Genomic DNA, 57671 nt, shown 5'->3' on the forward strand with positions numbered 1-57671 from the left:
AAACCTGAAAACATCTCAGCATACATCTTAGCCACACGTTTTGGCGTATCCAAAAGACCTTCACGCTCAGGATTCTCACCCAAAGCTTCCAATAATTGATAGACTGCTTGTTCTACTTTTTCTTGATTTTCCATAATTTCCTCTTGAAACCTTATAATACTACCTATTATAACTCATTTTGCTTGATTTTTCTTGCAAAAAATAAAATTGTCTAGCTGAATTCTAACCAAAAAAGCGAAAACTCCCCGTCACACGAGAACCGTTTTCGCTTGTCTTTATTTAATCTTTTAAGTGGTAAGAATATGATGAAATGACAATATTTTCACGCCATTTGAGATAATATTTCAATCGTAAACTCGTCTGGTTGTGAAGTATATTTTGCCATGATTTTTTCGGAACAAACTGTGGAATCAAAACAGTCAGAGTCGCATTATCCTTATCAGCCTGAGTAGCCACTTCGTCTACATATTGAATAGTTGACTGTGTAATTGAGCTGTAAGGTGATCGGATATGAACCATCTCGATTTCTGGGAAATATTTTTTAAACTCTTGTTCGATTTCCTTATCCTTATTCTCTGTATCTTTAGTAGACACGTGCATAGCAATAACCTTATCACCAATAGAACGTGCATAAGAAATGGCACCAATATTAGCCTTTGTAACATTTCCCACCAAGATAAGGACAATGTTACCTTGATAATGATGTTCTTTGACTGGGCCATCAATACGCAACTGTTGAGCAACCCCATCGTAATGTTTCTTAATCTTAAGAAACATCCACATCAAAATAGCAATAATTGGGAAGAATGGCCAAATATCCCCTAAACGGAAGAGAATGAGAATGAGAACAATACCGTAACAAATTAAGGCACCTAAAATATTAGCTAAAGAATGCTTCCAGAAACCCTTACCATATTCACGACTCCAATGAACAACCATACCTGTTTGAGAAAGTGCAAAAGGAACGAACACCCCTATTGTATAAAGCGGAATCAAACGTTCCGTATTTCCTCGGAAAATGAATAAGAGAGTAATGGCCCCAATAGCCAGCGTCAAGATACCGTTAGAGTAGGCCATACGTGCACCTTTTTCAAGATAGATATGAGGCATGTATTTATTCTTAGCCATGTTAAAGGACAACATCGGAAAGGCTGAAAAACCAGTATTTGCTGCCACTGCAAGAATCATGGCAGTTGAGAACTGAAAAATATAAAATAAGATACTGCCAAACCATGAATCACCAAGAATTTCCCTAGCCAGTTGCGCCAACATTGTCACACCTGAATGAGGTGTAATACCAGTCCACCAGTTAAGAAAGGTAATTCCAGTAAACATAATTCCCAAAATACTTGACATGATAAAGAGGGTTGATGCCGCATTCTTAGACTTAGGTTTCTTAAAGAAAGGCACTGCATTAGAGATAGCTTCCACCCCTGTCAATGAAGCCGAACCTGAAGTAAAGGCCCTTAAAATAAGAATCACTGACACACCTGTAATCGGTTGGCCTAAATGCGCCGTAGCCGCATAAGGCATATGCCCCGTTAAGATCTGTAAGAAACCATATCCTAATAGGAACAGCGTTGAGGCAATAAAGAGATAAACAGGAACCATCAAAGACTTTGCCGACTCACGCATTCCCCTGAGGTTCAACACCATTAAAACAAGCACCAAAATTATTGAGATTTGAAGATTATAGGGGTGAAGTAATGGAATGGCTGAGGTAATGGCATCTGCACCTGCGGCAACTGAAACGGCAACTGTCAACATATAGTCGACTAGGAGGCTACCTCCAGCTATCAAACCAAATTTAGGTGACAGATTTTCCGAAGTTACCATGTAGGCTCCACCACCTTGTGGATAGGCCTTAATTACCTGTCTGTAAGAAATGGTAAGGCTAATCAAAAGGACTAAAACCAAAATCCCAATCGGGATAGACCACCAAATAGCAGCGCTTGATACAGCCATCAAAACCAATACGACTTGCTCAGGGCCGTATGCGATAGATGATAGAGCATCACTCGACAACATAGCTAATGCCTGAACCTTAGATAATAAGTGATCATCACTGCTATTATCATGGGTCAAGGGTTCACCTATTAAAAAGTTTTTCAGACGTTGTAACATTTTTTCTCCTTACTTTTAAAACACATGAAGTATTATACGCCCCTAATTCTTATCCTTCAAGTCTTAAACAGCACTTTCCTGCTCTAAAATCCATTTTCGAACTTGAGAAATAAAATAAAGAGATCCTGTAATAACATAAAGTTTATCATCATTAGCAGTCACGTGTTCCTCAATCCATGTCTGGAAGTCTGACACTTGTTTATAAGTAACTGGGTACTTGTCCAATTTTACACTATTTGGATACTCAAAGCTTGTTACTGTCAAATCACCGACTGACTCTAACTGAGCCAACATACTATCAATAGGCTTAGTATCAATAGCTGCGAAAAGCAATTCGATATCCTTATCCGCATACTCTGACCTTAACAAATCAATTAAGACCTTAACACTTTCGTTATTATGAGCACCATCTATCATAAGATTAGGCATCAAGAACTCTGTCCGACCTAACCAACTAGCATGAGCCAGTGCATCCTTTATGAGTTCAGGAGTTACTTTAGGATAATCCTTTTGAAGCAAAAGACTAGCCATGATAGCCAAACTAGCATTTGCCACCTGATGTTGACCAGCCATAGCCAAGGCTATACCCTCCAACCTCTGCTCCTTGTAAATAAAATCAAAGGAATGGCTAGACCCTTCAGCGGTGAAATCTTTACCCAACTCATAGGTCTTAGAACCTTCTTCATTCGCCTTCTGTTTAAAAACATCTCGAACGTCAGTACGGTCAGTCGCATAAATAAAAGACGCTCCATTTTTTAAAACACCAGCCTTTTCTGTAGCAATTTCAGCATGAGTATTGCCCAAGACCGCCTGATGATCTAAGCCAATCGATGGACAGATGACCGCTAGAGGACTAAATAGATTGGTAGAATCATGCAGGCCACCCATTCCAGCTTCAATAAAAGCAATATCAACAGGATGGACTTGCCCAAAGTAGAGGAACATCAAGACTGTGATAATCTCAAACTCTGTCGCATTTTCGTGCTCTGTCTCTTTTGGGAGACGTTCAACCACCGGCTTAACACGCTCAACTAAGCCAAGTAGATTCTCTTCTGAAATCATCTGACCATTGATAGAAATGCGTTCTTTGAAATCAATAATATAGGGTGAGGTAAATGTTCCAACTTCATAGCCGGCTTGAGAAAAAATCGTTTGTAAGGCATTGACAGTAGATCCCTTACCATTTGTTCCCACAATATGCACAGCCTTAAGATTGTCCTGTGGGTTTCCTAGTTCTTCAAGCATCCAGGCCATACGTTCCAAGCCAGGCTTAATGCCAAATTTTAATTGACCATGAATCCAATCCAATGCTTCTTGATAAATCATAATTGCTCCTTTTTAAGCTAATGCTTTGACTTAGCCATTAAACTAGTTTTTCTATGAGCCTAATACCACTTTAACCCTCTTATTATACCAAAGATTGCTAGCTATAACCAAAATATAAAAAAGGCAACCCTAGGGTCACCTCTTAAGCTTTCTCTTTTTCGTCAATAACAAGACGAACTTTTTTACCTTGAGTAGGTACCGAATAGACAATCGCTCTTATCGCCTTAATAGTACGTCCCTTTTTCCCGATAACACGCCCAATATCGGATGGGGCAAGATCAAGATGGTACTCCAAAAACTCAGGACCGTCAATAATCTTGATGGTCAACTGATCTGGTGAAGTAATTAAGGGGTTAATGATAGCGATAATAAGATTTTCAATGGTATCCATAGGCTAAAAAATTATTTTGAGAATTTTGATTCGTGGAATTTTTTCATAACGCCTTCTTTTGAAAGGATGTTACGAACTGTATCTGAAGGTTGTGCACCTTTAGACAACCACTCAAGAACACGTTCTTCTTTAAGTGTTACTTGGTTTTCTTCAACGAGTGGGTTGTAAGTACCAACTGTTTCGATGAAACGTCCATCACGTGGAGCACGTGAGTCTGCAACGTTAATACGGTAGAAAGGTTTTTTCTTAGAACCCATACGAGTCAAACGGATTTTTACTGCCATTTTTAATTTCTCTTTTCTTTAGTTTTTTTATTATGGTGGAGGCACTTACTGCCTCTTTACCTTAACTAGTATACCATATCATTTTTATGTGTCAAGAAAAAAACTTGACAGATTTAAATTTTCTACAAAAAACTAGAGACAAGCTCTAACTTCCTTATAGGACTATTTCTTGGTAGTACTATTATGATTTTTTTCATAAGCCACCTTTGCTTCAGCATACTCGACTTCTAAGCCATTAACTGTCGCTTTAGAAGCTTTCTCAGTTCATATATTTGAACTTTTATCTTCATAAATCAATTTCATAATAAAAACACCCCAAAAGTTAGACTTTCTCTATCTAACTTTTGGGGTGCAGTTCAAGTTTGACTAGGCCTTTTTTTTTCCATACTTTTGCTATAATAGAGCCATACCTATCAAAAGGAACTCAACATATGATAATAGATCAGCAACTTGTTTGCTACAAACGCCTTCCAAACTGGACAGCCACAACACTCCCAGAAATGGTGACTCAAAAACATAACACTAAGGTTGGAACCTGGGCTAAACTGACTATTCTATCAGGAACTCTTCACTTTTATGAATTAGATGAACAGGGAGAGATTACTGCAGAGCACCTCTTCACACCTGAAACAGAAATTCCTTTTGTCGAACCACAATCTTGGCATCGAATCGCTGCTGCTTCAGATAATTTAGAATGCTATCTTTCCTTCTACTGCAAGCCAGAGGACTACATGGCTAAAAAGTATGATACTAAAGCCCACTCTGAGGTTCTTGAAGCCGTCCAGTCTGGACATATTAAACCTGGTCGTACCCTTGATTTAGGCTGTGGCCATGGTCGTAACGCTCTTTATTTGGCATCACTTGGACACGAAGTTACTGCCGTTGATATTAACAATGAAGCCACACAACGTATCCAAATGATTGCTGATGAAGAAAGTTACAATGTTAGAGCTGGCTACTACGATATCAATGTTTCTGCTCTTCCTGAGTCTGAAACCTTTGACTTCATCCTCTCAACAGTGGTCTTCATGTTCCTAGATCCTAATCAAATTCCAGCTATTATCCAAAATATGCAAGAGCGTACAGCCATTGGTGGTTACAACCTAATTGTTTGTGCCATGGATACAGAAGAGCACCCTTGTACCATGCCTTTCCCATTTACTTTTGAAGAAGGCGAGTTGAAAAACTACTATAGTGACTGGGAATTAATCAAGTACAATGAAAATCTTGGTCACCTTCACCGTTTAGATGAGCATGGCAATCCAATCGCCCTTCAATTTGCGACCATGTTAGCCAAGAAGGTAACATAAGAACGAATGACTGTAAAAGAACTGATTACAGCTTGACTTATCTTCAAATTAAAAACTAGAAATCCAGCTAAATTTCTAGTTTTTAATTGTTTACAATATCTGCATCCCCTGATTTAAGGTCTGCGTTTTCTGTTTTTTTGACATAATACACGCTACTATTAGTAGTTGGTGAGTAAAGAACAATGGGCGTTTCGTCTTTTTTAGTCGTAAAGAAACAGTGGTGAACAGAAGCATTTCACCATCTCTCATAAACCGAAATAATGGTATACTCAGAATTGCTATTACCAGTTGTAGCCATAGGTTGCATCCAAAGACAGACTATTGTCCTACATCCAACGGATAGGCAAAGAAGAGGATTCATTTGTAATTTCTTTGTATCTAGACTTATTCATCTACTTTCCCCAAGAAACAATCAAACTAGCAGATTGACTAGCCCTGTCATTGGACCAACTCAGATTTTCAGTCTAGGCTTCCTTGGCATGATTAGAATCAGGTGTATCAATACTTGCACTGCTAGATTCGTTTGGCTTATTATTTTCACTAGATGAAGTGATAGTATCCTCTGTTGATGCGAATATCAAGCTAGCCACTGTGAAAGATGACTTAGTCTCTTTATAGTTCAAGAGTCAGACTAATGGCTACTACGATTGCTACGAGGTATTCTAAGAGTGTATAGATATACTTATAATGTTTCGAGACTTCAATAAGGCCAAACTAATAAGCCAGTTGTAGTTCATCAGATTTTGGCTTACGTCCCTGAACTTACTCTTAGCAGGGGGATTAAAGACTTATAAGAGCAGACAGATTCAGTCAAAAGAAGGAAATCAGGAAACCCATGATCAGTAGGAGACTGATTAAGGTTGTAGTGTAAGAGATACCTTGGATAAATCAGGAAGAAGAAACTCATCCCTGGAAAAACGACAAGAGGAAGCACTAGCCCCTGTAACCACCAAATCATAACACTAAGAATGATTTGTACAAAGAAGAAAACCAAAAACAAATCATAAATGCATATTTATTTTTTTCATTGATTGTCACCTCCATCTAGGTTAAGTATAGTCCTCCTATCTTCACTTATCAATCCCATGACTCGTCTGACATCTTATTTTCTGCTACAATAGAAAAAAACAATTCAAAGAAGGAAACTGTACATATGAAATTAATTTCTTGGAATATTGATTCCCTAAATGCTGCTCTTACCGGTGACTCTGCGCGTGCTCAATTATCACGCGCCGTTATCGATACTTTGGTCACTGAAAATGCGGATATCATTGCTATTCAAGAGACAAAATTATCTGCTAAAGGGCCAACTAAAAAGCATTTGCAAATCTTAGAAGACTACTTCCCTGACTATGTCATTACTTGGCGTTCATCTGTTGAACCTGCCCGTAAAGGTTATGCTGGAACCATGTTCTTGTATAAAAAAGAATTGACACCAGTCATCACTTATCCTGAAATCGGAGCACCTTCAACCATGGATTGTGAAGGACGCATCATAACTCTCGAATTTGACACCTTCTTTGTGACACAGGTCTACACACCAAACGCTGGTGACGGGCTCAAACGTCTACTCGAACGTCAAATCTGGGATGAAAAATATGCGGATTACCTAGCTGAATTGGACGCTCAGAAACCAGTCCTTGCTACTGGTGATTACAACGTTGCCCACAAGGAAATCGACTTGGCCAACCCTTCAAGTAATCGTCGTTCACCAGGCTTTACAGATGAAGAACGTGCTGGCTTCACTAATCTCCTCAATAAAGGTTTTACAGATACTTACCGTCACCTCAATGGTGATGTTACAGGTGCCTATACATGGTGGGCCCAACGTAGCAAAACATCTAAAATTAATAATACAGGCTGGAGAATTGACTACTGGTTGACTTCAAATCGTATTGCCGATAAGGTCACAAAATCAAACATGATTGACTCTGGTGATCGCCAAGACCACACACCTATTGTCTTAGAGATTGACTTATAAAATAACTCTAGACCTAACCCCCTAAAAAGAGTAGAACCACTACTCTTTTACTTTACCCAACTAAGGAGAAATGATGAAAAATAAACTTAACCCTACACAAAAGCTTGTTCTCTCAGCTATTATCATGGCCCTATATATCGCCATCCTCTTTATTTCTCAAGCTATTTCCTTTGGTGCTGTTCAGATGCGTCTGGCCACGGCTTTATATGGATTAACCTATATCTTTCCATTTTTGGTTGTCCCACTCAGTCTCGCAAATGCTATTGCTAACTCTTTTGGTGGCCTGGGATTGATTGATGTTGTCGGTGGTTTCTGTGCCAGCTTTTTAGCAACTGGTAGCATCTACCTCATCCGTAAAATTAAGCTATCTAGCTGGTTTATCGTACTCCCAATCCTGCTCGTTCCATCCTTAGTAGTACCAATATGGCTTAGTGCCCTACTTAAACTTCCTTATGTCGCTCTCGTTATTAACCTTATCTTAGGGCAATTAGTTCCTGCAATCTTGGGAGCTGTACTTGTACACGAGCTAGCTAAACGCGGATACAAAGACTGACAAACAAAAACATCTCTGCAATTGCAGAGATGTCAGAATAAAGACAAACATCAAAAACGATGTTTGTCTCTTTTTATATTCACACTTAATTCTTCCATAATCGAATAATATTGGGGTATTTAGATAAAATACCAGGTCTTTCCTACCATCATTTTTACCAATTTTTTGATATTTAAACATGCCAAAGTAAGCCCAACCTTATCTTCCATTTTGGACTTTCCTTTTTCTCTGGTATAACGCAAGTTGTGATATTCTTTAGATGTTCCGAATAACCATTCTATCGTTTCTTTACGGTGTTGATACCGCTCCTTCATCCCACTTTGATGACGAATATCTTCGCAGACTTCTAGGGCGTCTTTCCAAATATGACGCACAACAACTTTTTGGTTCCGGCGACTTTCAGTACAAATCGCTAACAAGAGATAGATCTTACAAATTTTGGAATTGCTTTTATATTCTCTATAACCTTCACGTGTCGTTGTACGATAAGTTAATACCTGGTTCTCTAGACAAAGATAGCAGTCAGAATACTTGTTATAGACAAAGTCTTTAAGACGTAGAAAGTCTCTCCTACCTCTTGGCCTAGTGTAAGGGAATACCGGTATAATCCAATTTTCTAAAAGAAACTTAGCAACACTAGGTGTTTTGTAGCCTGAATCCGCAATAATGAATTCAGGTGAGAAGGGCTCTAACTTGGCTAAAAGAGCAGGAAAGAACTGACTATCATGGATGTTATCTGCTTCAACTGTAAAATCCAAGGCCCAACCGTGTTTATAACAATCTACCTGAGCATTATAAACAAAGACTTCCTTGTGAAACCTACCACATCAAATACCTTTTTCTTTTATTATACTCCTTCAAATCAATAAAAGTCCCCAGAAGTATAACTTCTAAGGACTTTGTCTTCAATCTGAAGCAACCTGACCTAGATTGCTTAAAAGATTAATATTAATCATTTTCGATTTTTTCAGCTTCTGTACTGAATTTTTGTACAATAGCTTCGAGAGCCAATTTGTCTGTATCGGGAAGCGTGATAGCATCATCAGAAATCTCATCAATATTAGCATAGAATTCAATGTGATTCTTAAGATTTTGGAGGTGAATTGGGGCATCGCCACCGTATTCCCCATCCAGATTGATCATCATACGATCTTCACCTAAAGGCTCGATATCTAGCGAACTTGTTTTGATATAAGCAACTCTCTTATCGTAGATGTGCTTGCCACCTTGAAGAACCTGACGAATAAGGTCAACCAATTCAAAGAGGTTGGCCGTTTTAACCATAATTAGGGTAAATTGACCATCATCCAATTTAGCATCTGGAGCAATCATTTCAAAACCACCAACTGAATTGGTCAAGGCAACGAAAATCATAGAAAGGTCGCCTTCAAAGACACCTTGATCGTGCGTAATGCGGACCGGAACTTTCTTAACTTGAGGAAGTAATTCGGCTCCCTTAACAAGATAGGCCAAATAACCAAGGACTGTCTTAAGTCGACTAGGAACACTGTAGGTTAGTTCCGTAAATGACCCTGCAGCCGCAATATTGATGAAGTATTTATCATCATAGGCACGACCAATATCCATCTGAAGGGTTTGATTTTTAGCAATAACCTTGGCTGCTTCAACAGGTTTTCCCCTTGGAATCTTCAAGGCGCGTGCAAAGTCATTTGTTGTCCCTGTGGGAATAACAGCCATTTGAGGACGTTTATCAAGAGGGGCGATCCCAGAAACAACCTCATTAATTGTTCCATCACCACCAGCCGCAATAACCAAATCAAAGCCTGCTTCTGCCGCACGAGTGGCCTCATTTTTGGCTGAGTTCTCATCCGGGGTTGTTTGAAAAGCAGATGTCTCAAAACCAGCACCTTCCAGGATATCCAAGACCTCAGCAACATTTTTCTTCATAATTTCTTGTCCAGATGTTGGATTATAAATTAAGCGGGCACGTTTTTGTTTCATATTGAACTCCTATAAATCCAGCAACCAAGCCTCATCTTTTACTTCAATTCCTAGGCTTTGTGCTTTTTCCAACTTACTTCCGGCATCACTACCAGCAACCACTAAATCTGTTTTCTTAGAGACTGAACCCGTCACCTTAGCACCCAGGGCCTCTAGTTTTGCCTTCGCTTCACTACGTTTAAGATGCTCCAATTTCCCTGTCAAAACAACAGTCTTACCAGATAGAATGGCATCATCTGCTACTTTTTGACCAAGATAGGATAAATTAACACCATAGGATTCCAGTTCTTTAAGAAGAACTTGAGCCTCCTCCTTGGCAAAATAACGCTGGATTGACTTGGCGATAACCTCTCCCAAACCATCTACAGCAGCAATAGCTTGGACATCTGCACTTGCCAACTCCTTGATAGTTCCAAAAGATTCTAGCAATTGCTTACTAACTTTGGCACCAACATGGCGAATTCCCAAACCATAGAGCAGTTTCTCTGCAGAATTTTCTTTTGATGCTTGAATAGCTGCATATAGTTTTTCAGCTGATTTTTCCTTGAAACCTTCTAATTGGAGGAAATCCTGACTATTTAAACCATAGATATCAGCCACCTCTTTAACCAATTCAGCTTTAAAGAGTTTTTCAACCACTGAAGGTCCCATACCTGAGATGTTCATGGCATCACGAGAAGCAAAATGAATAAGACCTTCCTTAATCTGAGCAGGACAAGATGGATTGATACAACGTAGGGCTACTTCATCTTCAAAATGTAAGAGACCACTACCACAAGATGGACATTGACTCGGAACTGGCATCGCTTCTTGTGTTGTACGCTTACTTTCTACCACACGAAGAACAGCAGGGATAATATCACCAGCCTTATAAACAATAACGGTATCACCAATACGAATGTCTTTCTCCGTAATATAATCTACATTGTGTAGGGTAGCTCGGCTAACTGTTGTCCCGGCCAATTGTACTGGGGTCAAATTAGCCGTCGGCGTTACTACACCTGTACGACCCACCTGCCAATCAACCGAGAGAAGTTTTGCTTCCTTTTCCTCAGCTGGGAATTTATAGGCAATGGCCCAACGTGGTGCCTTAACGGTAAAGCCAAGTTCTTCCTGCATGGCCAAACTATTGACCTTGATAACAACTCCATCAATATCATAAGCCAAGTGATCACGATCTTGCCCAACAGCTTGAATAAAGTCCCAAATCTCATCCATCGATGATGTCACAATACGGCGTGGATTAACGGAGAAGCCAAGTTCTGCCACTTCATTCAAGACATCATTTTGTGTCAGGCGCTCAGTGGGACTAGCTTCTTGATAAAAGAAGGTGGCCAAACGACGCTCAGCAACTACTTTCGTATCTAATTGACGAAGAGTTCCTGCTGCAGCATTACGTGGATTGGCAAATTCGGCCTCACCATTCTCCTGGCGCTGGGTGTTGATGCGTTCAAACTCAGCTCGTGGCAAATAACACTCACCCCGAACGGTGATATTAAGCGGTTGATCCAACTTCAGAGGAATATCTGAGATTCGCTTAACATTTTCAGTGATATTTTCACCAACAGAACCATCACCTCGCGTTGCACCTACTTGAAGAATACCATCCACATAGGTTAGAGAAATTGAAAGGCCATCAATTTTGAGCTCGGCCATATAGTCAGCGTTAGGAAATTCGGACTTGACCCTCTTATCAAAGGCATCTAGCTCTTCTCGTGAAAAAGCATCCTGCAAACTATAAAGCGGATACTCATGTTGGTATTTCTCAAAACCATCAAGAACCAGGCCACCCACACGGTGCGTAGGGCTATCCGCCTGAACAAGTTCTGGGTGTTCAGCCTCTAAAGTTACTAACTCACGATAGAGCTTATCATACTCGGCATCTGACACCGATGGATTATCCTCGGTATAATACTCTTTTGCATACTGGTTAAGTTTGTCAACCAGCTCTTTCATTCGTTTTTCCATAGGAACATTTTAACATAAAAGCAGAAAAAAACGCCTTTACAGACGTTAATTTAAGAAACAAAATCGATTACTTTGGCTAATTTCTTGATAAGGACCGCACCAACTAAGAGTGACGCCAGTTCTCCTAAAGCGACAGTGAACCAAGTAGCCCAAAATGGCGCTTGAGCAACTAAGGTCAACTCTGCAGCGATGGTCACCATGAAGAATGAGAAATAAAAGGCAAAATAAACATGAGCCTTATCAAAGAGACCACCCAAAATATCTTGATTCTTAAAGCGGTCAAAGAAATAAACACCTGAACCAACAAAAACTAGCGTTGAGAGACTGCCAACAACCACATCAATCATGTTAAAACTAAAGAAATTAGCAATCACACATCCCAAAGTAACAGCAATGATATACTTGCGATTATAAAATCCTAAAAGATTGAACATTTCCGCAATACGGAACTGGTAAGGACCATACGAAATCAAGTTGAAAGGTGGCACAATGGTCAAGACCACGTAAAGTGCCGCCACAATCGCAATATGTGTTAAATCACGAACAGTTTTGTTTTTCATCTTTTCCTCCATAAATGAGATGTTTTTCTACTAACAAGGACCAACTAATCCATCAAAAGAGCCTGGGCTTAGCCAAGCTCTCTTTATGCTCTATGACTTATCCCTATCATTTTTTTGTTTTTTTGCTGTCACTACCGTCTCCAGAAAAACTCTGAATTATGGTAAGTACGTCACCCCTCCTACTGTGTAGTTCACCTTGTTTAAGTTCCTGATAGGTCGCATTAAAGACGGCACCAAAAATCAATATTCTAGCTAGGAAGATGAACCAAAGCATGAAGATGAAAATCATAATCGATCCGAACAGCTTGATATCAACCAATCTACTCAAGGTATGAATCACGTAAGTTCCAAACAAATTGCTCAGATACCCAATCACCAAAGTCGTAAAGATAGTCCCTGGCATGATGTAGCGGATTTTTCGAATCTTTACATTCGGAAGAATGAAATAAAGTACCATCATTCCCAGGAAGACAACTGCAACACTCAAGGGCTGAATACTATTCAAAATCAGTTGAGTTAGGTTAGACCCAATAGGATAGGTCTGATTGATTACCCGAAGGACCGACTGAATAATTGTAGATAACATGAGCGCAAAGGTTAACAAAAACAAGATAACCAAACTCAAGAGTCCACCAATGATATGACTGATAAAGACATCACGGTGTTCTGAAGCACCATATACCTTGTCAATCGCTTTTTGAAGCGAAGATAAGGACTTAATCATGGTCCAAAATCCCGTCAAAGAGGCCACTCCCAACAACCGTCCAGAAGGTGTGGAGAAGATATCCTGAACAACATTAGCTGCAGGTGCATAAAAATGCTTAGGAAGATGCTCATTCATAAACTTCAAGAGATCAGTCGTATGAATATTCAGATAGGGAAAGACATTGGCAGCAATGACAATGAGCGGAAAGACCGTCAAAATCAAATAATAAGCCACGGCAATGCTAGAAATATCTATCTCAGCACTACGATAATGACTAAGATAAACCTGAAAAGGGCGCCATTGAAGCTTATCTAGGAGACGGGCCATTATGCCTTGTCGTTTCATATTAATAAGTTCTTTCTTCCCCTTGAGAAGTCAAAATTACTGGACCATCTTTAGTAATTACAAATTGGTGCTCATATTGGCATGAAAGGCCACCGTCAAGTGTCTTATGAGCCCAACCAGTTTCAAGGTCTGTATCGATTTCCCAAGTTCCTGTGTTAATCATTGGCTCGATGGTCAAGACCATTCCTTCTTTAAGGCGAAGACCACGTCCAGCCACGCCATAGTTAGGAACCATTGGTTCTTCATGCATTGTTGGTCCAACTCCGTGTCCGACCAAATCACGTACGACACCATAGCCTCGACTTTCAGCGTATTCTTGGATAGCTGCACCGATATCCCCGATACGATTACCAACTACCGCTTGTTCAATACCAAGATACATGGCTTCACGGGTTACTTCCATAAGGTTTTTAACCTCATCAGAAGGCGTTCCAATCGCATATGCCCAACATGAGTCAGCCAAACCACCAGCATATGATTCTGTATATTTTTTTACCTGGGCAACATTATCAAAGTCCAATTTTGATACATCAAGCACTGACTTATCAATAGGTTCTGACAAGACCATATCAACTTTCAAGAGGTCTCCATCATTCAAAATATAATGACGTGGAAAAGCGTGTGCTACTTCATCATTAAGACTACAACATGTCGCATAAGGATAGTCCATGATGCTTCCTTCAACCCCAATCTGAAGTGGCAGAACATTTTCTTCTTTACAACGACGACGAACATACTCTTCTACTTCCCACATATCCACTCCTGGTTTCAAGAGATCACGTAGGCCAATGTGGATACTTGCAAGAAAATCTCCCGCTCTATCCATCGCTTCAATTTCACGTGCTGATTTCAGTGTAATCATTATTTTCTCCGTTTTCTTTATTTCTTTAATTTTAAATGGCTTATTAAGTTTTCTTGACCACTACTACTGACTTACAAACCGTATGATTGCCATGAGTAACCATAAGGTCTAAATGAGCTCTGCGTCTGGTTTCCGCAATGATACTGGGTGTAATCTTCACCTTATCATCAATTTGAGCCGCCTGCAGAAAGTAAAACATCATCTCTTCAAACACCAGACTATTTTGTTCTTGTTTCTCCATCGTTCGGTAAACAACCTGTTTAACCATTTCTACAAGAACACCCTGTGTAAGGTTCCCAGAATTATCAATCATGGTCGGTTCTACCTCAAAACTAAAGGCATTCTTTTCACAATTAAGGTTAGCTATCATTTGATCGCTAAATGTATGGAGATCACCACGGTTATTATCTTGAAGTTCCTCTAAAACCTGACGACGAGTGATAGTTCCTAGATAATGTTTTTCGTCATCCACAACAGGAATCATGTCATAGTCTTCAAAAATCATCTTTTGTGCCACAGTCGCAAGGCTAGCCTCCAAACGAGTTACTGTCGGTTTTGTCATAATAGCCTTAGCCATAGTGGTCGGAAGCTGATTAGCCACATCACGCATGGTCACAATCCCAATAACCCTGTCATCCTCAGACACAATAGGAAAACGAACAAGGTTAGTCCGTTTAACCAAATTTTGAAAATCTTTGACTGTCATTTCTGGAGTCATATAGTTGTATTCTTCTCGTCTAGTATAGACTTGAGCAACTGTTTTAATTTCTGTTTTAATACGAACATTCGAAAGTGCCTGATTAATCATAGTCGCCACAGTAAATGTGTCGTAAGTAGTGACCATGACTGGAAACTGCTTCAAACGAGAAAGCTCTTTAACCCTATCAGAAACCCGAAAGCCTCCAGTTACCAGAATAGCATTATTGTATTCTAAAGCTAATAACTGGATATCTTCCCTGTCTCCAACAATGAGAAGGTCGCCTTTTGTTAGATAACGGGTGATATTCTCAATAGTCATGGCCCCAATGTAAAACTTACTGAAGACACGTTCTAAACCTTCATGACCCGAAATCACCTCAGACTCTGTAATCTCTGCAATCTCCGCAAAGGTCAGTTTGTCAAGCCGTACTTGAACTTTCTTTTCAATTCGAACTGTTCCACTTCGAGGACGCGTTTCAACTAGCCCTCGATTTTCAGCTTCTTTAATGGCTCGATAAGCAGTTCCATCAGAAACCTGCAGGTGGTTAGAAATACTACGCACACTAACTCGTTTACCGATGGGCAAAGCCTCTAGATAATCCATAATTTCTTGATGTTTACTCACAGTTCTTCTCCTTCTCAAAGCGGAGATAATCTCGCATGGTACGGGTGTATTGGTCTGCTCCTTTGAAACGAGACACCAGTTTAAAGCCAGACTTTTCTGCCACACGAATCGATGTCTTATTTTCCAAATGAGCAATAAGGATAATGCGTTCCATTCCCATAGCTGTCAATGCCAAATCTGACAAACAAGTAACTGTCTCAGTCATTATACCTCTACCCCAGTATAAAGCATTCAAAAAATAACCGAGCTCTGCAGTCCTTTTCTGGACATCTATCTTTTCAAAGCGAACAATCCCAATCAACTTATTAGACTCTCGATCTACAATTGCCCAAACACCCAAAGGCTCCTTCATGAAATAATGTACCAAGAGGCAATCTGTTTCATACTGAGTTTGCGTAGCAGGAAAGAAAAATTGTAAATTCTCTGGATTTGACACAATCTCATGTAAGTCAAAACGATCTAAAAAGACGAGTGGTCTAAAAGAAAGGCGCTCCGACTCAAAGAAGGCAAAAGCACCCAGACTAGTCCAAATATCCATGATAGTATTATAACACAGTTTTAGAAATGGAAAAAGGCTCAACCACTAGCGGTTAAACCTGGCTCTATAATTTCTGTAGTGGGTAAAACTACTGTAGGGATTATAGAGCTTTTTGAGTGTACACAAAAAGTCCCATAAGAACTATAATGAAAAGCAACCAAACCATCATTAGGAAGAACTTATGAGACTTATTAAGAATACCACAGAATTAATCGGAATCAAAGACCAAAATATCAAGATTTCACTTGTTTTTGGAACTGACACTCATATCGAGATTCAAGCAAAACTTGATTACCCTGCACCATCATGTCCTCATTGCCATGGAAAGATGATCAAGTACGACTTTCAAAAGCCTTCTAAAATCCCTCTTCTCGAGCAAGCGGGAACGCCAACTCTACTACGTCTGAAAAAACGTCGTTTCCAGTGTAAAAATTGTAGAAGTGTCACGGTAGCTGAGACATCTATCGTTGAGAAAAACTGCCAAATCTCCAATCTAGTCCGACAAAAAGTTACACAACTCCTAACTGAGAAAGTGTCACTAACTGATATTGCAAGAAGACTTCGCGTGTCGACGTCCACTGTCTATCGTAAGCTTGATCAGTTTACTTTCAAGGAACATTATGACAAACTCCCTGCTGTTATGTCCTGGGATGAGTTTGGGTTAAAGAAAGGGGAATTGGCTTTTGTGGCGCAGAATTATGAGACAAACCAACTCATAACCATCCTTGATAATCGCCGCCAAACTACTATACGAAACTACTTTTTGAAGTATCCATTGAAAGTCCGACAACAGGTACAGTTTATCACGATGGATATGTCTGGAGCTTATATTCCACTGGCTCGCAAGCTCTTTCCAAACGCAAGAATCGTTCTTGATCGTTTCCACATCATCCAGCACCTTGGACGTGCCTTTTTAAAGACAAGAATTGCAATTATGAACCAGTTCGATAAGAAGTCACTACCCTATCGAGCCCTGAAAAATCACTGGCGACTCTTCCAAAAGGACAGCCGTAAACTATCTCTCAACTCTTTTTATTCAAAGACTTTCCGCCAAACTTTAGCACCACATGAAGTTGTTGCGAAGACACTAGTCTTTTCAAAAGAGCTTACTGACTACTATACACTTTATCAGCTTTTGCTTTTTCACTTTCAGGAGAAGAGAGTAGATGAGTTCTTTGAACTGATAGAGGAAAATAGGAGCAAGGTCAATCATTATTTTCAAACGGTCTTTAGGACTTTTCTTAGACACAAGCAATACATCAAAAACGCACTAGAAACGGACTATTCAAACGCAAAACTGGAAGCTACTAACAAGTTGATTAAAGACATCAAACGATTGGGCTTTGGTTTTAGAAACTTTATCAACTTTAAGAAGCGTGTCTTCATCACACTGAACATACATAAAAAGAGGACCTATCCGGTCCTCTCTAGATGTTAGCTTTTCGTCACCCACTATAGTTGACAAAGAGCCTTAAACCTTAGACTTGATCTTCAATCAAACGAATATCCGCACCAAGATCAGAAAGTTTCTCAATGATATTTGAATACCCCCGAAGGATAAATTCAATGTTTATTATTTCAGTCTGACCATCTGCCATAAGTCCTGCAGTAACGAGTGCAGCACCCGCACGCAAATCACTAGCTTTCACAGGTGCACCAGAAAGTTGCGTTGGACCATTATAAACAATCTGACCACCAAGTACTTGAATATCGGCACCCATACGAGCCAGTTCAGGAACGTGATTTACACGCTTCTCATAGATCGTATCAATGATTTTTCCTTGGCCACTTGCTTTCAACAACAATGGTGTCATTGGTTGTTGTAAATCCGTCGCAAAACCTGGATAAGGTGATGTCTTAATGTCAACAGGTTTTAAATCACCCTGTTCTTCCACAAAGATTGCATCCTCTTCAACGGTCATGCGAACACCCATTGCTTCAAGCTTACAAATAAAACTTTCAAGGTGTTCATAGAGAACATTTTTAATTTTAATTCCCTTACCGATAGCTGCCGCCATGGCAATGTATGAGCCTGCTTCAATACGGTCTGGAATAACTTGATGGCGAGTACCATGTAGGCTCTCTACACCCTCAATCGTGATGACTTCTGTACCAGCGCCACGTACACGCGCACCCATATTGTTGAGAAGCGTTGCCACATCAATAATCTCAGGTTCACGAGCCGCATTTTCAATAACAGTACGACCGTCAGCCTTAGCCGCTGCCAACATGGTATTGATAGTCGCCCCCACACTAACCGTATCCATATAGATGTGAGCACCCTTGATACGTTGGCCGGCATCCATAGCAATACGCATAGCTTCTTCTTCATAGAAAATGCTAGCACCCATAGCTTCAAAGGCCTTAAGGTGAAGGTCAATAGGACGTGGTCCTAAATCACATCCACCAGGCAAACCTACTATAGCTTGACCATAACGCCCAAGCAAACTACCATAGAAATAATATGAAGCACGAAGGCTGTTAATCTTACTAAATGGCATTGGCATATCTTTAACGCCTCGAGGGTCGATTTCAAGTGTTTCGCCATCACGCTTAACAGAACCACCCATTACTTCAATAATCTCAATTAGATTATCGACGTCGCTGATTGCTGGTACCCCGTCAAGAGTAACCACTCCATCAGATAAAATGATGGCTGGAATCAATGCAACAACTGAATTTTTAGCTCCTGATACTGTAACTTCTCCTTGAAGTTTCTTACCACCATTGATGATAATTTTACGCATACTGCTCAATCTTTCTTATACTTGAATATTAACCTTTACATTCTACCATAGATTGAGGTGCATGACAAATTAAGAATCCAAACAATTATCGGACAGTTTCACTTGATAGTTGGAACCATCCCTTAAACCGAATGGCACCATCCTGGTCTGTGCGTAAAACCTTAATGTGACGTTCTTTGAAACGCTCTAATGTTTCATCATTTGGATGCTTATAACGATTATTTTCACCTGCTGAGACAAGAGCAAGTGATGGCTTTAGCTGGTCCAAAAAAGCTTCTGATGAAGAGCCTTTAGAACCGTGATGTCCTGCTTTGAGGACCCTTACTTTTAAATTTGGATAGCTAGCCATCAATTCCTCTTCTCCTTCTTTTTCCAAATCACCAGTAAACAGAAAACTGGTTCCCAATAACTTTCCATAGAGAACAAGTGAATCATTGTTACCACCATCACCAATTTTATTGGGATAAAGAACCTCTAGGTTACTTCCCATCATAGGCAGCTTATCACCAGCCTTTAAAGTGCGAACGGGACATTTAAGAAATCGAATACGTTTGGCAAAACTAGGCTTAGTCAAAGCCCCCTCACTGACACAAATTTTCTTAATCTTAAACCGTTTAGCCACTACCTCCAAATCACCAATATGGTCTGTATCCGTATGAGTCAGAACCAGATAGTCAATTTGAGACACTCCCCTTGCCTGTAGATAGGGAATTAAGGTTTTCTCCGCATTACTCGTCTGGCTCCCCTCTTGCCATTTTTTCTTAGAGCCGAAAGTCACCTTGCCACCTACATCTATTAGGACCGTCTCACCTTTCATACTCCTTAAAAAAATACTATCTCCTTGACCAACGTCGACCACCGTTACTTCATTTATTAAAGGATGTTTGACCCAGACCATCAAAAGACTAAAAATCATCAAGAGGGATATTCTAAACTGAGGCTTTTTCCAAAAATCAAAGAGCAAAACCAATACAAATATCATTGAGACAAACTGAAACAAGCTAGGTTTTCCTAAAATCAATGGCTGGACTCCCCAAGATTGTACCCAAGTCAAAAAGAACTCCATCCATTCAAAAAGTGGATTAAATTGAGAAAAAATTACCATTCCTGAAAGTGTAAAAAGTACTGTTAAGACAGGTAAGAGAAAGCTATCAAAAACTAGAGAGAAGATTGCCGTCAGAATCAAACTCAATGGTTGAGAAGTTCCATAATAGTAGGTCAAAAAAGGCAAAGTCCCAAGACTCAATACTAAACTCATATAAATTGACTTTTTAAAGGACGGCATCTCCTCAAAATTAAATAAACACAACAAGAAGGCATAAGAACAACTTAAAACACCTCCTACCGTTAAAAGAAAATGAGGCAAGACTAGAAAAAATAGAAGTAGCGTTATGCCCATATTGTTCAGTTTTTTAATACCACACTCAGCCAAGAGGCTTTGAATCAAAGAACGTAAGACTGAAGCCGTCCAACCAGTCATTAAGCCATAGAAAATCGAAAAAGGTAATAAGATAGCAAGGATATAATTTTTGGGAAGCCCCAAACGGAGAAGTCCATAGCGAAACCAGCCAAGAAAAAATCCAACCTGCATACCCGATAGCGCAAAAAGATGAATAATCCCCAAGCTAGTGTAGAGTTGACTCTGCTCATCAAACTCCTTGTCCAAATACCCAAAGAGCAGTCCTGTCATGTAGTGTCTCATCGGATTAGGAAAATGCGTCTGAATATGAACTAGAGCCTTCCTCCTCAATTGATGAAAAAAAGCTATTGGAGATATCGATTTTGGGGTTACGACATGTTCCAGACGCTCAATCTGAGTAATCCTATAAATGCCCTGACTAGCTAGATAAGACTGATAATCAAAGCCTTGAAAATTACGTTGACCAGTTGCCGAGGACAACTTTATTTTCCCTTTTAAAACAAGCGTTTGACTCGTAGTCTTAAAAAAATGCTGCTCCTTATCAGATTTTAGCCGGTAAAAGACCTGATAGGTTTGTCCATTTGACTTCCCGATTGCTGATAATCGCTCACCATTAACTGAGAGCGTATCTGCAACCAGTGTCACCTGATGAATTTCAGCAGGAGCTTGTTTATCTTGCATGATAGCTATATGGTATAAAAATAAAAAGTAGACCAAAAAGAAACCACCTATAAGTCCCACCAACTTTAGAGCTGCTCTATTCTTCCAATGATGCCTCAAAAAACATATCATCAGAAAGACAAAAGTCCCAATAGCATAGAAATTAGATACAAAAATAGTAAAATAAAGAGCAACTATTAAAAGCGCTAGGGAAAAAAGATTGATTGGAGCTTTTTTAAGCCACATAGAGGGACTCTCTGATTTTATCTAATGTTTTATCACCAATTCCTGAGACATTTTTCAAGTCATCTACGGACTGAAAGCCGCCATGACTTTCACGATAGGCAATGACATCCTCTGCCCGCTTAGCTCCAATTCCAGAAATGGTTTGCAACTGCTCTGAGGTCGCTGTATTTAAGTTAATTTTGCCATCCTTAGATACAGCCTGCCCTCCTTTGTCAGAGACCTGACCAGTACCTGTTTGATCAAGGACAGAAACATTTTCATCTTTATTGGCTACATAAATAACCTCTTCATCTGACAAGCTTGCGGCTAAGTTAACACTCTTAGCGTCTGCATCTTCTGTCATTCCTCCAGCTTCCTGAATGACATCTGTCACCCTAGCGCCTGCCTTTAGCGTATAGACACCTGGATTGACCACAGCCCCCTTAACATCTACCGTTACTTTTGACTTAACTTTTTCACTTCCTTCGGTCTTTGACTGGGAAGACGCCTCAGAAAGAGACTGTGAACTTTGTTTGGATGAAGACGTTGACAAAGCTGTCACATCTGTATAAGACGTCTCCGCCTCCATGCTGTTGCCGGCACCACAAGTCATCCATAAAAAGAAGCAAAAAATCACCATCAGTACAGCGATGACACTCACAAACAGACGATTATCTTTGACATAGGCTAGAATCTTTTCCTTCACGCTATTCTCCTTAATTGATACATTTTCTTTCTTATTCGTAAAAAACTTGAAAAATATATCAAAAAGAAAAAAACTCCATCAGATCTATGTCTGACAGAGTTATTAGCCTATTTCTGAGTTTCTTTGGCACGGTGTTTTTCAGGATTCCAAACAAAGCTAGCTACATATGAGAAAACCATGGTCAAAAGTACCGCAATGATAGCCACAATACCGAGAGGTACTCGATAAATATAAGTCAAAGGATTGGGTTTCTTGCCTGTTTGATAGCTCAAAGCTTCCTCATCAAGGCGATCAAATTCAGACTGGATACGACGAGCAACCTCTTGGATATTTTCGTCATTCAAACGCTTTAAATCTGAAATATCAATAGGATTACCATAGTTCATATCCACACGTTCACCTGTCAAGAGCCCCTTAAGTTCACGAGGTCCTTGATAGACAACCGGCATAATCTTAACCTTAGCCATCTTAGCGATAACTGCAACCCCCCCCTTAACATCAGATGAATGGCGGCTACCACTTGGGAACATAATCAAACTACGGTTACTCTTCTTAAGCATGTTAACAGGGTACTTGATAGCTTCTTGACCAGGATTTTCACGGTCAATTGGGAAGGCTCCGCACATACGGATCCACCAATCAAAGATACGACTCTTGAAGAGTTCTTTCTTAGCCATGAAAATAAACTGCTTAGGACGAGCTGAAAAAGCCATATAAACAGGGTCCCACCAAGTTCGGTGCGGAGCAACCAAGATATAGTTTTCGTCCTTGTTCAATAATTTATCGCGATTGTGGTAATGGGCATTCCCATTGATAATCCATAGAAGAAAGACAACAAGCCCACGTAAATAAGCGTAAAACACGTTTTTACCTCTTTTTCTACAAGTTTTTTCTATTATACCAAAAAAAGGAGCGCTAGTTTCATCGAATTTCTTTGTAAACTATTGAAAATGGTGTGGTACTTTCTAATGGTTTGAGCTATAATGTAACTATGAAAAAAAAGTCTTGAGATTATAGGGAAAAATAGAAAGGCACTTAATCTTTGCCTTATTATTGCAAACTTGGCTGTTCTGGCTATCCTAGGCTTTGTCCTATTCCAACGCCATAACACGAAATATAAACAAGTAGCCAAGGCTGAAAAGACTGAACAAGTCGCTAATAGCAAAAGCTCATCTTCAGAAAAAGCTAAGGAAGATGATGAAACACAACTCAAGAAAGGTAGTAACCACAGCATTGAGGAGTCTGACTACGCCTATGATGTCACTGCCGTTAATAACACTATCCGAGGGAAATCAGATGATGTTAAGGGTAAGGTAGTCTTTTTAACCTTTGATGATGGGATTGATCCCACTTTGACACCACAAGTCATGAATATTCTGAAAGAGTATGGCGTTCACGCAACCTTCTTCCACATTGGCTATACCATCACACCTGAAAATGGGGACATCCTCAAACGCCAAATTACTGAAGGACATGCCATTGCCAACCACAGTCTTAGCCATAATTTCAATCTGCTTTATCCAGGACGTGTTCCAAATCAAAGTCAAATTATTTCTGAGGTTGACCAAACTATGGCTAATTTCAAGGCAATCTTAGGTAAGGACTTCAAAACAAGAATTTTCCGTTACCCTGGTAGTCATATGTCATGGCAAGGATTAGAGTCAACTGACCAAGCTCTTGCCAATAAAGGTATCCAGTGGATTGACTGGAACATGCTCTGTGGAGATGCAGAACCACTCTCTGTTCGTCCAACCACATCTGAAAGCATGATGGCTTATATGGACGGTTCACAGAAATATTTCCCTGAAACTACTGTTAAAGTTGTACTAATGCACGATACAGCTGGTAAGGAGCTGACTGTTCAGACCCTTCCACAAATTATCGAATATTTCAAAAATCAAGGATATACCTTCGGTGTCCTAGAGTAATCACTCGCAACAGTTCCTTTGGGAGCTGTTTTTTGCTACAATAAAAGTTATGACAAATCCAATTTTAAAAAACGGAGAACGCATTGACCAACTCTTCTCCACAGATGTAAAAATCATTCAAAACAAGGAAGTCTTCAGCTATTCTATCGATAGTGTCCTTCTCTCGCGATTCCCAAAAATTCCAAAGAAGGGGTTAATCGTCGACCTCTGTTCCGGAAATGGTGCCGTTGGCCTCTTTGCCAGCACACGCACTGAGGCACCGATTACCTTGGTTGAGTTGCAAGAACGCCTGGCTGATATGGCCAAGCGTTCCGTAACTCTTAATCAATTAGAAGATCAGGTGACTGTTGTCAATGACGACCTAAAAAATTTGCTTGACCATGCCCCACGATCTCAGGTGGACCTTATCCTCTGTAACCCTCCCTACTTTAAGGCGACAGAAACGTCTAAGAAAAATCTGTCAGAGCATTACCTCTTGGCCCGCCACGAAATCACGACGAATTTAGAAGAAATTTGCCAGGTCGCTCGTCATGCCCTAAAATCTAATGGACGTATTGCCATGGTGCATCGCCCTGACCGCTTTTTGGATATCATCGACACCATGCGCCAGTACAATCTAGCACCTAAACGCATCCAGTTTATCTATCCTAAGATGGGACGTGAGGCAAATATGCTCCTGATTGAAGCCATTAAAGACGGCTCGACAGATGGCTTGAAAATTCTTCCACCTCTCTTCGTTCACAAGGAAAATGGTGACTATACCGATGAAATCTTTGAGATTTACTTTGGAAAAAAGACTGAGGGTGAGTCCTAATCGATGACAGAAAAGGATAGCAAGGCCTACATGTATGTGGTTGAGTGTGCCGATGGCACCCTCTATACAGGCTATACTACAGACGTCGAACGCCGCCTCAAAACCCACAACGCAGGCAAAGGCGCCAAGTATACCAGAGCTCGCCTACCAGTTAAACTCCTCTACTCAGAAGCTTTCGCCAGCAAACCAGAGGCCATGAGCGCCGAAGCACTCTTTAAGAAAAAAAGCCGAGAGAAAAAATTGGCCTATATCAAAGAACACACGGAAAAATAACCGTGTGTTTTTTGGTCTTGAATTATCAAATTAAGTGCATACTTTCCTCTTATAAGACTTCATAAGATGTTTTTCCAGTTATGACATTTTCGCACCTTATTATTAAGTTTGTTCTCTCACAGCTGAATGATCTGATTATCAACCAATGTTAGATCACTTCCATTTGGAATATTGCTCTCATAGTAGTACAACTCACGCGCGTGAGTAATTCTACATGATCTAAAAAGCTTTAAAATCAGTAGTATTACTCCAAATTTAGTAAATAAAAAAGACACCCTGAAAGGTGTCCTGAATTATATCCGCAGTAAATGCCATAATATAGATAAACTCATCTTTAGGTATAAATAATCTTACAAAATGCTTCTAAGCTATCTTATTCTCTAATTAAACCTACTTTGATAAATTAAATTAAACAACCACTGAAGATTGATTAATAGTTTTGGTTGAGCATCAATCACTGGTTGGTTATAGAAAAACTTATGAGTTTTTATTATGTACTTATATTGTATATTCAAGGTATAGGAAAACGCTCTATTTTTTAGAGCATTTTAATTCTTACTTATCACCCTTGTTACGGATAACAAAGCCATTTTTCTTTTCGCTTGAAGCACGGTGTGGGCGTTTGTTGCCACGATTTTCGAAGTCACGACTGTTATTCTTAGACTTGCGTTTGAAGTCTCGACGGCCACCGTCTCGATCATCACGGTTACGGTCGCCACGGTATCCACCACGACGGTTGTTATCGCGACCACGGCCACGGCCACCTTTGCCACCTTTACCACCAAAGCCACCACCTGATGGTTTAAATGGCAATGGTTTTTCACGCGCAATTTCCACTTCTGGCATTGTCTCTGGATCTTGAACGGTCAAGCTCAAGATATAAAGCGCCAATTCTTCAGGTGTGAATTCTTGAGCCAATTTAACAGCATCGTCCTTAAACTTGTCAAAGTTAGCACGGATAGCTTCATCCGCAAAGTCACGTTCAATTTTCTTAAGGGCAACTTTCTTCTTAGATTGGAAGGCTTCTTGAGCTGTTGGTGACTTAAGGCCTTTCATGCCTTTCTTAGTCAAATTTTCGATGATGCCCAAGTAACCCATTTCGTTTGGAGAAACGAACGTAATCGATTGACCTGATTGGCCTGCACGGCCTGTACGTCCAATACGGTGAACGTAGCTTTCTGGGTCTTGTGGAATATCGTAGTTGTAGACGTGAGTAACACCTGAAATGTCAAGACCACGCGCCGCAACGTCTGTTGCAACCAAGATATCGATTTGGCCGTTCTTGAAGTCACGGATAATACGAAGACGTTTGTTTTGGTCAAGGTCTCCGTGGATACCTTCTGCACGGGAACCACGAAGTTTCAAACCACGTGTCAACTCGTCCACACGACGTTTGGTACGTCCAAAGACGATTGACAATTCAGGTTGGTCAACATCCATAAGACGAGTCATAGTATCAAACTTCTCTTGTTCCTTCACTCGGATAAAGTATTGATCAACGTTAACATTGGTCAATTCCTTAGCCTTGATTTTCACATGCTCAGGATCTTTCATGAACTGAACACCAATACGTTTGATGGCATCAGGCATAGTTGCTGAGAAGAGAAGGGTTTGACGTTTCTCTGGTACTCGACTGATAATTGCTTCAATGTCTTCTAGGAAGCCCATGTTAAGCATTTCATCAGCTTCATCCAAAATCAAAGTCTCGATATTGTTAAGTTTAAGGGCTTTACGTTTGATAAGGTCTAGGAGACGACCTGGTGTCCCTACTACAATGTGGGCACCTGAACGGAGGGCCTTGATTTGTTTCTCGATGCTAGAACCACCGTATACTGAGCGAACCTTAACGCCCTTATCACGGCCAAAACGGAAAAGCTCTTCTTGAGATTGCACTGCCAACTCACGTGTTGGGGCAATAACAAGGGCTTGAATTGTATTTTCTTCTGTACGAATTTTATCTAGGGTAGGCAAACCAAAGGCAGCTGTTTTACCAGTACCAGTTTGTGCCTGACCGATGACATCCTTACCTTCAAGAGCAAGTGGAATTGTCAACTCTTGGATAGGTGATGGTTGTTCAAAACCGGCAGCTACAACAGCTGATTGGATGTCTTCTGATAGGTTTAAATCTGTAAATTTCAAAGTATTCTTCTTTCTATTGAAGGTAGTGCGAAGCTACCTTATGAGACTTGGATGAGCAGATAAAGCATCAGCATCTGCTTGTATTTTATAGTCGTTAATTTAACAACTTATCTATTTTATCATATTTAAGGATAAAAAGACAGAAAATAATGTTTTAAAACCGCCTCCAATTTGAGAAGACGGTTTCACTCACTGATTATTTTTTATGAACCAACCAACGCAGATAGCGGGCCAAGACCAAACAAAGAATGATACTACCAAAAACGATGAAAATCCAGGCTGGACTGACAGTCATAAAAGGTATAGGAACATTCATCCCAAAGAAACCGGTAATGACGGAAAGAACTCCCAAGAGTACCTCGATAATAGTCAAATTACTCAAGTTATTATTCAGATTGTTGTTTAGGATATTATTATAAGAACCTGATAGTTGTTGTAAGACCTTTGAAATAAGATCCGTCATGGCAACCAACTGCCTGGCTTCAATCATAGCATCATCAAACTGCTCTTTTTCGACCTCATTGAAACGACGATAAATGGCATGCCCATTAATGTATTCCAAAAGGAGACGGTTTTGTGTAGCTGCGGTCACCAAATAGACCATGCCTGTTTCCAAATCTGAAAGATCATAAAGATTCTTACTTGTCGTGGTCTGCCTTAGGCGTCGACTAACTTCATCTTTTTGCTCATCCAAGCGTTCAATAACGGGATAATAAGCATTTGAAATCATCTCAAGTCCTGCAAAAAGCAACGTGTAGATAGACAAATCCTCATGGTTATCCACATAGTCTTGCATCTTTCTTATCACATAAGCGTTATCCTCGTTACTAATGGTCACCAAACGCGTATCTTGTACAATAAAAGTCAGAGGGATAGTCTCATAGTATTCCTTGTCCTTTTCAAGCGCCAGAACATTATAGATAAAGGTAATTGTCCCATTCTCACGGTTGTAATCCATGTGGGCTCGTTCATTTTTATCCAAGGCATACTCTACGGTTTCTTGGTCAATATCGTACTTAGTATAAAGGTAGGATTGCTCAGATACAATGTCTGAGTCAATATTAATCCAGTGACGCTTGTAACCAAGTTCCTTTTCAATAAACATAGTCAACTCCTCTTCACTCTAGCACTGCTGTTGCTAAAGCTTGCTGAATTTCAAAGACATTATTATCGCTCTTAAATTGAAGCACTTCTGCAGGCTCAAGTGCTGATGAAATCCAAATCTTAAGTTCAGCATCTAGGTCAAAGTTCCCCGAGCTTTCTACAGTGAAACGAGAGATTGAGTGATAAGGGATAGATTTATAGGAAGTCTTCTTTCCTGTAACACCTTGCTTATCTACTAAAATCAAGCGTTTCTCTGTAAAGACAATCAAGTCACGAACAAGGACATAGGCTAAGTCCACCTGTTCACCTGGAATCAAGATATTCTCCAATTGACGCTCAACCTTGTCATTATCTTTCTTAGACGCATTGCCAAGCAATCCTGAAAAAATTCCCATAGTTGTTGCTCCTTTTTTTACTTTAAAGATAGTTCTTGCTTTAACTATACCACATTTTAAGATTTAATACACTTGCAGAAATTGGTTTCTGGTAGTACAATAAAAGAGTCACAAGAGGAGCAATTGCTGAGAATGGCTAGCTTGAATCTTTTCTTCAAGACTCGCCTAAACTCTTACCACCTGATCAGGTTAGAACCTGCGTAGGGATGTGTCTCAAAATAGATTGAAATAGACTTCTATGATGTCGTTTTGATGTGGCAAAAAAATAGCCAATCAAGACGATTGGTATAGGAGGTTTTTTATGTCGAAAACAAGTATTCGACCAATGATTGATATCGCCCTTTTGGCGACCATTGCTTATATCCTGGACCTAGTTACCCAGCCAATATCCCTAGGCCCTTGGATTTCCCTTTCCTTTAAAATGGTGCCTATCTTTCTCCTCAGTTTTCGCTGGGGGCTTAAAGCCGGTGCTATGGGAGGCCTTATCTGGGGGCTTCTCCAAGTGGCGACGGGACAAGCAGCCGGTGGTTGGCTAACATTAACACAAGGTTTTCTGGAGTATTTTGTCGCCTTTAGCCTTATTGGGATTAGTGGTGTGGTCAAGCCAGCCCTAGATAAAGCCATTAAACAAGGCTATAAAGTTAAATCTCTGATGTATATCACTGGGGGGATTCTGCTTGGTAGCTCTGCTCGTTACCTCATCCACTTTATAGCTGGTGTCATCTTTTGGGGAAGCTATGCTCCTAAAGGGCAAAGCCCTTATCTTTATTCATTCATTGTCAATAGCTCATCTTTCCTAGGAGAAACATTGGCAAGCCTTATTGTTTTCTTCGCCCTGCAACGATTCCTAGGCAGATTACTCAATACGGAAAAATAAAAGAAACCATAGGACAGTCTTAATTGGCTCTTTGTCAACTGTAGTGGGTGACGAAAAGCTAACATCTAGAGAGGACCGGATAGGTCCTTTTTTTATGTATGTTCAGTGTGATGAAGACACGCTTCTTAAAGTTGATAAAGTTTCTAAAACCGAAGCCCAAACGTTTGATGTCTTTGATCAACTTATTAGTCGCTTCAAGTTTCGCATTTGAATAGTCCATTTCTAGTGCGTTTTTGATGTATTGCTTGTGTCTAAGAAAAGTCCTAAAGACAGTTTGAAAATAATGATTGACCTTGCTCCTATTTTCCTCTATCAGTTCAAAGAACTCATCTACTCTCTTCTCCTGAAAGTGAAAAAGCAAAAGCTGATAAAGTGTATAGTAGTCAGTAAGCTCTTTTGAAAAGACTAGTGTCTTCGCAACGACTTCATGTGGTACTAAAGTTTGACGGAAAGTCTTTAAATAGAAAGAGTTGAGAGATAACTTACATCTGTCTTTTTGGAAGAGTCGCCAGTGATTTTTCAGGGCTCGATAGGGTAGTGACTTCTTATCGAACTGGTTCATAATTGCAATTCTTGTCTTTAAAAAGGCACGTCCAAGGTGCTGGATGATGTGGAAACGATCAAGAACGATTTTTGCGTTTGGAAAGAGCTTACGAGCCAGTGGAATATAAGCTCCAGACATATCCATCGTGATAAACTGTACCTGTTGTCGGACTTTCAGTGGATACTTCAAAAAGTAGTTTCGTATAGTAGTTTGGCGGCGATTATCAAGGATGGTTATGAGTTCGTTTGTCTCATAATTCTGCGCTACAAAAGCCAATTCCCCTTTCTTGAACCCAAACTCATCCCAGGACATAACAGCAGGGAGTTTGTCATAATGTTCCTTGAAAGTAAACTGATCAAGCTTACGATAGACAGTGGACGTCGACACGCGAAGTCTTCTTGCAATATCAGTTAGTGACACTTTCTCAGTTAGGAGTTGTGTAACTTTTTGTCGGACTAGATTGGAGATTTGGCAGTTTTTCTCAACGATAGATGTCTCAGCTACCGTGACACTTCTACAACTTTTACACTGGAAACGACGTTTTTTCAGACGTAGTAGAGTTGGTGTTCCCGCTTGCTCGAGAAGAGGGATTTTAGAAGGCTTTTGAAAGTCGTACTTGATCATCTTTCCATGGCAATGAGGACATGATGGTGCAGGGTAATCAAGTTTTGCTTGAATCTCGATATGAGTGTCAGTTTCAAAAACAAGTGAAATGTTGATATTTTGGTCTTTGATTCCGATTAATTCTGTGTTATTCTTAATAAGTCTCATAAGTTCTTCCTAATGATGGTTTGGTTGCTTTTCATTATAGTTCTTATGGGACTTTTTGTGTACACTCAAAAAGCTCTATAATCCCTACAGTAGTTTTACCCACTACAGAAATTATAGAGCCTCTTAATTGGTAGTCCTATGGTTTTTCTTGTTTTTATGGAATATTACGACACGACGTCAGACGAACCGATATGATTCGTCTGACGTCGTTAGTGAGACGGCTAGCTAGACACAAGATAGTGACTCGCGTCAAAAGATGAACGATTTGCAAAAACTAAATAGTCATCGTGTTACGACATGAGAAAACGGAAACGATGTTTTTTCCGTTTTCGAGTTAGTAAGGGACTTAGCCACGGTCCCATAGGACGTGGTGTAGATTGCTTAGGCTATGAAATAGCCAAGCAATCTTAGTACATTACATCTTCTCTTCCAATGTTACATCTGGGTATTTATCCGCAAACCAACGAAGGGCAAAGTCATTTTCAAAGAGGAAGACTGGTTGGTCAAAGCGATCTTTGGCCAAGATGTTTCGGCTTGATGACATGCGTTCGTCAAGATCCTCAGGTTGAATCCAACGTACGGTCTTTTTACCCATTGGTGTCATGACGACTTCAGCATTGTATTCATTTTCCATACGGTGCTTGAAGACTTCAAACTGAAGTTGACCAACAGCACCAAGCATGTATTCGCCAGTTTGGTAGTTGGTGTAGAGCTGGATGGCTCCTTCTTGCACCAATTGTTCAATTCCCTTGTGGAAAGACTTCTGTTTCATAACGTTTTTAGCAGAAACTTTCATGAACAACTCGGGCGTAAAGGTTGGTAGTGGCTCAAATTCAAACTTATTTTTTCCTACAGTAAGGGTATCACCAACCTGGTAAGTTCCTGTATCGTAAACCCCGATAATATCTCCAGCCACAGCATTTTCAACATTTTCACGGGACTCGGCCATAAACTGAGTGACGTTAGAGAGCTTAGCTCCTTTACCTGTACGGGTTAGGTTAACACTCATACCACGCTCGAATTCGCCAGACACGATACGAACAAAGGCAATACGGTCACGGTGACGTGGGTCCATGTTGGCTTGGATTTTGAAAACAAAACCTGAGAAATCCTTGTTAAGAGGATCAATCTCATCACCATCTACTGTCTTATGGCCATGTGGTTCTGGCGCGAATTTGAGGAAGGTATCGAGGAAGGTTTGAACCCCAAAGTTTGTAAGGGCAGAACCGAAGAAGACCGGAGTCAATTCACCAGCTAAAATAGCTTCTTCAGAGAATTCATTTCCTGCTTCTGTCAAGAGTTCAATATCTTCTTTAGCTTGCTCATAGAATGGATTGTTGGCAAATAGAGTATCACCATCTTCAATCTTGGCAAAGCGCTCGTTACCCTTGTAAAGCTCTAATCGTTCATTATAAAGGTCATAAAGACCTTCGAAGGCTTTCCCCATACCGATAGGCCAGTTCATTGGGTAACTGGCAATACCAAGCACTTCTTCCAACTCTTCCAAGAGGTCAAGTGGCTCACGTCCATCACGGTCCAATTTGTTCATGAAGGTGAAGACAGGAATACCACGGTGTTTGACAACTTCGAAAAGTTTTTTGGTTTGGGCCTCAATACCTTTGGCTGAGTCAACGACCATTACGGCAGCATCAACCGCCATAAGGGTACGGTAGGTATCTTCTGAGAAGTCCTCGTGCCCTGGGGTATCAAGGATATTAACACGTTTGCCGGCATAGTCAAACTGCATCACAGATGAGGTTACTGAGATACCACGTTGTTTCTCAATATCCATCCAGTCTGATTTGGCAAAATTTCCGGTCTTCTTACCTTTTACGGTACCAGCTTCACGGATTTCACCCCCAAAGTAAAGCAATTGTTCAGTGATTGTTGTTTTACCAGCATCGGGGTGAGAGATGATGGCAAAAGTACGGCGTTTTTTGATTTCGTCTCGAATGCTCATAGTTTTCTTTCTTCTTTAAAAATAATCTTTTTGGTACTTTTCCTTAGTGGTATCGAACGTTAGCAGCTTCCTTAGGAATCGCAAAACTTCTACGTTCCATAGCTACTGACAGTAATAGGTTTTAACCAGATTGAAAAGTAAGATAGTTGTAGCACTTCTTTCAGAAAATTTCTGTCTTTTAAAAGCTACATTTGTTGTCGAGGCTTGCGATAATTCTCGCAGGCATAACTCTTTTATTATATCCAAATTACAGTGTGAAAGCAATTTTGAAAGCGTTTTGTGTTAGAATAAAACAAATAAAATGACAAAACATGCTATCAGCTTTCTGATGGCGTGTTTCTTCATTTATTCAATACTTATCTTCAAAATATTCCAGACTCTTTTTCATAATTATCATAAGAATAATCAAAGTTCCTGAAACAGCAAGGTATTTGACAACTAAGGGGGGTCCCATAATAAATGGCGTGTGTTTAAGCATCCCATAGTTTCCACCGATGGTCTGATTAACTATTACCAGACCTAGATTTAGTAGGAAGGTAGCCACCACGATCAGTCCTAGGCTGATGGGATGGGTTTTATAACTGTTAAAAATGACATTCAGGCTATTGACAAGTAGGGCATAGTGACCAATTAGGAAAGAAAATCCTGTGATATGAGGAAACTCATAGGGATCAAATACTGGGTAAATCAATGCACAGTAGGTTCCGACGACTCCCATAATAGCGAAGTAGGTCTTTGTCCTACTATTTTTCAAGAGGAGAACAGCAAACATGGCCATACGGCAATGGTAAAGGGGCAGACTAATAAAAAGAGGAAAGCCTTGCCAGAGGTACCAGGTGTAGAGGGCAAAGAGTTGAATGGCTTGAATAGTGATAAAGGTCCAACGCCATACATTATTGTTATGCCAAAGCCAACTCAGGTAACTCAAGAGTACCATCGCCAAGAGCATAAGCAAATAATAGGGCAGAGGTATATGGGGGGGATGAGTTGGGGTCATTGTCAAAAAATCCTTCATTCTCTTCTCCTGATGAAATTGCTATGCCTGCTATTATATCAAATTTCAGGGTAAATCAAAAACCTGCTTAGAGAGCAGGTTAGAGAACTTAATCCTTAGCTTGGAGTTCATGCACAACCTTGGCTAGGTTCATAGAGTTAGAGCCCTTAAGCAAGATTTGATCGTATTCGCCTAGACTTTCTTTGATTTGTTTGACCATAGCATCAAATTGGTCTTCATCAGATGTCTTCTTGAAATAATAAACATGACCAAGTGGGAACATTTGACTGGCAAGTTGTGACAATTCTGCAATGTCTTCACCATAGAAAATCACCGTATCAATAGCATCTGGTGTCAGGCTTAAAATCATCTGTGTATGAAGTTGTACAGACTGTTCACCGAGTTCTTTCATATCAGCTAGGACAGCGATTTTCTTGCCTCCTTCATTCTTAGGAATGGCTGAGAAGGTCTCCAAAACGAGCTTCATAGCTGTTGGATTGGCATTGTAGACGTCAGAAAGAATATCCGCTCCATTAGCCGCTTTTTTCCATTCGGTACGGTTTTTTGTGAGTTGCAAGTTAGCAAGAGCTGAGAGGATATTTTCCTCAGTTACACCCAAGTGTTTTGCGACATAGGCAGCAACCATGGCATTTGTGGCATTGTATTTTCCAGTGACTGGCAAGGTAACTTGTCCGTCGAGGAACTTTGTTGAAAAGGTAAGATGATCCTTGTATTCCGTCAACTCAGAGACTGTAAGCTCTGCACCATCTCCAAAGCGTACCACTTCAAGATTGCTTGGCAAGAAAGGATCAACGATTGGATCACATGGCACAAGCAAGAGACTACCATCAGGCATACCGTCTTGCATTTGCATTTTACCTTGAGCAATCTTGTCACGGCTACCGAAGAATTCCAAGTGAGCCTCTCCGATTAAGGTAACAACGGCTGTTTTTGGCTTAGCCAAGCTTGACAAGAGATGAATATCTCCCATATGGTCTTGCCCCATCTCAAGGACAATTTTCTCCGTATCATCAGGCATGTGGAGGGCTGTATAAGGAAGACCAATCTCATTGTTGTAATTACCTTGTGTCTTGTAAGTGCGGTAGGTCGTTGCCAAAATGTCATGAATCATGTCCTTGGTGGTTGTCTTACCGTTAGAACCAGTCACAGCAATAACATCAACACCAGTCTTTTCAAGATAGTAGGCAGCTAGTTCTTGGAAGGCTTCAAGAGTGTCATCAACTAGGATGTGGGCTTGATCAGCCGGTAATTCTTTTTCTGTGAATGTCGCTAGAGCACCGTTGTCAAAGGCTGTTTGGATAAAATCATGCCCATCACGCGCACCTTTGAGCGGCAAAAAGAGATCCCCCGCTGTGATCTTACGGCTGTCAAATTCAATCTGGTTTAGGGTGACATCTTTATAGGCAGTGACATCATTTTTAGCACCAACAACCTTGGCAATTTCATGGAGTGTCAGTTTCATCTTAAAATCCTCTATTATATTTTTTACAAGTCTGACAAGAAATAAGATTTTCTTGACTTCAATCACTCCCAATTATATCACAAATCGGGCTAGCTTTTGCTTGGGAGATGAATTTGTTACAATGGTTGATGAAAGGATTAGGCATGACAAAGAAAAAAATCAATCAGTTTCTCTAACAAAGAGAAAGACAGAAGAAGTGACTGCCAAAGTATTGAAGAACCTAAAGCCAGCGCTTTAATTGGAGAATGGTAGTTCTACTAGAGCCAACATCTGGATTGATCATCTTATTAATACTAGCACTGCTATATGGTGGTTTATATTATTACAATCATTATACCGTCAACAAAGATAATATTTATGGTCTCTGGCAGTCTGATCATCATCAGTTAGCGACTTCCTGTAAGCATATTCGGAAACGAGGAAATATTGACTGGCAGGTCACACAGGATGGTAAGGATATTATCTATGCTACTAGAACTCGCCCAGTCAAGCGGCTTAATGACGGAACTCTTCACATGGAGCTCTACACTGTGGAAGGCTACCTAACAGACCTCCCCACCAAGAACGGCTTCAGCTATATGGATTTCTATCTTCGTAAAAACAATTATATTACCTATGATGGTGAGTCCTACAAACGAATAGACTCCGGAAACAGGTCCATCACTTGGAAAGATGATTCCACCAGCCCTTATGGTCAACGGAAAACCACTATAGATGATGTTTTTGAATCCTTCTATTTGATACTTATTGGTATTTGCTCATTTCTTATCATTATAGAGGCTCGGCAAAAGAGGAGAGAGAAGCTCAATGAGACACCAAACAAAAAGAAAATACGCTGACCGAAAGAATCTCAATCGAAAATATCATCCACAAAAAGCATATCGGAAACAACAGAAACGCAAAACGGGATGGCGAGCACGCTGGGATAAATTTACAGACCGTTTAGCTAACATTTTTGGCATAGATTTCCTAATCCTCTTACCTGTAGTCATTATCTATGGTATTTTCTTTGGTCATGACGTTTATAAAGACGATATCTACGGTCTTTGGCAATCTAAAAGCCATCAGCTTGCCATATCCTACGAAAGAGGTGGCGAGGGAAGTAAGATTGATTGGGAGATTGTTCAAGATGGAAATGTCCTCATCAAAAATGCACGCATTGATGAGATTGAAAGCTTTAATGGACGGTACCCTCATTGAAATTTATGCCAGGGAGCACCTTCTTTCAGACCTTCCCGCTAAGAATGGCTACAACTATTTGAAGATGTATGTTCGTAAAGACAATTATCTGACCTATAATGGCGAATCCCACAAACTAGTGGATGATAAGGACAAAAGTATTACCTGAAAAGACGGTTCAAAATCCCTTATGTCAATGAAAGACCTTGTTTGATCGTCTGAGACCTTATATCGTATTTGGAATGTTGGGTGGCTTTCTTATATATGTCCTTTTCGTTGAATGGAAGATCAAAAGAAACTATAAAAACAAGTAAAACCACTCCTGCTTCTAGCTAGACTAGATATAAGCAGGAGTGGTTGTTTATTTTTATTAAGCAAGACTTACCTCTCTAAGAGGGTGTCGGTCTTATTTCACTTGGCCACCTTCAACAACGAGGTCATCAGCTTTAGCAGCATCACCGTAAGTTGGGTGAAGTGTTTTTTCATAATCTTTGTGGAAGAAATTCTCTTCGCCAAGTTTCTTAATGTCTTTATTGATAAAGTCAAGGAGTTCTTTGTTACCTTTTTGAACGGCTGGAGCGATAGTATCTGGGTCACCAAGTGATGTGATTCCGACTTCATAGCCTTTGTTTTCTAAAGCCCAAGCAAGAACTTCTGTATTATCTGTTGAGAAGGCATCGCCACGACCATCAAGGAGTGCTTGGTAGGCATCGCTATATTGATCATACTTTTGCAATTTGATATTTGGGTAGTTCTTTTCAAAATAAGTTTCAGCAGTTGTCCCCTTAGTAACAATCAAGGTCTTGCCTTCAAGCTCTTTGACGTCCTTAATGACCTTGTCTTTAGGTGACACTACACCGATTGAGACTTTCATGTAAGGAAGGGCGAAGTCCACTTGTTTCTTACGTTCATCAGTTACTGTAAAGTTGGCAAGCGTAATATCTACCTTGTTTGAAATCAAGAATTCTGCACGGTTGGCCGCATCTACTGAGACGTATTTCGGTTTAACACCCAAGTCTTTGGCCAAACGGTTACCAAGTTCAATATCGTAACCTTGGTAAGCACCCTTGTTATCTACATAACCGAAAGGTTTCTTGTCCGCAAAGACGGCGATACGAAGCTCACCACTCTTCTTAATTTCTTCAATAGTACGTGCTTTGGCTGTTGATTTACCAGAGCTACTGTTACTTGAGCAAGCAGTCACTGCCACCAAGGCAAAGACGAGGGCTAATAGGGCAAAAATTTTCTTTGTTAGTTTCATAATTCTCTCCTAAAATAATTTACTTTCACTAAAAACAATGGGTTACAAATAGACACCAAACTGACTGAAATCAAAGACATTGAGGAACTCTTGAGCCCGCTGTGTCTTTGGATGATTGAAGAATTCTTCAGCAGTACCTTCCTCAGCGATGACACCCTTATCCATAAAGATAATACGGTCAGCGATGGCACGCGCAAACTGAAGTTCATGGGTTACAATCAACATGGTACATCCTTCTTGAGCCAGGTCATTGATTAATTCCAGAACCTCACGAACCATCTCAGGATCAAGTGAAGCCGTCACTTCATCAAAGAGGATAACTTCAGGATGCATGAGCAGGGAACGGACTATGGCTACCCGTTGCTTTTGACCACCTGATAGTTGTCGCGCAAAGCTGTGTCTCTTATCCAAAAGTCCCACACGGTCCAAGAGTTTCTCAGCCTCTGCAATGACTTCATCCTTGTTACGCCCTTGAGCTTTGACTGGCCCCAAAATCAGGTTTTGCAGGATATCCAAATGCGGGAAGAGGTCATAACTTTGAAAGACCATTCCGATTTTCTGACGAATCAGGTGGAAATCCTTTTTACTATCAGTGATAGACTTACCATCTAGGAGAATATCGCCTCCTTGGATAGTCTCTAAGCCATTGATGCAGCGTAGCAAAGTCGATTTCCCACAACCTGAGGAACCCAGGATAACAACGACTTCACCTTGCTTAACATCTAAGGAGATGCCTTTGAGAATTTGATTGTCCCCAAAGGACTTTTTCAAATCCTTAATTTGTAAAATGCTTTCTGTCATCTTAATTCCTCCAACGATTTTCAAGATATGTAGACAGCTTAGATACTGGGTAACAAATGGCAAAATAAAGAATCAAAATTGTACCATAAATCCAGAAAGAAGCTGTTGGAATAGTCAAGCGGTTACTATCGATAATCTGCTGACCAACCTTGGTCACCTCAACCACCCCAATCAAAACCACCAAAGATGTGGTCTTAATCATCCGTGTCACCAGGTTAATAGCCTGAGGCAACAAGCGACGCAGGACTTGCGGAATAATGACATAGGTGTAGAGTTGCCCATTGGTCAAGCCAAGAGCCCTTCCACTCTCAAACTGGTGTCTCGGTAGCGACGTGATTGACCCACGCACCAAATCGCCCATCTCAGCCGTTCCCCAAAGGGTAAAGACGATAATAGCCGATAGCTCACCTGAGATATTGATGTTAAAGTTCCTAGCCAGACCAAAATAGACAATAAATAGCAAAACTAATTGAGGCATGATACGAATAAATTCTAGATAAATTCGTGACAAAAACCGAACAATCTTAGACTTTGAAGTCATGACAATCCCAAAAAGAGTTCCTAGTAAAAGGGAAAGAAGAACCGAAACGATTGAAATTCCAATAGTCACGCCTAAACCTTGTAAGATACGTAGGAAATTATTCCCCTGAAGAAGAACCTGAAATCCCGAATCCTGCATATCGTAACCTCCTTTCAATCCAACTAAAGACTAGAGAAATCGGTAGCAACATCAAGAGATAAGCCACCACCAACATTCCTAGAGCCACATCAGTTTCGTAGTAAAGACCCATCAAATCTTTAGCTACATACATCAAATCCGCCAAGGCTACCGCTGAGAATACTGATGTTTCCTTAATAAGGAAAATAACGTTGGCACTAAATGACGGAAGCGCCACAGCCACTGCCTGAGGAAGGACCACATAGCGAAAGACTTGAAACGGCGTCAAGCCAATAGATAGGCCCACTTCATGCTGGGTCTGACTAACAGCCTCTAGACCACTTCGGAAGGACTCCGCCATATAGGAACCACCCAAGAAAATCAAACCTACCACAGCACAAGCCTCTGAGGATAGAACCAAACCGATACGAGGCAAACCAAAGTAGAGAAAGAAGAGCTGAATCAAAAATGGCGTATTACGAGACAGCTCAATATAAGCCGTCGAAAGCTGACTCAAAATCGGCACTCGGTAATGACGAATAACACTCACCACCAAGCCCAAAAGAAGGGACCCAATAATCCCCATAACAGCAATATGTAAGGTTAAAAAGAATGCCTTCTGATAGAAGGGCAAATACTGTTGAACAATGGACCAGTCCAAAATTTACCTCCTCAAAACAAGATACAAAGGGCGTGTGAAATTTCATAAAGTAAATAGGAAACTGACGACGTGTGCTGGCACACTAGGAAGTTTATCTTTTGCTCTAGGAATTTAGCCTGTGTTCAATTCCACAAGATATAAAGGGAGTGTAAAAATCCGTGAGCACCCACTGACATCTACTTCTGGCCCTTTGACCATCACTCGTCTCTGACGATATTTACGATAGGTGAATCTTCATCAAAAACGAACAAATTGCTTTATATTATTATTTGAAACGTTAGCTTTATTCTACCACCGCTGAGTTTCTTTGGATAATATGTATTTTTTATCAAGGTGATAAAGAAAAGATATAAATACAATCTGGATTTCTATAAAGAAAAAAACATCTCAATCTCAGAGATTTCTCCGAGACTAAGATGTCTTTCTTATAAATCATCGTTCTTAAATCAAATGGCTTTCACGTTTGTCGAACATTTCTTGTCCCAAAACTACCAATTCCTTGATAAGATCTGAGTAAGAGAGTCCCATATTTTCCCAAAGTAGTGGGTACATTGACCATTGAGTGAAACCTGGCATGGTGTTGAGCTCATTAAGGTAGATGGCTCCATCCTCTGTCAGGAAGAAATCACAGCGGGCAAGACCGCAACCCCCTAGAGCACGAAAGGCCTTGGCCGCATAGGCACGCATTTGCGTCATGACTTCGACAGGCACGCGAGCTGGAATATCCATGGTAATCTTATTGTCAATGTACTTGGCTTGGTAATCATAGAAAGCCACGTCTTTGACCACTTCACCCGGATCAGTCGTTTTGACAGTCGTATTTCCAAGGATACCAACTTCGATTTCACGAGCAACTACACCTTGCTCAATCAAGATACGGCTATCATATTTGAGAGCAAGATCAATCGCTGAACGAAGCTCTGATTCATTTTCAGCTTTAGAAATCCCAACAGATGACCCCATGTTGGCTGGTTTGACAAAAACTGGGAAGGTCAATTTTTCAAGTGTCTCTGCTACTGCTGCTTCCAAATCTTCACCCTCGATGTAGCCTGTGTAGGCAACCTGTGGCACTCCAGCAACTTCAAGAATACGCTTGGTCATAATCTTGTCCATAGCTACACTTGATGAAAGAACATTGGTCCCCACGTATGGCAACTTGAGGGTTTCAAGGAAACCTTGGATAGAACCATCCTCACCCATAGGACCATGAAGCACAGGGAAGACCACAGCATCTTCTTCGTAGATATCGCTTGGTTTAATAGCCTGACTAGCCTCAACAGTGTCATTAGTCATGAGCTTCTCATCATCACCTGGGGTTTCTATAAATTCTTGTGTTTTGATAAAATCACCAGACTGAGTGATAAAGTAGGTTTTAACCTCAAATGCGTTGTAATCTACCGCACGCATAACACTCTCAGCTGATAGTACAGACACTTCACGTTCTGCTGAACGTCCACCATAGAGAAGGATAAGGGTTTGTTTAGACATAGGTATACCGTTTTCTTTTCTTGATTTTCTAGTCTCAGTTTTAAAGAGAGAATAGTCTCCTTTTTGAGAACATAATTACCCTAATCATATCACAAAAGGAAGAGTTTTTCAAAAAGATTATGGACAAAAAAAACAGCCTAAGAGCTGTTTCATTCCTGTCTTAAATTTCGTCACCAAGCTCGAACTTAGTGCCTTTTAGGGCAAGTTTGAGAGACCATTTCCAAGGTTTCCCTTCGATAGTGACTTGTTTGTTTTCGAGGTCAACTTGGACCTTGTCTACACCTTTGACAGCGGAGAGTTTTTCAGTAACGGTGTTAACACATCCTTGGCATTTCATTCCTGTGATTTTATAAGTTTTTGTCATTTTTCTTTCTTCCTTTTCTTTAATTAGTTTTTAATACACACCTTAAGCGGCGGGAGTTGTAAGTAATCGACACTTAAATTTTGCAGCGCTTGAGACGCAGAGAATTAAGAACGACCGAAACAGAGCTAAAACTCATGGCAAATCCTGCTATCATTGGATCAAGAAGGGGACCTCCAAAGAGGTGGAGGACACCCATAGCCGCTGGGATAGACAAGATATTGTAGATAAAGGCCCAAAAGAGGTTTTCTTTAATCGTTGTGATAGTCGCCTGACTAATTTTCAAAGCTTTGACCACATCCATGAGGTTGGGTTTCATAAGGACCATATCCGCACTTTCCATGGCAATATCTGTCCCTGACCCCATGGCAATACCGATATCAGCAGTCGCAAGGGCTGGGGCATCATTGATACCATCACCAACCATGATGACTGATTTTCCTTCTACCTGAAGGTCGCTAATCACTCTAGATTTTTCTTGCGGAAGCACTTGACTGATGACACGTTTGATGCCAACCTTTTGAGCGATGGCTTGGGCTGTTTGGTCATTATCACCAGTCAACATGATGACTTCCTTGCCCATTTGATGAAGAGCCGCCACCATATCTGCACTATCTGCTTTAACCTGATCGGATACACCAAAGAGTCCGATTAACTTGCCATCTTCAGCTAGGAATATAGGAGTTTCACCATCATCTGTCAAGTTTTGGAAATCAGCTTGTGCTGAAGTCAAGTCGACTTTTTCCTCTGCCATAAGAGTTTGGTTCCCAGCTAGATAAGTCTTGCCTGCATAGCTGGCAGTAAGTCCTCGTCCAGTCAAACTTGAGAAATTGTCCATCTCTAACACGTCCAAGTTAGCATTTTCTGCTGCTACAAGAATTGCTTGACTCAAGGGGTGTTCAGACTTGGCTTCCAATGATGCCAAAAGTTGTAAGGCGGCTACTCCACTATTGCCATAGGTATAGCTAGAAACCAACTGAGGTTTCCCTTGAGTAATGGTTCCTGTCTTGTCAAAAACGAGGACGTCAGCCTTGTGAGCTAGCTCGAGCACATCCCCACGCTTGTAGAGAATACCGTGCTCAGCGCCAAGCCCTGTACCAACCATGATAGCTGTCGGTGTCGCAAGTCCCAATGCACATGGACAAGCAATGACCAATACACTAACTGCTACAGTCATGGCAAAAGTAAAGGTTTGTCCCATGATAAAGTACCAAAAGAGGCCAGATACAAAGGCGATAGCCATGACAACAGGAACAAAGACTGCTGACACCTGATCGGCTATCTTGGCAATAGGTGCCTTGGTTTGTTGGGCATCTTCAACCAATTTAATGATTTGGGAAAGCAAGGTGTCCTTACCAATCTTTTCAGCCTCATAAATCAAGCTACCTTGACCATTAATAGAACCTGCAAACACTGGTTTACCAACAGATTTTTCAATAGGGAGGGACTCACCTGTTAGCATGCTCTCATCAATCGCAGAGCTACCTGAAATCACCTGACCATCCACGGCTATCTTTTCCCCAGGTTTGACCACAATATGGTCACCAAGAACAACCTTATCCACAGGAAGCTTGACTTCCTTACCGTCCCGAAGAACGGTTGCCTCCTTGGCTGACAAGTGCATGAGTTTCTTGATAGCATCTGAAGTCCGACCTTTAGAGAGGGTTTCAAAATACTTACCTAGAGTAATCAGGGTCAAGATAACAGCTACCGACTCATAATAAAGTTGGTGGGCGTGATGGACATGCCCCAAAGAAATGTGATAAGTACCAAAGAGACTATAAAGAAAGGCCGCTGAAGTTGCCAAGGCTACCAAGGCGTCCATGTTAGGGTGACCCTTGGCCAAAGTACGAAAACCATTACTATAGAAGGAACGACCCAACCACATAACGGGCACTGTCAAAATCAAAAGCACCAAGGCATAGCTCAAGGCTGCATGGTGAGGAGACAAGAAGTTTGGCACAGGCAAACCGACCATTGGCCCCATAGCTAGATAAAAGAGAGGAATGGTGAAGACCGATGACCAAATGAGGCGCTCACGCACCTTGTGGATTTTGTCTTCTTCACGTTCTTCCTGACTTTTAGCTGTATCTGGATTGTAGACTTGGGCTTCATAACCAGCGTCAGCCACAGCTTTTTCAATAGCTTCTGGACTAACCTTGTTCCCAGAGTAATCCACAGACATTTTTTCCGTGGTCAGATTAACAACAGCCTTGTCCACACCATCCAAATTATTCACAGCATTTTCAACATTGGCCACACAGGACGCACAAGTCATCCCATTAACCACAAAAGTTTCTTTTGACATTTTCTAATTCACCTCCATATGATGCCCACAAGCGCATTGGCCAGGCACACAGTCACAAACCACCTGATCCACAGGTGCTTTTGCTAAAAGCAAGGCCTGCAACTTATCCACATCAGCTTGCGTCATTGGTGTCTTTGCGATGAGTTGACCCAATAAATCGCTATGTTTGGTCAAACAAATCTTGTCAAAAACAGCCTCTAAAGCCTGAAAATTCGCCTCATCTTCACCTAGGCTAGCTTGATAGATAAACCCGCGTCCTTGACGCTGACTGGTTAGGTAACCCTTATCCGCCAAACGTCCAATCAAGGTCTTAACTGTCGAAGCCGACCAGTCTAGCTTCTTAGCTAGAATCTCTATAATCTCTGAAGAAGTCGCTTGCCCCTTAGCCCAGAGCACTCTCATGACTTCCCATTCTGCAGATGAAATTGCCAGCATAATAGTTCCTTTCTGAATGCTTTTATTTGTTTACATTTGTAGATTTGTTTTAACACTATTATAGAAAGGTGTCAAGAATTTTATCTACATTTGTAGATTTATTTTTGATGAAAAATACTCCCCATTTCTGGAGAGCATCATCTGCTATTTTTCAAAATGTGAGCCGAATGTAACAAATTCAGCGACTTCTTCTTCCTTACCGTCGTGCAGGTCACGGACAATTTTTGATCCCACGATAACACCGTCTGACACAGCATTAAAGCGTTTAATGTCTTCCTCTGTTGACACACCAAAACCTGTGAGAACTGGAATGTCTGCATAGGCAGTCAAGTTAGATAAGTGTTTATCAAGGTCATCACGGTAATTACCAGTCTTACCAGTAACACCATTGATGGCAACGGCGTAGATAAAGCCTTCTGCACCATCAATCAACTGTTTCTGACGATCAATGCCTGTAGTCAAGCTGACCAAAGGCACGAGAGCAATGTCACTGTCTCTCAAATAAGGAGTGATAAAGTCAGCATGTTCATTTGGCAAATCAGGAATGATGAGCCCCTTGACAGAAGTCTCTGCTAAATCTTTGACAAAGGCTTCAATACAATACTGATAAACTGGGTTGATGTAGGTCATGATAACCAAAGGCACCTGTGTCTTTTTTTCTTGAAGCTTCTTGATGATAGCTGTTAAAGTCACGTCTTTAGCCAAACTACGTTGTCCTGCTAGTTCAATAATGGGACCATCAGCCACTGGGTCAGACCATGGAATACCCACCTCGATAGCTGAAACACCGCTATTTTCTAAGAGAGTAATAGTCTCAAAGAGTCCGTCTAGACCTTTAGCGTGGTCACCAGCCATGATATAGGGCACGAAAATACCGCGTTTACTGTCTTTGATAGCTTGTAGGTGTTTTGTCAGTGTTTTTGTCATGGTTTATTTCCCTTCTGCTTCAGCTTCAAAACGTTCTTTAACCTGCATAACGTCCTTATCCCCACGACCTGAGAGGCAGACGATGAGGCTTTGGTCTGGCGACATCTTAGCTGCCACTTTTTGTGCAAGCGCAATGGCATGGCTAGACTCAAGAGCTGGGATAATACCTTCCAAACGTGACAGAAGTTTGAATCCTTCGAGAGCTTCTTCATCTGTGATAGAGTCGTAAGTCGCACGTCCTATTTTGTTGAAATAACAGTGCTCAGGACCAACCCCTGGGTAGTCCAGACCAGCTGATATAGAGAAGGCTTCCATGATTTGACCATGAGCATCTTGGAGGACATCCATAAGGGCTCCATGAAGGATACCTGGACGACCTTTGGCAAAGGTTGCGGCGTGTTTTTCAGTATCAAGCCCCAAACCAGAAGCCTCAGCACCATACATGGCTACTGATTTATCATTAACAAATGGGTAGAACATACCGATAGCATTTGAACCACCACCGATACAAGCCATTACAGCATCAGGCAATTTACCGCCTGAAATTTCTGCATATTGACGTTTGACTTCACGACCGATGACAGATTGAAAGTCACGAACAATTTCTGGGAATGGTGCAGGACCAAGGGCAGATCCCATGATGTAGTGAGTGTCATCAATACCTGCTACCCAAGCACGAAGAGCAGCATTTACAGCGTCCTTAAGCACGCGCGAACCATCTGTAACACTAAATACCTTGGCACCAAGCAACTCCATACGGAAAACGTTAAGCGCCTGACGTTTCACATCTTCCTCACCCATATAGATGGTACAGTCCATGTCGAAAAGAGCAGCGGCTGTCGCTGTTGCGACACCGTGTTGACCTGCACCAGTTTCGGCGATGATTTTCTTCTTACCCATACGTTTAGCAAGCAAGACTTGACCGAGGGCATTGTTAATCTTGTGGGCCCCTGTGTGGTTAAGGTCTTCACGTTTAAGGTAAATTTGCGCTCCACCGATATGATCTGTCAAACGTTTGGCGTGGTAAAGAGGTGTTTCACGGCCAACATAGTTTTTAAGGAGGTCATCCAATTTCGCTTGGAAACTTGAATCTTCTTTGGCTTCACGATAGGCCTTATCCAATTCAATAACGGCTGTCATCAGCGTTTCGGGAACGAACTGACCGCCGAATTTTCCGTAAAATCCTTTTGCATCAGGTTGTTGATATGTCATGCTTTCACTCTTTCTATAAATGCTTTAATCTTCTTTAAATCCTTGTAACCATCTGTCTCTACACCTGAGGACACATCCAAGGCATAGGGATGGAAGGTTTCCTTGGCCTCTGCCACATTATCCACAGCCAAACCACCAGCGATAAAGTAGTCCTGTTCAATCTGCTTGTCAGCCAAGAGTTGCCAGTCAAAGGTCTGACCACTGCCGGCAATAGGAGCATCAAAAAGAAGATAACCCGCCTGGCTCTTGACTTGAGAATCACCATCCGAAATCTGAATTGCTCGAATAACTGGTACTGATATCTTTGGAATCAGATCTTCATCAAAAGTTCCATGAATCTGAACGATATCTAAGGGAACCTGACTAATCGCTTCTTCCAGTTCCTTAAGGCTTGGTGAAACAAAGACACCAACGATTTTTGTCTGGCCTGTCACCCCTTTAGCCAACTCGTGAGCTTGTTCAAGACTCACTTGACGCTTGCTTTTGGCGAACACAAAACCAATATAGTCAGCACCTGCTTTAACTGCAGTGGCTACTGCTTCTGGTGTCGACAGTCCACAAATTTTAACCTTTGTCAATTTGCAACTCCTTGACCTTTTTAGCTACATTGTCAGCCGTCATAAGGGCAGTTCCTACCAGAATCCCATTAAAATATGGGGCAACTAGGGCAGCATCCTGACCTGTAAAAATAGCCGACTCAGAAATATAAACAGGTTTATCCTTGAAATGCGTCGATAACTCAAGACTGGTATTGATATCTGTCTCAAATGTCACCAAATTACGGTTGTTTACTCCGATAATTTCAGCACCAATACGGTGAGCCACTTCCAATTCTGGCAGATTATGCGTTTCAACCAAGACTTCCAAGCCAAGGCTAGTCGCAAAATCATAGAGCTCCTTGAGACGAGCTTCTGGCAAGGCCGCTACAATCAAGAGAATGACTGTCGCACCCGCATTACGGCTACGCACAATCTGTTTCTCATCAATAATGAAGTCCTTAGCCAAGGTTGGAATCGCTACCTGTGTCGAAATTTCTTTCAAATAGGAAATATCACCTTTGAAGAAGACTTCGTCAGTCAAAACTGAAATCATGGCTGCCCCATTTTCCTCATAGGTCTTGGCCTGAGCTACAATATCCACATCTAGGTTAATATCACCCATACTTGGACTGGCTTTCTTCACTTCAGAAATAATTTGCAACTTGTTTTGATTTGACTTGAGAAAATCATAAAGGCGATAGGTCTGACGCAAGGGCTGTAAGTCTTCCATGACCAACTGGGCCACTTCTTTTTCTTTTTGTTCTAGGATTGTTGGAAGAAAAGCTTTACTCATACTTGTACCTCTTGGAGTTTGCGAAGTTTCTCTAGGGCTGATCCGTCCGCAATTAATTGACGAGCAAGCTCAACACCTTCTTTAATGGTCCCAGCCTTACCATTGGCAAAGAAACCAAGACCTACATTAAGCACTGTTGTTTCAAGATAAGGACTAGCTTCATTTCTCAAGACACTAAGGAGAATCTCTGCATTTTCCTTGGCATCACCACCTGTGATATCAGACAACTCAACCTTTTCCATACCCAGATCTTCATAAGTAAAGGTGTGCTGGCTGATGTGACCATCTTCCAAAAGGGTGTAGGTGTTAGTACCATAGAGAGCAGCTTCGTCCATATTGTCAGGACCTGTGATAATAACCGCACGTTTTCTTCCCAACTGTTGAATAGCATTAGCAACAATCTCTTGCAGCTCCACACGATAGAGCCCCATGAGTTGCGTCTCAAGGTCAAGCGGATTAGCCAGTGGCCCAACCAAGTTCATAATCGTTGGAATCCCAAGAGCTTGGCGAGCTGGACCGATAAAACGCATGGCTGGGTGCATGGTTTGTGCAAAGATAAAGGCCAAACCAACCTCGTCAAGTGCTTTAGATAGGATTTCTGGTGATGCCGCAACGTTGATTCCAAGGACTTCAAGGACATCTGCCGAACCAGATTTAGAGGAAATCGAACGGTTACCAGCCTTAGCCATACGAATACCACCTGCTGCTAGGACAAAGCAAGCCGTTGTTGAAATGTTAAAGCTATAAGATTGGTCTCCACCAGTACCACAGTTACACATAGCATCTGTGAAGGTCTCAGGCAAGACCGTCGCATGTGATTTGAGGGCACGCACGATACCTGTGATTTCATCTGATGTTTCTCCCTTAATTTTAAGCCCCATAAGGAAGGAAGCGATTTGGCTTTCTGAGACTTCATTTTTGAGAATGCGGTCAAAGACTGCTTGGACTTGGTCTTGAGACAAGTCTTGTCGGTTTGAGATTTGTAGAAATATTTCTTTCATATCTGTTTTCCTTCTAAAGACGGTTCAATATTTTCCGATGCACTAGGAGATGTTTTGAGCCTAGATTTATCTAGTCAAAAGACTAACCAACTAGCCTGCAACAATTTTCACAAAATTTTCAACCATCTTGAGACCATCTGGACTTCCGATGCTCTCTGGGTGATATTGCAAACCATAAATTGGTAGCTCCTTATGTTGAATGGCCATGATTTCTTGATCATCAGTTGTGATGGCTGTCACATCAAAGCCCTCTGGCATTTGGTCAACAACGATGGAATGGTAACGCATGATTGGGACATCATTGTCAATATCCTTGAAAATTGGCGATGGCGTTTCAAAAGTAATATTGCTTTGTTTGCCATGCATGACATTCTTAGCCAAGCCAAGTTTACCACCAAAAGTTTCCGCAATAGCCTGGTGCCCCAAGCAAATTCCCATCATCGGTTTTTTACCAGCGAAATCCTTAATCAAGGCTTCCATTTTACCCGCATCAGCTGGCCAACCTGGACCCGGTGAAAAGACTAGCCCGTAAGCTTTTTCCGCCTCTTCATAGAGCTTCTCATCATCGTTACGTAAGACTTTCACCTCTGTAAATGTCCCTAGGTATTGTGCCAAATTATAGGTAAAAGAATCGTAGTTATCAACTAGTAAAATCATTGGACATCTCCTATTCTTGTCATAGCTTTCGCCTTATTAATCGTTTCATAAAATTCATTTTCAGGAACACTGTCATAGACAACACCTGCACCTGCCTGAACATAGGCTTTTTGATTTTTGAGAATCATAGTACGGATAGCAATGGCAAAGTCCATATCTCCTGTCGCAGACAGATAACCAATAGCTCCCGCATAAATACCACGTTTTTCCTGCTCAAGCTCATAGATACGACGCATAGCACGAATCTTAGGTGCTCCTGACACGGTTCCAGCTGGTAGAGTTGATTTTAGAGCATCAAGGGACGTCAACTCCGGTAAGAGTTGCCCCTTAACCACACTAGTAAGGTGCATCACATAGCGGAAATACTCAACCGCCATATACTTGGTCACCTTGACCGTACCATTTTTGGCAATCTTACCAATATCATTACGTCCCAAGTCAACCAACATACGGTGTTCCGCAGTTTCTTTAACATCATGTGAGAGTTCATCCGCCAAGGCAGCATCTTCAGCCTCATTGGCGCCACGAGGGCGAGTTCCAGCAATCGGATTGGTGAACACCTCTCCATTTTTCACTGAAACAAGGCTCTCTGGGCTGGCACCAATCACCTGATAATCTCCAAAATCATAGAAATAAAGGTAGTTTGATGGGTTGGTCACGCGCAAGTTACGGTAGTAATCCAAAGGATCTCCCTCAAAGTCCGCTGAAAAGCGTTGACTAAGCACACATTGGAACATATCTCCCTCACGAATGAGTTTCTTAGCCTTAGCCACCATATCCATGAAGACCTCTTTTTCGATATGATTCGAAAATTGCAAAGCTTGCAAGGCCTGAGGTGTAAACTCGTTTGGCGCCTGAGTCTGTAGGATCGTTACCACCTGACCAAGAGCTTGACGCACCGCATCGTTGTCACGGTCAGAGTAGATGTTGTCCTCAACCACATAAACCTTTTCCTTTTTGTGATCAAAAATCAAATAAGACTCATAGATGAAGAAATGCATATCAGGTGTCCCAATCGTATCTTCAGGAATCTCCCCGATATTTTCATAGAGACCAATCATATCATAACCTGCAAATCCGATAGCACCACCTGCGAAAGGTAGGTCAGACTTGATGCCCTTGACTGTTACTTGGTCCAAGTATTCGAAAGGATCCTGATCAATCGCCTTACCATTTTCATAAAGAACACCATCCTTGAAGGTTACTTCAAAGACCGGATTGTAGGCAATAATAGAAAAACGTGCATTTTCCTTCTCACGAGGAATAGATTCAAGGATAACCTTGTGTTCCCCTTGAACACGCATATAAGCCAAGATTGGTGTTAAGGTATCGGCTGGTAAAATTTTTCTCATAGTATTTCCTTTCAAACTGGTTTATCGAGAGTAATAAGACTGATACAAGACTCCTTTATAGGATGTGTCGGCACCATTAGTGTTCTTTATTTACTTTCTCTTCCAAAGCAATAAAGGCTTGAATCATGCTTCGCCAAACACTTTCAGCCACATCTGGCGATAAGCCAAGCTCTAGTGCCTCCTTGCGACAGTTAGCTATGACTTGAGCAACACGATCATTCGCCCGGACTGCGGACTTATCTCCTTTTGGCTTCAGCCGCCCTGCCTTTTCCACAAGTATTTGACGTTGGGCCAGGAGTCGAATTAACTGACTATCAATATTATCAATATCACTTCGAATATCGTTTAATGCATCCATAATACCCAACCTTTCATTGAATAATGAAATAATACTCCTTTAAGGTAAATAGACCTTTAAAGATAAAAGTAAGCAAAAAACCTCACAGAGAAAAACTCTGTGAGGGCATTAAATCTAGTTTAACACGGTACCACCTCAGTTAATGGTCTCCAAAAAAACGACCATCATCTCTATCTCCTCTAACAAGGAGTTGCACGGTAAGGGGTGCCAACCGAGAAGAATATGTGTTACCTTCTCATTATCATCCAATCAGCCCAATGTTCACTCATCTCGATTACCTACTCACAATCACCGCAGGCTCCCTGAAAATCTAAGACCAGTTACTTTCTGATTTACTAACTATTGTACTCCTTTTTAAAAAGATGTCAAGAATTTTCTGTTAATTTTGACAATTCTTCTCCTATAGGATTAGTCTATACCTAATCCAGATAGTGAGATAGTCTTGCCCCTAAGCTACACAAAATAAAAAAGCCCCCGAAAGGGACTTCTTGGGCTGATAAACAACGGCAGGGTGACAGTCCTGCATCTCTTTCAGTCCCGAAGGTGCGGCGGCTACCTCTTCCGCTCTCGTTGTTATTCCTTACCCATGTTATATCACATTTTCTTCGCTCTACCAGCATTTAGATAGTTTTTCAGCTTAGAATCTTTAATCACAAACATGGTACGGACATTAAGTTTATCACATAATGTAACCGCTACTAAAACATTACCATCAATACGTTTGATGTATTCCAAGGACTGGCCATCAGGATGGCGACCGATATAGTCCGGATGAGCAATAATCTCTGGAATACGTTCATAGATGGCATCAAAATCACTAAATTCCTGGCGATGTTTTTCCATATGCTTCTTACGTTGTGCAGACTGCGTGATGTCTTCACCAGGCTTGTAGTCTAAATTAAAAGCTTTAATGACTTTTGGCGTCAAGTGCCCTACTATTTTCATGCCTTTATTGTACCATACCTAATGCCCATCAAGGATTTTCCTATTATTTAGCTATCAAAAAACTAAAGTCTGTTAGCAAGCTTAAGTTTTGCTTTGTGCTTTTTGGAAAGCACCTTGTTTGTAGCTAATCCAGAAGAAAAACGGTGTACAGATAGCCATTGCGACCAGATAGATTGGCAATGTGTAGCTATTAAGTGTTGAGATTGCAATCACATCTCGAAGATAGTAGGAACTGATTAAGAAGCCAAAGACTGAGTAGATAATCAAGGCCACACGCCCCTTATTTAAGGGGATACAAGCACGAATAACGGCAAGAATACCCGTTGATCCCATCATATAATAAGAAAGCGTCAGCATGTCTGTACTACTCATACCAAGATAGACCTGAGACAGATGGAAAATAAGAACACTGATAACCAGCATCAAGGCATTAGGAATAGCCAACTGAAGCGAACGTCTGAGGAAATGTTTCTCAACAGGACGAATATTACGTTCGAAGGTCAAAACAAATGGTGGAAGACCCTCGATAAACTGACCTGCCAAGGTCATCTGAACCTGAATGAATGGAAAGACCAAGAGGTACTCCGCCTTTCCAAAAACAATACTGCCAATACAGATAAGCCCCAAAAGGAAGGAATAAACAGTTTTAATGAGGAAAATAGGTGCAATGTGGGCAATATTATTAACCACACGGCGTCCCTCAAATAGAATTTCAGGAATGTCCTTAAACTCAGAATCCATTAGCACCAAGTTAGCAATCTGGCGTGTAGCCGGATCTCCCTCTGCCATAACAATCGAACAATCCGCCTCACGCAGTGCCAAGATATCATTGACACCGTCACCAGTCATAGCCGTGGTATGCCCATTGGCATTAAGGGTTTGGATTAATAACTTTTTCTGATGCGGAGATACACGACCAAAAATCGCAGTATCCTCAGCCAAAGCCTCCAACTCCTCATCGCTGACCTTAGAACAGTCAATATAGCTTTGATAATCGGCAAAACCAGCTTGATGAGCAATATGAGAAACCGTCACTGGATTGTCACCAGAAATAATCTTAAGTGTCACATCTTCTGAACGCAGGTATTCCAGAGTTTCTGCAGCATCCTCACGAATAGGATCGGCAATTTCAAGCAAGGTCAAAGCCTCGATATCATTCGGCAAAATCATGGTCTCTGTGGCAATACCTGACTGACTCCAAGCCAAAATCAAAACACGAGACCCTCGCGCCTGAGCCTTATCGACTTCTTTAGGATTCTCCTTAAGAAGCATCTCAGGTGCTCCCAAAAAGAGAGTTCCAAGCCCATTGATGCTCACAGCACCCCATTTACGATTGCTTGAAAATGGAATAACATCACCTACCTGATAATGATGTTCCAGACCCTCATAAGCATTTCGAATAGCCTGAGCTGTTGCGTTTTTATCCTTGCTATGTTGCATATAAGCCGCAAGCAAACGTTCCAACTCCTCTTTCGTAAAACGCTCTGACAGTAGCTCCAGACCTTTAACTGTCATCTTTCCTTGTGTAATCGTCCCTGTCTTATCTAAACAAAGCACATCTACACGGGCCAAGGTTTCAACAGAGTACATCTCTTGCACAAGGATGTGTTTCATCCCAAGCTTAATGACAGCCGTCAAAAGTGATGTAATAGTCAAAAGGGTAATTCCCTTAGGCAACATTCCCAGAAGGGCTGTTGAACTGGTAACGACCGACTCTTGAAGAGAAAGCTGCTTAATCATGTAAGCCTCGAAAAAGAGTGCAAGCCCAAATGGTATAACAATCTTTCCCGTAAACTTAGCAATCTTGTCCATGTTATAAAGGATACAGGACACGATTGGCTTATGAGTCTTGGCCTCTAACATAAGCTTGTTGGCGTAATTGTCCTCGGCTACGTTAATGACCTTAGCATAGACTTGACCACTCACAAGATAAGAACCTGAGAGCAACTCCTTCCCATCTTTCTTTAGAATCTGATCACTCTCACCAGTCAGCATAGCCTCGTTAAGCTCAGCCATTCCATCAACAACCACTGCATCACTGGGAACCTGCTCACCCGCAGACAAGAGCATGATATCATCTAAGACAATATCCTTAGGATCGATGGAAACAAGCTGTCCATCACGCACCACACGAATCTGATCCTGATTCATGAGATTGAGCTTATCAATCATGCGACGGGCACGCAACTCTGTCATCATCCCCGTAAAGGCATTAAGCACAATAATCCCGAAGAAAAATAGATTGGACCAAGCCTGAACAGCAATCAAGGCCACAAAGATTGCAAAATTAAGCATATTAAAGGAGTTGAAGACATTACGCCTAAAAATCTCCCAATTGCTGGAGCCAGCTTTTGCTTTAAAATAATTTGTTTTACCTGCATCTATCCGCTGCTTGACCTCCACCTGAGTCAAGCCTTGTAACTGTTTTTTCACAACTTTCATAGTAGCATAAAAACGAGGTGTTTTCAAAGGTTAGCCGTCATGAATACCAAGGAAATAAACCTATTACCCCTCATGCTTTTTTCACTCTGCCATCCAGGCCAATAAACCCAACAAAAATATTCTGTAGGATTATATTCTCTAATTAAACCTACTTCGGTAAAGTAGATTAAACAACCATTGAAGATTGATAAAAGGTTTTGTATGAACCTTCATGATTGAGGAAAAATCTTCCTTAATCTCTCGTTTAATTTGTGATTCATTAACTTGATTTTTTTGCTTCTTCTGAAAAATAACTGACGTCCTCAAATCTAAACGTACTGTTAAAACCAACAGTCATATTATCCTTATCATATAAAAAGCTTCCTAAGGATTTTGTTAGAAAAGATTTACTTTTAGTATTTATAATATCGTTTGTTCCATCATCATATATAATATTGTCGATTTTAGGAGTATAAATCCACCCCACATTCTTTACCAACATAACTAAATCCGTTTCTGTCCCCTCCTTATGAGGGATATGCTGAGCATAATAAACAGAGTTAAATTTTAAATTACAATAAGTATAGAGACTCATACACAAGACTATAAGCAGTCCGACATCCCTAAAATATTTCTTTTTTGCATTGTCATCTTCTCTCTCCTTTTCTATCTCCAATTACATGTTGACTAGGTTAACAATTAAGCATTGTACACTATTCATAACAAGTCTTAAAACTTCAAGGATTTGTGGCTTCTGTAATTGCTTCTACAGCTTTTTAACAAAGCCTCGTGATATCATCGTTGTAAACAAACTTAACTCTCTTATAATTACGGATTCTCTTTGACCCTCTCTCACTTTGTCATTCAAACTAAACATGGTATAATAGTTGAGGTATCGACTGTCTCTTCTATTAGGAAAAATAAGGCATCAAAAAGTAACAAGAAGGGGCTAAACCCTTTATATGAAAGGAATCTAGAAATTATTATGATGAACATGCAAAACTTGTTCCAAGAATTTTTTAGGCTTGTTATCATTATAAATACTGATTTTAAGGGATTTAACTACTAGTAAACTTAACAACTTTTATATATTTTACACAATATAGGACAGTAAATGGACAGTGACAGCATAATTGAAGAGTGAACAAAAAGAGGTATAAAAATACATCTTTTTTGCACAACTATCTATTTTTAGAACTTAGTTGAAAGAATATTGTCTACCCTTCCATAAAATAGAAAATCTATTTAAATCTTAACCATACATGAATTATTATATTATTTCGACTTTACGTCAACGGCTTTTAAGCAACATTAAAATACTAGCAACGCTAGTGTTTTAAGTATTACTATAAACAAAGTACAAAACCAATGTTTTTATAAGGGTCTAAAACTCAAAATTCCATACAATTCAACTAATTATAATATAGATAATGTGGACTTTCACCCAATAATGTACAAATTAAGCATCAAAATATCAAAAAGTCCGCATTGCTATCTAGATGATTTTTTTCCTTTCGTTCTACCACCAAGCTTCTCTCTTATAGCATTGGAGCAAGCTTCCGTTAAAGGTTCACCGATTGCTTCCTTATAGTTAAACCCAAGTAATTGCATTGTCTTTAAAGTGTCTTTATTAAGTAAAGCAACTAATTGTACAGTCATTGCTTGGGATTTGGGCAAGCGAATGACTGTAGAATTAGTGCAAAGAACTTTAAATAAGGCCATTAAATCACAAGACTATCCAGAAGCTGTTATTCTTCATTCTGACCAAGGAAGCCAGTATACGAGTCTAGAGTATGAAGAGTTGCTTAAGTATTATGGGATGACTCACTCTTTCAGTCGAAGGGGACACCCTTATCATAATGCCAGTCTTGAATCTTGGCATGGACATTTAAAAAGAGAGTGGATGTATCAATTTAAATATAAGAACTTTGAAGAAGCCTATCAGAGTATTTTCTGGTACATCGAAGCCTTTTATAATTCAAAACGAATCCATCAAAGTTCAGGGTATCTTACACCTAATCAATTTGAAAAGGTAAGTGCTTAAAATAAATAGATTAAAATTCTACGTTTGTTACTCTAAAAACTTGACTTAACGTCAATTCTTTTCTTTTTAGAGAATTGTAAAACTTTACGATTTTTCTTAAGACCTGGTTTGAAAAGTATGGGTTCCAGTTGGACTAAAAATAGCGTATTATCAAGGCTTTTCAGAACGATATCTACTGATTAATTTCAAAAAATATGAATCAATATATTATAAATAGGGGAATAGTTTAGGTCTGTAAGCATTAAAATAATACACCTAACTTTGGTCAACATTTTTTAGTTATTCACTCTTTTTTCAGATAGTGTTTTTAAAATTATGATGTAAAATGCCGCAATTAAAACACTATAAATCATAATTGGAGGATAGACAATTAATGATAGAATCAATCCCACTCCTTTAATTATTAGGTCAGGTATCAATAACTTTCTATATTGTGCGGTAGCTTCAAGTAATTCTTTCTGATCCATATTGGGTTTATCAATTACTTTATGTAAAAACCAGTTTGCTACCGTTGAAACAATAACGATTAGTCCATAAAAGAGCTGTGCCGTATGATTCATGAAATGACTACTAACTATTCCAGTAGCATAGGGCATAAATGAAACAAAAAATAAAAGAAACAAATTCCACCAAACAATTTGTTGAGAAATTTTCTCAACCTTTTCCCACAATGTATTTAGTATCATCCATAACCATCCCAACCAGAAAAAGGAAAGAAAATAAGCAAAGAAATTTTGCCGTAAATCCCAAAAAGCTTGAAGACTTGGTGTCGTTGGTTTTTCTAACTCTAAAATCAAAATGGTCATAATAATTGCTAGAACAGCATCTGTCAATGCAATTAATCTATCTTTCTTCATCGGATTACATCGCCTTTCATTTTGTAGCATTCTATCTCATTGTATAATATTTATTAATTTTAAATATTGGATATTCATTTAATACTTTGAGTACAAACAAGATACACCAAAAAGCATGTATCGGTCATATTTTATTTAA

50 protein-coding genes, 6 pseudogenes and 1 riboswitch (1 of these 57 cut by a window edge) are annotated in these 57671 nt (G+C 40.6%); of the genes and pseudogenes, 11 read left to right on the top strand and 45 right to left on the bottom strand.

The window, feature by feature from the left end:
• The 5 genes from folE to rpsP all read right to left on the bottom strand — a co-directional run.
• Positions 1–134, bottom strand: the 5' end (the start) of a protein-coding gene (gene folE, locus E3C75_RS10265) for a GTP cyclohydrolase I FolE (protein WP_011226385.1). The gene continues 430 nt to the left of window position 1, outside the view; 134 of the gene's 564 nt are visible here — the first part of the coding sequence; its start codon is at positions 132–134; its stop codon lies beyond the left edge, outside the window.
• 145 nt (positions 135–279) lie between these two features.
• Positions 280–2124, bottom strand: coding sequence for an APC family permease (locus E3C75_RS10270; RefSeq protein ID WP_064355794.1), 1845 nt, complete (start codon positions 2122–2124; stop codon positions 280–282).
• Between the two features lie 63 nt (positions 2125–2187).
• Entirely contained in the window at positions 2188–3450 is a 1263-nt protein-coding gene (locus E3C75_RS10275; RefSeq protein ID WP_022097000.1) for a bifunctional folylpolyglutamate synthase/dihydrofolate synthase, read from the bottom strand.
• Positions 3451–3592: 142 nt separating this feature from the next.
• Positions 3593–3841, bottom strand: a complete 249-nt coding sequence (locus E3C75_RS10280; protein ID WP_002951562.1) for a KH domain-containing protein — start codon at positions 3839–3841, stop codon at positions 3593–3595.
• A gap of 11 nt (positions 3842–3852) precedes the next feature.
• Entirely contained in the window at positions 3853–4125 is a 273-nt protein-coding gene (gene rpsP / locus E3C75_RS10285) for a 30S ribosomal protein S16 (RefSeq protein ID WP_002884675.1), read from the bottom strand.
• 431 nt (positions 4126–4556) lie between these two features.
• Here rpsP and tehB point away from each other — a divergent pair, with 431 nt between their 5' ends.
• Positions 4557–5435 (top strand): SAM-dependent methyltransferase TehB, encoded by an 879-nt coding sequence (tehB, locus tag E3C75_RS10290; protein ID WP_002951563.1) that lies wholly within the window; start codon positions 4557–4559, stop codon positions 5433–5435.
• Positions 5436–5899: 464 nt separating this feature from the next.
• Here tehB and E3C75_RS11900 read toward each other — a convergent pair whose 3' ends face one another.
• Entirely contained in the window at positions 5900–6058 is a 159-nt protein-coding gene (locus E3C75_RS11900; RefSeq protein ID WP_014727655.1) for a hypothetical protein, read from the bottom strand.
• Positions 6059–6588: 530 nt separating this feature from the next.
• Here E3C75_RS11900 and E3C75_RS10295 point away from each other — a divergent pair.
• Entirely contained in the window at positions 6589–7416 is an 828-nt protein-coding gene (locus tag E3C75_RS10295; RefSeq protein WP_022096998.1) for an exodeoxyribonuclease III, read from the top strand.
• A 73-nt stretch (positions 7417–7489) separates the two neighbouring features.
• On the top strand, positions 7490–7969 hold the full coding sequence (locus tag E3C75_RS10300) for a QueT transporter family protein (protein ID WP_002944734.1): 480 nt from the start codon (positions 7490–7492) through the stop codon (positions 7967–7969).
• Here E3C75_RS10300 and E3C75_RS10305 read toward each other — a convergent pair.
• The 8 genes and pseudogenes from E3C75_RS10305 to E3C75_RS10340 all read right to left on the bottom strand — a co-directional run.
• A pseudogene (locus tag E3C75_RS10305) lies at positions 7947–8784 on the bottom strand (transposase); the annotation flags it as partial. The gene E3C75_RS10300 and the pseudogene E3C75_RS10305 sit on opposite strands and share 23 nt — an antisense overlap.
• A 133-nt stretch (positions 8785–8917) precedes the next feature.
• Positions 8918–9931 (bottom strand): diacylglycerol kinase, encoded by a 1014-nt coding sequence (locus E3C75_RS10310; protein ID WP_011681488.1) that lies wholly within the window; start codon positions 9929–9931, stop codon positions 8918–8920.
• A 9-nt stretch (positions 9932–9940) separates the two neighbouring features.
• The gene (ligA, locus tag E3C75_RS10315; RefSeq protein ID WP_084829023.1) at positions 9941–11899 is read right to left on the bottom strand and encodes an NAD-dependent DNA ligase LigA; all 1959 of its coding nucleotides are present in this window, start codon (positions 11897–11899) and stop codon (positions 9941–9943) included.
• A 50-nt stretch (positions 11900–11949) separates the two neighbouring features.
• The gene (locus tag E3C75_RS10320) at positions 11950–12459 is read right to left on the bottom strand and encodes a QueT transporter family protein (RefSeq protein WP_002946153.1); all 510 of its coding nucleotides are present in this window, start codon (positions 12457–12459) and stop codon (positions 11950–11952) included.
• A gap of 106 nt (positions 12460–12565) precedes the next feature.
• Positions 12566–13510 carry a YihY/virulence factor BrkB family protein gene (locus E3C75_RS10325; protein WP_100262350.1) on the bottom strand — a complete coding sequence of 315 codons (945 nt, stop codon included), beginning with the start codon at positions 13508–13510 and terminating at the stop codon, positions 12566–12568.
• Position 13511: 1 nt separating this feature from the next.
• Positions 13512–14372, bottom strand: a complete 861-nt coding sequence (locus E3C75_RS10330) for a methionyl aminopeptidase (RefSeq protein WP_002951571.1) — start codon at positions 14370–14372, stop codon at positions 13512–13514.
• Positions 14373–14415: 43 nt separating this feature from the next.
• Entirely contained in the window at positions 14416–15696 is a 1281-nt protein-coding gene (spxR, locus tag E3C75_RS10335) for a CBS-HotDog domain-containing transcription factor SpxR (RefSeq protein ID WP_084829024.1), read from the bottom strand.
• Entirely contained in the window at positions 15689–16234 is a 546-nt protein-coding gene (locus E3C75_RS10340; RefSeq protein ID WP_084829230.1) for a GNAT family N-acetyltransferase, read from the bottom strand. Before E3C75_RS10340 ends, spxR begins: the two co-directional genes overlap by 8 nt.
• A gap of 181 nt (positions 16235–16415) precedes the next feature.
• Here E3C75_RS10340 and E3C75_RS10345 point away from each other — a divergent pair.
• Positions 16416–17665, top strand: a pseudogene (locus tag E3C75_RS10345) (ISL3 family transposase).
• Positions 17666–17712: 47 nt separating this feature from the next.
• Here the strand turns inward: E3C75_RS10345 and E3C75_RS10350 are convergent.
• The 4 genes from E3C75_RS10350 to E3C75_RS10365 form a co-directional block, all read right to left on the bottom strand.
• On the bottom strand, positions 17713–18981 hold the full coding sequence (locus tag E3C75_RS10350) for a UDP-N-acetylglucosamine 1-carboxyvinyltransferase (RefSeq protein WP_084829025.1): 1269 nt from the start codon (positions 18979–18981) through the stop codon (positions 17713–17715).
• Positions 18982–19066: 85 nt separating this feature from the next.
• The gene (locus E3C75_RS10355; RefSeq protein ID WP_011681495.1) at positions 19067–21307 is read right to left on the bottom strand and encodes a DNA internalization-related competence protein ComEC/Rec2; all 2241 of its coding nucleotides are present in this window, start codon (positions 21305–21307) and stop codon (positions 19067–19069) included.
• On the bottom strand, positions 21297–21992 hold the full coding sequence (locus E3C75_RS10360) for a helix-hairpin-helix domain-containing protein (RefSeq protein ID WP_011681496.1): 696 nt from the start codon (positions 21990–21992) through the stop codon (positions 21297–21299). Before E3C75_RS10360 ends, E3C75_RS10355 begins: the two co-directional genes overlap by 11 nt.
• Positions 21993–22099: 107 nt before the next feature.
• On the bottom strand, positions 22100–22855 hold the full coding sequence (locus E3C75_RS10365) for a lysophospholipid acyltransferase family protein (protein ID WP_011681497.1): 756 nt from the start codon (positions 22853–22855) through the stop codon (positions 22100–22102).
• A 189-nt stretch (positions 22856–23044) separates the two neighbouring features.
• On the opposite strand from E3C75_RS10365, the gene E3C75_RS10370 reads away from it, so the two are divergent.
• Genes E3C75_RS10370 through E3C75_RS10380 form a run of 3 tightly spaced genes read left to right on the top strand, consistent with a single transcriptional unit; the run spans position 23045 to position 25007 of the window.
• On the top strand, positions 23045–23920 hold the full coding sequence (locus E3C75_RS10370; RefSeq protein WP_370869446.1) for a polysaccharide deacetylase family protein: 876 nt from the start codon (positions 23045–23047) through the stop codon (positions 23918–23920).
• A 49-nt stretch (positions 23921–23969) separates the two neighbouring features.
• On the top strand, positions 23970–24734 hold the full coding sequence (locus E3C75_RS10375; RefSeq protein WP_011681498.1) for a tRNA1(Val) (adenine(37)-N6)-methyltransferase: 765 nt from the start codon (positions 23970–23972) through the stop codon (positions 24732–24734).
• Between the two features lie 3 nt (positions 24735–24737).
• Positions 24738–25007, top strand: a complete 270-nt coding sequence (locus tag E3C75_RS10380; protein ID WP_011226404.1) for a GIY-YIG nuclease family protein — start codon at positions 24738–24740, stop codon at positions 25005–25007.
• A 555-nt stretch (positions 25008–25562) separates the two neighbouring features.
• Here E3C75_RS10380 and cshA read toward each other — a convergent pair.
• The 3 genes from cshA to E3C75_RS10395 all read right to left on the bottom strand — a co-directional run bounded on the left by cshA (position 25563) and on the right by E3C75_RS10395 (position 28645).
• Entirely contained in the window at positions 25563–27146 is a 1584-nt protein-coding gene (gene cshA, locus E3C75_RS10385; RefSeq protein WP_084829027.1) for a degradosome RNA helicase CshA, read from the bottom strand.
• 196 nt (positions 27147–27342) lie between these two features.
• The gene (locus E3C75_RS10390; protein WP_111679676.1) at positions 27343–28251 is read right to left on the bottom strand and encodes a magnesium transporter CorA family protein; all 909 of its coding nucleotides are present in this window, start codon (positions 28249–28251) and stop codon (positions 27343–27345) included.
• A gap of 13 nt (positions 28252–28264) precedes the next feature.
• A complete protein-coding gene (locus E3C75_RS10395) occupies positions 28265–28645 on the bottom strand; it encodes a PH domain-containing protein (protein ID WP_002944579.1) in 381 nt (126 codons plus the stop codon).
• A 103-nt stretch (positions 28646–28748) separates the two neighbouring features.
• Positions 28749–28869, top strand: a riboswitch (TPP riboswitch).
• 77 nt (positions 28870–28946) lie between these two features.
• Between E3C75_RS10395 and thiT the strand changes: the two genes are divergently transcribed.
• On the top strand, positions 28947–29522 hold the full coding sequence (gene thiT / locus E3C75_RS10400) for an energy-coupled thiamine transporter ThiT (protein ID WP_002951583.1): 576 nt from the start codon (positions 28947–28949) through the stop codon (positions 29520–29522).
• 65 nt (positions 29523–29587) lie between these two features.
• Here the strand turns inward: thiT and E3C75_RS10405 are convergent.
• From E3C75_RS10405 to E3C75_RS10420, 4 genes and pseudogenes are all read right to left on the bottom strand, one after another.
• Positions 29588–30837 (bottom strand): annotated as a pseudogene (locus tag E3C75_RS10405) (ISL3 family transposase).
• A gap of 415 nt (positions 30838–31252) precedes the next feature.
• On the bottom strand, positions 31253–32797 hold the full coding sequence (locus E3C75_RS10410; protein ID WP_011681503.1) for a peptide chain release factor 3: 1545 nt from the start codon (positions 32795–32797) through the stop codon (positions 31253–31255).
• 349 nt (positions 32798–33146) lie between these two features.
• Entirely contained in the window at positions 33147–33812 is a 666-nt protein-coding gene (locus E3C75_RS10415) for a YwaF family protein (protein ID WP_084829028.1), read from the bottom strand.
• A gap of 88 nt (positions 33813–33900) precedes the next feature.
• The gene (locus E3C75_RS10420) at positions 33901–35274 is read right to left on the bottom strand and encodes a UDP-N-acetylmuramoyl-tripeptide--D-alanyl-D-alanine ligase (RefSeq protein WP_111679677.1); all 1374 of its coding nucleotides are present in this window, start codon (positions 35272–35274) and stop codon (positions 33901–33903) included.
• A gap of 245 nt (positions 35275–35519) precedes the next feature.
• Here E3C75_RS10420 and E3C75_RS10425 point away from each other — a divergent pair, with 245 nt between their 5' ends.
• Together E3C75_RS10425 and E3C75_RS12190 are read left to right on the top strand one after the other, a co-directional pair.
• On the top strand, positions 35520–36113 hold the full coding sequence (locus tag E3C75_RS10425; RefSeq protein WP_065972500.1) for a hypothetical protein: 594 nt from the start codon (positions 35520–35522) through the stop codon (positions 36111–36113).
• Positions 36082–36767 (top strand): annotated as a pseudogene (locus tag E3C75_RS12190) (hypothetical protein). The gene E3C75_RS10425 and the pseudogene E3C75_RS12190 overlap by 32 nt, the downstream one beginning before the upstream one ends.
• A gap of 92 nt (positions 36768–36859) precedes the next feature.
• Here E3C75_RS12190 and E3C75_RS10440 read toward each other — a convergent pair.
• From E3C75_RS10440 to E3C75_RS10530, 19 genes and pseudogenes are all read right to left on the bottom strand, one after another.
• Positions 36860–37714: a cysteine ABC transporter substrate-binding protein gene (locus tag E3C75_RS10440; RefSeq protein WP_004197296.1), complete on the bottom strand. Its 855-nt coding sequence runs from the start codon at positions 37712–37714 to the stop codon at positions 36860–36862.
• 42 nt (positions 37715–37756) lie between these two features.
• Complete coding sequence (locus E3C75_RS10445; RefSeq protein ID WP_014608620.1) at positions 37757–38515, bottom strand: amino acid ABC transporter ATP-binding protein; 759 nt, start codon at positions 38513–38515, stop codon at positions 37757–37759.
• A gap of 1 nt (position 38516) precedes the next feature.
• Positions 38517–39194 carry an amino acid ABC transporter permease gene (locus E3C75_RS10450; protein WP_002891585.1) on the bottom strand — a complete coding sequence of 226 codons (678 nt, stop codon included), beginning with the start codon at positions 39192–39194 and terminating at the stop codon, positions 38517–38519.
• Entirely contained in the window at positions 39154–39834 is a 681-nt protein-coding gene (locus E3C75_RS10455; protein ID WP_014621881.1) for an amino acid ABC transporter permease, read from the bottom strand. The genes E3C75_RS10450 and E3C75_RS10455 overlap by 41 nt, the downstream gene beginning before the upstream one ends.
• Positions 39835–40275: 441 nt before the next feature.
• Entirely contained in the window at positions 40276–41322 is a 1047-nt protein-coding gene (locus E3C75_RS10460; RefSeq protein WP_011681512.1) for a D-alanine--D-alanine ligase, read from the bottom strand.
• Between the two features lie 160 nt (positions 41323–41482).
• A complete protein-coding gene (copZ, locus tag E3C75_RS10465; protein WP_004197587.1) occupies positions 41483–41686 on the bottom strand; it encodes a copper chaperone CopZ in 204 nt (67 codons plus the stop codon).
• A 73-nt stretch (positions 41687–41759) separates the two neighbouring features.
• Positions 41760–43991 (bottom strand): heavy metal translocating P-type ATPase, encoded by a 2232-nt coding sequence (locus E3C75_RS10470; RefSeq protein WP_014608621.1) that lies wholly within the window; start codon positions 43989–43991, stop codon positions 41760–41762.
• Between the two features lie 3 nt (positions 43992–43994).
• The gene (locus E3C75_RS10475; RefSeq protein WP_014608622.1) at positions 43995–44426 is read right to left on the bottom strand and encodes a CopY/TcrY family copper transport repressor; all 432 of its coding nucleotides are present in this window, start codon (positions 44424–44426) and stop codon (positions 43995–43997) included.
• A 144-nt stretch (positions 44427–44570) separates the two neighbouring features.
• The gene (gene trpA, locus E3C75_RS10480) at positions 44571–45353 is read right to left on the bottom strand and encodes a tryptophan synthase subunit alpha (protein WP_084830759.1); all 783 of its coding nucleotides are present in this window, start codon (positions 45351–45353) and stop codon (positions 44571–44573) included.
• A 3-nt stretch (positions 45354–45356) separates the two neighbouring features.
• Entirely contained in the window at positions 45357–46565 is a 1209-nt protein-coding gene (trpB, locus tag E3C75_RS10485; protein WP_111679678.1) for a tryptophan synthase subunit beta, read from the bottom strand.
• Positions 46562–47143, bottom strand: a complete 582-nt coding sequence (locus E3C75_RS10490) for a phosphoribosylanthranilate isomerase (RefSeq protein ID WP_041827085.1) — start codon at positions 47141–47143, stop codon at positions 46562–46564. The genes trpB and E3C75_RS10490 overlap by 4 nt, the downstream gene beginning before the upstream one ends.
• Positions 47130–47897 (bottom strand): indole-3-glycerol phosphate synthase TrpC, encoded by a 768-nt coding sequence (gene trpC, locus E3C75_RS10495; protein WP_011681518.1) that lies wholly within the window; start codon positions 47895–47897, stop codon positions 47130–47132. The genes E3C75_RS10490 and trpC overlap by 14 nt, the downstream gene beginning before the upstream one ends.
• Entirely contained in the window at positions 47894–48898 is a 1005-nt protein-coding gene (gene trpD, locus E3C75_RS10500) for an anthranilate phosphoribosyltransferase (RefSeq protein WP_011681519.1), read from the bottom strand. Before trpD ends, trpC begins: the two co-directional genes overlap by 4 nt.
• A gap of 90 nt (positions 48899–48988) precedes the next feature.
• Entirely contained in the window at positions 48989–49555 is a 567-nt protein-coding gene (locus E3C75_RS10505; protein WP_011681520.1) for an aminodeoxychorismate/anthranilate synthase component II, read from the bottom strand.
• Positions 49552–50907 (bottom strand): anthranilate synthase component I, encoded by a 1356-nt coding sequence (trpE, locus tag E3C75_RS10510; RefSeq protein WP_084830761.1) that lies wholly within the window; start codon positions 50905–50907, stop codon positions 49552–49554. The genes E3C75_RS10505 and trpE overlap by 4 nt, the downstream gene beginning before the upstream one ends.
• Before the next feature lie 76 nt (positions 50908–50983).
• Positions 50984–51265, bottom strand: coding sequence for a chorismate mutase (locus E3C75_RS10515; RefSeq protein WP_084830762.1), 282 nt, complete (start codon positions 51263–51265; stop codon positions 50984–50986).
• A gap of 594 nt (positions 51266–51859) precedes the next feature.
• On the bottom strand, positions 51860–52210 hold the full coding sequence (locus tag E3C75_RS10520) for a PBECR3 domain-containing polyvalent protein (RefSeq protein ID WP_084829037.1): 351 nt from the start codon (positions 52208–52210) through the stop codon (positions 51860–51862).
• A gap of 81 nt (positions 52211–52291) precedes the next feature.
• Complete coding sequence (locus E3C75_RS10525; RefSeq protein WP_084829231.1) at positions 52292–54652, bottom strand: HAD-IC family P-type ATPase; 2361 nt, start codon at positions 54650–54652, stop codon at positions 52292–52294.
• A 138-nt stretch (positions 54653–54790) separates the two neighbouring features.
• A pseudogene (locus E3C75_RS10530) lies at positions 54791–55282 on the bottom strand (hypothetical protein).
• Between the two features lie 1003 nt (positions 55283–56285).
• Here E3C75_RS10530 and E3C75_RS10535 point away from each other — a divergent pair.
• A pseudogene (locus tag E3C75_RS10535) lies at positions 56286–56675 on the top strand (DDE-type integrase/transposase/recombinase); the annotation flags it as partial.
• A gap of 275 nt (positions 56676–56950) precedes the next feature.
• Here E3C75_RS10535 and E3C75_RS10540 read toward each other — a convergent pair.
• On the bottom strand, positions 56951–57532 hold the full coding sequence (locus E3C75_RS10540; RefSeq protein ID WP_084829040.1) for a TMEM175 family protein: 582 nt from the start codon (positions 57530–57532) through the stop codon (positions 56951–56953).
• Between the last annotated feature and the right edge of the window lie 139 nt (positions 57533–57671).

It is taken from the genome of Streptococcus thermophilus, from assembly GCF_010120595.1.
GTDB classification, from domain to species: Bacteria; Bacillota; Bacilli; order Lactobacillales; family Streptococcaceae; genus Streptococcus; species Streptococcus thermophilus.

What these genes read in the sequence shown, in the direction of transcription:
- E3C75_RS10270 (WP_064355794.1), bottom strand. Translation starts at nt 2,124, where the DNA reads ATGTTACAACGTCTGAAAAACTTTTTAATAGGTGAACCCTTGACCCAT.
- E3C75_RS10275 (WP_022097000.1), bottom strand. Translation starts at nt 3,450, where the DNA reads ATGATTTATCAAGAAGCATTGGATTGGATTCATGGTCAATTAAAATTT.
- E3C75_RS10280 (WP_002951562.1), bottom strand. Translation starts at nt 3,841, where the DNA reads ATGGATACCATTGAAAATCTTATTATCGCTATCATTAACCCCTTAATT.
- rpsP (WP_002884675.1), bottom strand. Translation starts at nt 4,125, where the DNA reads ATGGCAGTAAAAATCCGTTTGACTCGTATGGGTTCTAAGAAAAAACCT.
- tehB (WP_002951563.1), top strand. Translation starts at nt 4,557, where the DNA reads ATGATAATAGATCAGCAACTTGTTTGCTACAAACGCCTTCCAAACTGG.
- E3C75_RS10295 (WP_022096998.1), top strand. Translation starts at nt 6,589, where the DNA reads ATGAAATTAATTTCTTGGAATATTGATTCCCTAAATGCTGCTCTTACC.
- E3C75_RS10300 (WP_002944734.1), top strand. Translation starts at nt 7,490, where the DNA reads ATGAAAAATAAACTTAACCCTACACAAAAGCTTGTTCTCTCAGCTATT.
- E3C75_RS10310 (WP_011681488.1), bottom strand. Translation starts at nt 9,931, where the DNA reads ATGAAACAAAAACGTGCCCGCTTAATTTATAATCCAACATCTGGACAA.
- ligA (WP_084829023.1), bottom strand. Translation starts at nt 11,899, where the DNA reads ATGGAAAAACGAATGAAAGAGCTGGTTGACAAACTTAACCAGTATGCA.
- E3C75_RS10320 (WP_002946153.1), bottom strand. Translation starts at nt 12,459, where the DNA reads ATGAAAAACAAAACTGTTCGTGATTTAACACATATTGCGATTGTGGCG.
- E3C75_RS10325 (WP_100262350.1), bottom strand. Translation starts at nt 13,510, where the DNA reads ATGAAACGACAAGGCATAATGGCCCGTCTCCTAGATAAGCTTCAATGG.
- E3C75_RS10330 (WP_002951571.1), bottom strand. Translation starts at nt 14,372, where the DNA reads ATGATTACACTGAAATCAGCACGTGAAATTGAAGCGATGGATAGAGCG.
- E3C75_RS10340 (WP_084829230.1), bottom strand. Translation starts at nt 16,234, where the DNA reads ATGGATATTTGGACTAGTCTGGGTGCTTTTGCCTTCTTTGAGTCGGAG.
- E3C75_RS10350 (WP_084829025.1), bottom strand. Translation starts at nt 18,981, where the DNA reads ATGCGTAAAATTATCATCAATGGTGGTAAGAAACTTCAAGGAGAAGTT.
- E3C75_RS10355 (WP_011681495.1), bottom strand. Translation starts at nt 21,307, where the DNA reads ATGTGGCTTAAAAAAGCTCCAATCAATCTTTTTTCCCTAGCGCTTTTA.
- E3C75_RS10375 (WP_011681498.1), top strand. Translation starts at nt 23,970, where the DNA reads ATGACAAATCCAATTTTAAAAAACGGAGAACGCATTGACCAACTCTTC.
- E3C75_RS10380 (WP_011226404.1), top strand. Translation starts at nt 24,738, where the DNA reads ATGACAGAAAAGGATAGCAAGGCCTACATGTATGTGGTTGAGTGTGCC.
- E3C75_RS10390 (WP_111679676.1), bottom strand. Translation starts at nt 28,251, where the DNA reads ATGTTTATTGAAAAGGAACTTGGTTACAAGCGTCACTGGATTAATATT.
- E3C75_RS10395 (WP_002944579.1), bottom strand. Translation starts at nt 28,645, where the DNA reads ATGGGAATTTTTTCAGGATTGCTTGGCAATGCGTCTAAGAAAGATAAT.
- thiT (WP_002951583.1), top strand. Translation starts at nt 28,947, where the DNA reads ATGTCGAAAACAAGTATTCGACCAATGATTGATATCGCCCTTTTGGCG.
- E3C75_RS10410 (WP_011681503.1), bottom strand. Translation starts at nt 32,797, where the DNA reads ATGAGCATTCGAGACGAAATCAAAAAACGCCGTACTTTTGCCATCATC.
- E3C75_RS10415 (WP_084829028.1), bottom strand. Translation starts at nt 33,812, where the DNA reads ATGAAGGATTTTTTGACAATGACCCCAACTCATCCCCCCCATATACCT.
- E3C75_RS10420 (WP_111679677.1), bottom strand. Translation starts at nt 35,274, where the DNA reads ATGAAACTGACACTCCATGAAATTGCCAAGGTTGTTGGTGCTAAAAAT.
- E3C75_RS10425 (WP_065972500.1), top strand. Translation starts at nt 35,520, where the DNA reads ATGGTAGTTCTACTAGAGCCAACATCTGGATTGATCATCTTATTAATA.
- E3C75_RS10440 (WP_004197296.1), bottom strand. Translation starts at nt 37,714, where the DNA reads ATGAAACTAACAAAGAAAATTTTTGCCCTATTAGCCCTCGTCTTTGCC.
- E3C75_RS10445 (WP_014608620.1), bottom strand. Translation starts at nt 38,515, where the DNA reads ATGACAGAAAGCATTTTACAAATTAAGGATTTGAAAAAGTCCTTTGGG.
- E3C75_RS10450 (WP_002891585.1), bottom strand. Translation starts at nt 39,194, where the DNA reads ATGCAGGATTCGGGATTTCAGGTTCTTCTTCAGGGGAATAATTTCCTA.
- E3C75_RS10460 (WP_011681512.1), bottom strand. Translation starts at nt 41,322, where the DNA reads ATGTCTAAACAAACCCTTATCCTTCTCTATGGTGGACGTTCAGCAGAA.
- copZ (WP_004197587.1), bottom strand. Translation starts at nt 41,686, where the DNA reads ATGACAAAAACTTATAAAATCACAGGAATGAAATGCCAAGGATGTGTT.
- E3C75_RS10470 (WP_014608621.1), bottom strand. Translation starts at nt 43,991, where the DNA reads ATGTCAAAAGAAACTTTTGTGGTTAATGGGATGACTTGTGCGTCCTGT.
- E3C75_RS10475 (WP_014608622.1), bottom strand. Translation starts at nt 44,426, where the DNA reads ATGCTGGCAATTTCATCTGCAGAATGGGAAGTCATGAGAGTGCTCTGG.
- trpA (WP_084830759.1), bottom strand. Translation starts at nt 45,353, where the DNA reads ATGACAAAAACACTGACAAAACACCTACAAGCTATCAAAGACAGTAAA.
- trpB (WP_111679678.1), bottom strand. Translation starts at nt 46,565, where the DNA reads ATGACATATCAACAACCTGATGCAAAAGGATTTTACGGAAAATTCGGC.
- trpC (WP_011681518.1), bottom strand. Translation starts at nt 47,897, where the DNA reads ATGAGTAAAGCTTTTCTTCCAACAATCCTAGAACAAAAAGAAAAAGAA.
- trpD (WP_011681519.1), bottom strand. Translation starts at nt 48,898, where the DNA reads ATGAAAGAAATATTTCTACAAATCTCAAACCGACAAGACTTGTCTCAA.
- E3C75_RS10505 (WP_011681520.1), bottom strand. Translation starts at nt 49,555, where the DNA reads ATGATTTTACTAGTTGATAACTACGATTCTTTTACCTATAATTTGGCA.
- trpE (WP_084830761.1), bottom strand. Translation starts at nt 50,907, where the DNA reads ATGAGAAAAATTTTACCAGCCGATACCTTAACACCAATCTTGGCTTAT.
- E3C75_RS10515 (WP_084830762.1), bottom strand. Translation starts at nt 51,265, where the DNA reads ATGGATGCATTAAACGATATTCGAAGTGATATTGATAATATTGATAGT.
- E3C75_RS10520 (WP_084829037.1), bottom strand. Translation starts at nt 52,210, where the DNA reads ATGAAAATAGTAGGGCACTTGACGCCAAAAGTCATTAAAGCTTTTAAT.
- E3C75_RS10525 (WP_084829231.1), bottom strand. Translation starts at nt 54,652, where the DNA reads ATGAAAGTTGTGAAAAAACAGTTACAAGGCTTGACTCAGGTGGAGGTC.
- E3C75_RS10540 (WP_084829040.1), bottom strand. Translation starts at nt 57,532, where the DNA reads ATGAAGAAAGATAGATTAATTGCATTGACAGATGCTGTTCTAGCAATT.